This window comes from Actinopolyspora mortivallis DSM 44261, from assembly GCF_000384035.1.
Taxonomy (GTDB): domain Bacteria; phylum Actinomycetota; class Actinomycetes; order Mycobacteriales; family Pseudonocardiaceae; genus Actinopolyspora; species Actinopolyspora mortivallis.
In genome coordinates this window covers 1,113,869-1,171,539 of record NZ_KB913024.1, presented here as the reverse complement: position 1 = coordinate 1,171,539, position 57,671 = coordinate 1,113,869, and the positions used below count along the sequence as shown (strand labels likewise).

The 57,671-nt window shown below is 70.2% G+C and carries 55 protein-coding genes and 1 pseudogene (2 of these 56 running past the window's edge); 7 read left to right on the top strand and 49 right to left on the bottom strand.

Translation table 11 applies throughout. The annotated features are described in order from the left end of the window. The 22 genes from secG to ACTMO_RS0105640 all read right to left on the bottom strand — a co-directional run. A protein-coding gene (secG, locus tag ACTMO_RS0105745) for a preprotein translocase subunit SecG (protein WP_019853714.1) crosses the window boundary here: on the bottom strand, positions 1–204 show its 5' portion. 33 nt of this gene lie to the left of the window's left edge; the window shows 204 of its 237 coding nt (coding positions 1–204); it begins with the start codon at positions 202–204; the stop codon falls past the left edge of the window. A gap of 168 nt (positions 205–372) precedes the next feature. Further along, positions 373–1,158 carry a triose-phosphate isomerase gene (gene tpiA, locus ACTMO_RS0105740; protein WP_019853713.1) on the bottom strand — a complete coding sequence of 262 codons (786 nt, stop codon included), beginning with the start codon at positions 1,156–1,158 and terminating at the stop codon, positions 373–375. 2 nt (positions 1,159–1,160) lie between these two features. Then, positions 1,161–2,363 carry a phosphoglycerate kinase gene (locus ACTMO_RS0105735; protein WP_019853712.1) on the bottom strand — a complete coding sequence of 401 codons (1,203 nt, stop codon included), beginning with the start codon at positions 2,361–2,363 and terminating at the stop codon, positions 1,161–1,163. Between the two features lie 163 nt (positions 2,364–2,526). Then, positions 2,527–3,537: a type I glyceraldehyde-3-phosphate dehydrogenase gene (gene gap, locus ACTMO_RS0105730; protein ID WP_019853711.1), complete on the bottom strand. Its 1,011-nt coding sequence runs from the start codon at positions 3,535–3,537 to the stop codon at positions 2,527–2,529. A gap of 354 nt (positions 3,538–3,891) precedes the next feature. Further along, a complete protein-coding gene (gene whiA / locus ACTMO_RS0105725) occupies positions 3,892–4,908 on the bottom strand; it encodes a DNA-binding protein WhiA (RefSeq protein WP_019853710.1) in 1,017 nt (338 codons plus the stop codon). After that, complete coding sequence (locus ACTMO_RS0105720) at positions 4,899–5,906, bottom strand: gluconeogenesis factor YvcK family protein (RefSeq protein WP_019853709.1); 1,008 nt, start codon at positions 5,904–5,906, stop codon at positions 4,899–4,901. Before ACTMO_RS0105720 ends, whiA begins: the two co-directional genes overlap by 10 nt. Further along, positions 5,903–6,781 (bottom strand): RNase adapter RapZ, encoded by an 879-nt coding sequence (gene rapZ / locus ACTMO_RS0105715; RefSeq protein ID WP_019853708.1) that lies wholly within the window; start codon positions 6,779–6,781, stop codon positions 5,903–5,905. Before rapZ ends, ACTMO_RS0105720 begins: the two co-directional genes overlap by 4 nt. A gap of 3 nt (positions 6,782–6,784) precedes the next feature. After that, a complete protein-coding gene (gene uvrC / locus ACTMO_RS20420) occupies positions 6,785–8,935 on the bottom strand; it encodes an excinuclease ABC subunit UvrC (protein WP_019853707.1) in 2,151 nt (716 codons plus the stop codon). An 83-nt stretch (positions 8,936–9,018) separates the two neighbouring features. Then, positions 9,019–10,044, bottom strand: a complete 1,026-nt coding sequence (locus tag ACTMO_RS0105705; RefSeq protein ID WP_084792309.1) for a beta/alpha barrel domain-containing protein — start codon at positions 10,042–10,044, stop codon at positions 9,019–9,021. 129 nt (positions 10,045–10,173) lie between these two features. Beyond that, positions 10,174–10,632, bottom strand: a complete 459-nt coding sequence (locus ACTMO_RS0105700; RefSeq protein ID WP_019853705.1) for a PH domain-containing protein — start codon at positions 10,630–10,632, stop codon at positions 10,174–10,176. Beyond that, positions 10,629–11,129, bottom strand: a complete 501-nt coding sequence (gene ribH / locus ACTMO_RS0105695; RefSeq protein ID WP_019853704.1) for a 6,7-dimethyl-8-ribityllumazine synthase — start codon at positions 11,127–11,129, stop codon at positions 10,629–10,631. Before ribH ends, ACTMO_RS0105700 begins: the two co-directional genes overlap by 4 nt. Beyond that, entirely contained in the window at positions 11,126–12,394 is a 1,269-nt protein-coding gene (locus ACTMO_RS0105690) for a bifunctional 3,4-dihydroxy-2-butanone-4-phosphate synthase/GTP cyclohydrolase II (protein WP_051099202.1), read from the bottom strand. Before ACTMO_RS0105690 ends, ribH begins: the two co-directional genes overlap by 4 nt. 50 nt (positions 12,395–12,444) lie before the next feature. Beyond that, the gene (locus ACTMO_RS0105685; protein ID WP_019853702.1) at positions 12,445–13,086 is read right to left on the bottom strand and encodes a riboflavin synthase; all 642 of its coding nucleotides are present in this window, start codon (positions 13,084–13,086) and stop codon (positions 12,445–12,447) included. A gap of 76 nt (positions 13,087–13,162) precedes the next feature. Beyond that, on the bottom strand, positions 13,163–14,203 hold the full coding sequence (ribD, locus tag ACTMO_RS0105680) for a bifunctional diaminohydroxyphosphoribosylaminopyrimidine deaminase/5-amino-6-(5-phosphoribosylamino)uracil reductase RibD (protein ID WP_019853701.1): 1,041 nt from the start codon (positions 14,201–14,203) through the stop codon (positions 13,163–13,165). Further along, complete coding sequence (gene rpe / locus ACTMO_RS0105675) at positions 14,200–14,877, bottom strand: ribulose-phosphate 3-epimerase (RefSeq protein WP_019853700.1); 678 nt, start codon at positions 14,875–14,877, stop codon at positions 14,200–14,202. The genes ribD and rpe overlap by 4 nt, the downstream gene beginning before the upstream one ends. A 174-nt stretch (positions 14,878–15,051) precedes the next feature. Continuing rightward, positions 15,052–16,443, bottom strand: coding sequence for an amino acid permease (locus ACTMO_RS0105670; RefSeq protein ID WP_019853699.1), 1,392 nt, complete (start codon positions 16,441–16,443; stop codon positions 15,052–15,054). Positions 16,444–16,608: 165 nt separating this feature from the next. Continuing rightward, the gene (locus ACTMO_RS0105665; RefSeq protein ID WP_019853698.1) at positions 16,609–17,070 is read right to left on the bottom strand and encodes a nucleoside deaminase; all 462 of its coding nucleotides are present in this window, start codon (positions 17,068–17,070) and stop codon (positions 16,609–16,611) included. A gap of 74 nt (positions 17,071–17,144) precedes the next feature. Continuing rightward, positions 17,145–17,558: an OsmC family protein gene (locus ACTMO_RS0105660; RefSeq protein WP_033401741.1), complete on the bottom strand. Its 414-nt coding sequence runs from the start codon at positions 17,556–17,558 to the stop codon at positions 17,145–17,147. Positions 17,559–17,649: 91 nt separating this feature from the next. Further along, entirely contained in the window at positions 17,650–19,068 is a 1,419-nt protein-coding gene (locus tag ACTMO_RS0105655; RefSeq protein WP_019853696.1) for an RsmB/NOP family class I SAM-dependent RNA methyltransferase, read from the bottom strand. Further along, positions 19,065–20,003 carry a methionyl-tRNA formyltransferase gene (gene fmt, locus ACTMO_RS0105650; protein WP_019853695.1) on the bottom strand — a complete coding sequence of 313 codons (939 nt, stop codon included), beginning with the start codon at positions 20,001–20,003 and terminating at the stop codon, positions 19,065–19,067. Before fmt ends, ACTMO_RS0105655 begins: the two co-directional genes overlap by 4 nt. Positions 20,004–20,015: 12 nt before the next feature. Further along, positions 20,016–20,552 carry a peptide deformylase gene (gene def / locus ACTMO_RS0105645; RefSeq protein ID WP_019853694.1) on the bottom strand — a complete coding sequence of 179 codons (537 nt, stop codon included), beginning with the start codon at positions 20,550–20,552 and terminating at the stop codon, positions 20,016–20,018. A gap of 143 nt (positions 20,553–20,695) precedes the next feature. Continuing rightward, positions 20,696–22,336: a putative glycoside hydrolase gene (locus ACTMO_RS0105640; protein WP_026448911.1), complete on the bottom strand. Its 1,641-nt coding sequence runs from the start codon at positions 22,334–22,336 to the stop codon at positions 20,696–20,698. A 158-nt stretch (positions 22,337–22,494) separates the two neighbouring features. Here ACTMO_RS0105640 and ACTMO_RS20410 point away from each other — a divergent pair, with 158 nt between their 5' ends. After that, entirely contained in the window at positions 22,495–23,577 is a 1,083-nt protein-coding gene (locus tag ACTMO_RS20410) for a polysaccharide deacetylase family protein (protein ID WP_157062798.1), read from the top strand. A gap of 6 nt (positions 23,578–23,583) precedes the next feature. Here the strand turns inward: ACTMO_RS20410 and ACTMO_RS0105630 are convergent, their stop codons facing one another. Beyond that, a complete protein-coding gene (locus ACTMO_RS0105630; RefSeq protein ID WP_157062797.1) occupies positions 23,584–25,602 on the bottom strand; it encodes a primosomal protein N' in 2,019 nt (672 codons plus the stop codon). Between the two features lie 151 nt (positions 25,603–25,753). Here ACTMO_RS0105630 and ACTMO_RS0105625 point away from each other — a divergent pair, with 151 nt between their 5' ends. Next, entirely contained in the window at positions 25,754–26,215 is a 462-nt protein-coding gene (locus ACTMO_RS0105625; RefSeq protein ID WP_019853689.1) for a tRNA (cytidine(34)-2'-O)-methyltransferase, read from the top strand. A gap of 93 nt (positions 26,216–26,308) precedes the next feature. Next, on the top strand, positions 26,309–27,580 hold the full coding sequence (locus ACTMO_RS0105620) for a serine hydrolase domain-containing protein (protein ID WP_019853688.1): 1,272 nt from the start codon (positions 26,309–26,311) through the stop codon (positions 27,578–27,580). Positions 27,581–27,656: 76 nt separating this feature from the next. Here ACTMO_RS0105620 and metK read toward each other — a convergent pair whose 3' ends face one another. The 12 genes from metK to pyrR all read right to left on the bottom strand — a co-directional run bounded on the left by metK (position 27,657) and on the right by pyrR (position 40,995). Next, positions 27,657–28,859 (bottom strand): methionine adenosyltransferase, encoded by a 1,203-nt coding sequence (metK, locus tag ACTMO_RS0105615; RefSeq protein WP_019853687.1) that lies wholly within the window; start codon positions 28,857–28,859, stop codon positions 27,657–27,659. Positions 28,860–28,964: 105 nt separating this feature from the next. Further along, on the bottom strand, positions 28,965–30,215 hold the full coding sequence (gene coaBC / locus ACTMO_RS0105610) for a bifunctional phosphopantothenoylcysteine decarboxylase/phosphopantothenate--cysteine ligase CoaBC (RefSeq protein WP_019853686.1): 1,251 nt from the start codon (positions 30,213–30,215) through the stop codon (positions 28,965–28,967). Next, complete coding sequence (gene rpoZ / locus ACTMO_RS0105605) at positions 30,212–30,526, bottom strand: DNA-directed RNA polymerase subunit omega (protein ID WP_019853685.1); 315 nt, start codon at positions 30,524–30,526, stop codon at positions 30,212–30,214. Before rpoZ ends, coaBC begins: the two co-directional genes overlap by 4 nt. A 181-nt stretch (positions 30,527–30,707) precedes the next feature. After that, positions 30,708–31,313 carry a guanylate kinase gene (gmk, locus tag ACTMO_RS0105600; protein WP_019853683.1) on the bottom strand — a complete coding sequence of 202 codons (606 nt, stop codon included), beginning with the start codon at positions 31,311–31,313 and terminating at the stop codon, positions 30,708–30,710. Then, positions 31,310–31,627, bottom strand: a complete 318-nt coding sequence (mihF, locus tag ACTMO_RS0105595; RefSeq protein ID WP_026448910.1) for an integration host factor, actinobacterial type — start codon at positions 31,625–31,627, stop codon at positions 31,310–31,312. Before mihF ends, gmk begins: the two co-directional genes overlap by 4 nt. A 518-nt stretch (positions 31,628–32,145) precedes the next feature. After that, positions 32,146–32,991, bottom strand: a complete 846-nt coding sequence (gene pyrF, locus ACTMO_RS0105590; RefSeq protein ID WP_026448909.1) for an orotidine-5'-phosphate decarboxylase — start codon at positions 32,989–32,991, stop codon at positions 32,146–32,148. Continuing rightward, positions 32,988–36,359 carry a carbamoyl-phosphate synthase large subunit gene (gene carB, locus ACTMO_RS0105585; protein ID WP_019853680.1) on the bottom strand — a complete coding sequence of 1,124 codons (3,372 nt, stop codon included), beginning with the start codon at positions 36,357–36,359 and terminating at the stop codon, positions 32,988–32,990. Before carB ends, pyrF begins: the two co-directional genes overlap by 4 nt. Continuing rightward, positions 36,359–37,480 (bottom strand): glutamine-hydrolyzing carbamoyl-phosphate synthase small subunit, encoded by a 1,122-nt coding sequence (carA, locus tag ACTMO_RS0105580; RefSeq protein ID WP_019853679.1) that lies wholly within the window; start codon positions 37,478–37,480, stop codon positions 36,359–36,361. Before carA ends, carB begins: the two co-directional genes overlap by 1 nt. Continuing rightward, entirely contained in the window at positions 37,477–38,049 is a 573-nt protein-coding gene (locus ACTMO_RS20405) for a PH-like domain-containing protein (protein ID WP_033401498.1), read from the bottom strand. The genes carA and ACTMO_RS20405 overlap by 4 nt, the downstream gene beginning before the upstream one ends. After that, positions 38,046–39,389: a dihydroorotase gene (locus ACTMO_RS0105570; RefSeq protein ID WP_019853677.1), complete on the bottom strand. Its 1,344-nt coding sequence runs from the start codon at positions 39,387–39,389 to the stop codon at positions 38,046–38,048. The genes ACTMO_RS20405 and ACTMO_RS0105570 overlap by 4 nt, the downstream gene beginning before the upstream one ends. Next, complete coding sequence (locus ACTMO_RS0105565; RefSeq protein WP_026448908.1) at positions 39,386–40,318, bottom strand: aspartate carbamoyltransferase catalytic subunit; 933 nt, start codon at positions 40,316–40,318, stop codon at positions 39,386–39,388. Before ACTMO_RS0105565 ends, ACTMO_RS0105570 begins: the two co-directional genes overlap by 4 nt. Beyond that, entirely contained in the window at positions 40,318–40,995 is a 678-nt protein-coding gene (gene pyrR, locus ACTMO_RS0105560; protein ID WP_026448907.1) for a bifunctional pyr operon transcriptional regulator/uracil phosphoribosyltransferase PyrR, read from the bottom strand. Before pyrR ends, ACTMO_RS0105565 begins: the two co-directional genes overlap by 1 nt. A 262-nt stretch (positions 40,996–41,257) precedes the next feature. On the opposite strand from pyrR, the gene bldD reads away from it, so the two are divergent. Then, complete coding sequence (gene bldD, locus ACTMO_RS0105555) at positions 41,258–41,746, top strand: transcriptional regulator BldD (protein WP_017975994.1); 489 nt, start codon at positions 41,258–41,260, stop codon at positions 41,744–41,746. Positions 41,747–42,118: 372 nt separating this feature from the next. On the opposite strand, the pseudogene nusB reads toward bldD, so the two are convergent. The 3 genes and pseudogenes from nusB to ACTMO_RS0105540 form a co-directional block, all read right to left on the bottom strand. Continuing rightward, a pseudogene (gene nusB / locus ACTMO_RS20400) lies at positions 42,119–42,556 on the bottom strand (transcription antitermination factor NusB); the annotation flags it as partial. Between the two features lie 75 nt (positions 42,557–42,631). Beyond that, positions 42,632–43,192, bottom strand: coding sequence for an elongation factor P (gene efp, locus ACTMO_RS0105545; protein WP_019853673.1), 561 nt, complete (start codon positions 43,190–43,192; stop codon positions 42,632–42,634). 94 nt (positions 43,193–43,286) lie between these two features. Then, positions 43,287–44,396: an aminopeptidase P family protein gene (locus tag ACTMO_RS0105540; protein WP_019853672.1), complete on the bottom strand. Its 1,110-nt coding sequence runs from the start codon at positions 44,394–44,396 to the stop codon at positions 43,287–43,289. 223 nt (positions 44,397–44,619) lie between these two features. Between ACTMO_RS0105540 and ACTMO_RS0105535 the strand changes: the two genes are divergently transcribed. Further along, positions 44,620–46,080, top strand: a complete 1,461-nt coding sequence (locus ACTMO_RS0105535; protein ID WP_019853671.1) for a phytoene desaturase family protein — start codon at positions 44,620–44,622, stop codon at positions 46,078–46,080. Positions 46,081–46,105: 25 nt separating this feature from the next. Here ACTMO_RS0105535 and aroQ read toward each other — a convergent pair whose 3' ends face one another. The 7 genes from aroQ to ACTMO_RS0105500 form a co-directional block, all read right to left on the bottom strand. Next, entirely contained in the window at positions 46,106–46,549 is a 444-nt protein-coding gene (aroQ, locus tag ACTMO_RS0105530; RefSeq protein ID WP_019853670.1) for a type II 3-dehydroquinate dehydratase, read from the bottom strand. After that, entirely contained in the window at positions 46,546–47,655 is a 1,110-nt protein-coding gene (gene aroB / locus ACTMO_RS0105525; RefSeq protein WP_019853669.1) for a 3-dehydroquinate synthase, read from the bottom strand. The genes aroQ and aroB overlap by 4 nt, the downstream gene beginning before the upstream one ends. 75 nt (positions 47,656–47,730) lie before the next feature. Then, the gene (locus ACTMO_RS0105520; protein ID WP_019853668.1) at positions 47,731–48,261 is read right to left on the bottom strand and encodes a shikimate kinase; all 531 of its coding nucleotides are present in this window, start codon (positions 48,259–48,261) and stop codon (positions 47,731–47,733) included. Next, positions 48,258–49,466, bottom strand: coding sequence for a chorismate synthase (gene aroC / locus ACTMO_RS0105515; protein ID WP_019853667.1), 1,209 nt, complete (start codon positions 49,464–49,466; stop codon positions 48,258–48,260). The genes ACTMO_RS0105520 and aroC overlap by 4 nt, the downstream gene beginning before the upstream one ends. 52 nt (positions 49,467–49,518) lie before the next feature. Next, positions 49,519–50,166 carry a prepilin peptidase gene (locus tag ACTMO_RS21890; RefSeq protein ID WP_169509046.1) on the bottom strand — a complete coding sequence of 216 codons (648 nt, stop codon included), beginning with the start codon at positions 50,164–50,166 and terminating at the stop codon, positions 49,519–49,521. Between the two features lie 188 nt (positions 50,167–50,354). After that, on the bottom strand, positions 50,355–50,813 hold the full coding sequence (locus ACTMO_RS0105505; protein ID WP_019853665.1) for a PTS sugar transporter subunit IIA: 459 nt from the start codon (positions 50,811–50,813) through the stop codon (positions 50,355–50,357). Beyond that, the gene (locus tag ACTMO_RS0105500) at positions 50,810–51,046 is read right to left on the bottom strand and encodes a glucose PTS transporter subunit EIIB (protein WP_019853664.1); all 237 of its coding nucleotides are present in this window, start codon (positions 51,044–51,046) and stop codon (positions 50,810–50,812) included. Before ACTMO_RS0105500 ends, ACTMO_RS0105505 begins: the two co-directional genes overlap by 4 nt. 314 nt (positions 51,047–51,360) lie before the next feature. On the opposite strand from ACTMO_RS0105500, the gene ACTMO_RS0105495 reads away from it, so the two are divergent. Together ACTMO_RS0105495 and ACTMO_RS0105490 are read left to right on the top strand one after the other, a co-directional pair. Continuing rightward, positions 51,361–52,626, top strand: coding sequence for a PTS transporter subunit EIIC (locus ACTMO_RS0105495; RefSeq protein WP_019853663.1), 1,266 nt, complete (start codon positions 51,361–51,363; stop codon positions 52,624–52,626). 47 nt (positions 52,627–52,673) lie between these two features. Further along, positions 52,674–52,940, top strand: a complete 267-nt coding sequence (locus ACTMO_RS0105490) for an HPr family phosphocarrier protein (RefSeq protein ID WP_019853662.1) — start codon at positions 52,674–52,676, stop codon at positions 52,938–52,940. 96 nt (positions 52,941–53,036) lie between these two features. Here ACTMO_RS0105490 and ACTMO_RS0105485 read toward each other — a convergent pair whose 3' ends face one another. The 4 genes from ACTMO_RS0105485 to alaS all read right to left on the bottom strand — a co-directional run. Further along, the gene (locus tag ACTMO_RS0105485; RefSeq protein ID WP_019853661.1) at positions 53,037–53,903 is read right to left on the bottom strand and encodes a shikimate dehydrogenase; all 867 of its coding nucleotides are present in this window, start codon (positions 53,901–53,903) and stop codon (positions 53,037–53,039) included. A 208-nt stretch (positions 53,904–54,111) separates the two neighbouring features. Then, on the bottom strand, positions 54,112–55,338 hold the full coding sequence (locus tag ACTMO_RS0105480; RefSeq protein ID WP_019853660.1) for an endolytic transglycosylase MltG: 1,227 nt from the start codon (positions 55,336–55,338) through the stop codon (positions 54,112–54,114). 216 nt (positions 55,339–55,554) lie between these two features. Then, positions 55,555–56,046: a Holliday junction resolvase RuvX gene (gene ruvX / locus ACTMO_RS0105475; RefSeq protein WP_019853659.1), complete on the bottom strand. Its 492-nt coding sequence runs from the start codon at positions 56,044–56,046 to the stop codon at positions 55,555–55,557. Next, positions 56,043–57,671 carry the 3' portion of an alanine--tRNA ligase gene (gene alaS / locus ACTMO_RS0105470; protein WP_019853658.1) on the bottom strand. The gene runs 1,050 nt beyond the window's last position, so the window shows 1,629 of its 2,679 coding nt (coding positions 1,051–2,679); the start codon falls outside the window, past its right edge; the stop codon is at positions 56,043–56,045. Before alaS ends, ruvX begins: the two co-directional genes overlap by 4 nt.

Here is a 57,671-nt window from a genome sequence, read left to right as displayed (position 1 = left end):
CACGATCGAGATCACCCACAGGGCGATGACGAACAGCGTCATCCTGTCCAGGTTCTTCTCCGCGACGCTGGACCCGGCCAGGTTGGACTGCATCCCGCCGCCGAACAGCGAGGACAGCCCACCGCCCTTCGCCCGGTGCAGCAGTACGAGCAGCACCAGCATGACGCTGGTCACCAGGACCATGATCTGCAGCAAAAGTGTCATAACGTCCTCGTTCACACCACGGTTCGCGGCAAGCCTACCGAATGGGCGGGCGACTGTGGGCCACCGTTCGTATCAGCACCCTCACAACGGGCCCACGGCGGGGTGCCCCGCGCGAACCGCAAGAAGTCGTGTCCGTGGTGGGCGGGCTGCCACCCACCACGGAGCCCGTCACGGCAGCGGTCCGCCCGCCGCCAAGGCGCTCATCTTGGCGAACTCGTCGCCGTTGAGGCTGGCACCGCCGACCAGCGCACCGTCGATGTCGTGCTGGCCGAGCAGCTCGGAGACGTTGCTGGACTTGACCGAGCCCCCGTAGAGCACCCGCACCTGTTCGGCGACCTCGGAACCGTACTTGTCGGTCAGCGCCGTGCGCAGCGCCCCACAGACCTCCTGGGCGTCCTCGGCGGTGGCCACCTTGCCGGTACCGATGGCCCACACCGGCTCGTAGGCGATCACGCTGCGGGCCACCTGCTCCTGTCGAAGCCCCTTCAGCCCTTCGAGGAGCTGGTTGGTGCAGTGCCGCACGTGCGCGCCGGACTCCCGCACCTCCAAGGACTCGCCCACGCACAGGATCGGGGCCATCTCGTGCTTGAGCACGGCCCGCACCTTCCTGTTGACGAGTTCGTCGGTCTCGGCGTGGTACTCCCTGCGCTCGGAGTGGCCCACCACCACGTAGGCGCAGCCGAGCTTGGCCAGCATGGGCGCCGAGACGTCGCCGGTGTAGGCCCCCGAGTCGTGCGGGGAGACGTCCTGGGCACCGTGCCGGAGCAGCAGCTTGTCACCGTCGATCAGGGTCTGCACACTGCGCAGGTCGGTGAACGGGGGAAGCACCGCCACCTCGACCCGGTCGAAGTACTTCTCCGGCAGGGCGAAGGCGATCTTCTGCACCAGGGCGATCGCCTCGAGGTGGTTGAGGTTCATCTTCCAGTTGCCCGCGAGCAACGGTTGTCTGGCCATGATCAGCCCTCACCTTCCAGGACGGACACGCCGGGGAGCCGCTTGCCCTCCAGGAACTCGAGCGAAGCTCCTCCACCGGTGGAGATGTGCGAGAACCGCTGCTCGTCCAGCCCGAGCGTGCGCACCGCGGCGGCCGAGTCCCCACCGCCGACGACGCTGAACGCCTCGGACTCGGCGATCGCCCGGGCCACCCCGCGGGTGCCCTCCGCGAAGGTGGGGAACTCGAACACGCCCATAGGGCCGTTCCAGAACACGGTGCGGGCCGAGCCGAGGATCTCGGCGTAGCGCTCCACACTGCGCGGGCCGACGTCCAGGCCCTGCCAGCCCGCCGGCACGGCGTCGGCAGGAACCACCTGGGTGTTCGCGTCGTCGGCGAACCGGTCGGCCACCACCACGTCCACCGGCAGCACCAGCTTGTCGCCGTGCTCGTCCAGCAGCCGCTTGGTGGTGGAGATCTGGTCCTGCTGCAACAGCGAGTCCCCGACCTGGTTGCCCTGGGCTGCCAGGAAGGTGTAGGCCATTCCGCCGCCGATGACCAGGCTGTCCACCTTCGGCAGCAGCGCGTTGATGACCCCGAGCTTGTCCGAGACCTTGGATCCGCCGAGCACCACCACGTAGGGCCGGTGCGGGTCGCCGGTCAACGTGCGCAGCACCTCGACCTCGTCGAGCACCAGCCCGCCCGCGTAGGAGGACAGCCTGGTGGCGACGTCGTAGACCGAGGCCTGCTTGCGGTGCACCACACCGAACCCGTCCGAGACGAACGCGGCCGAGTCCCCGACGAGCTCGACGAGGCGGTCGGCCAGCTCGCCGCGCTCGGCGTCGTCCTTGCTCGTCTCCCTGGGGTCGAAACGCACGTTCTGCAGCAGTGCCACCCGGCCCTCGGCCAGACCGCCGACCACCTCGTGCGCCGAGGAACCGACCACGTCCTCGGCCAGGGCGACCTCGGAACCCAGCAGCTGCCCGAGCCTGCGGGCCACCGGGGTCAGCGAGTACCGGGAGTCCGGAGCGCCCTCGGGCCTGCCGAGATGGGCGGTGACGACCACGCGTGCCCCGGCCGAGGTCAACTTCTCGATCGTCGGGAGCGCGGCACGCACCCTGCCGTCGTCGGTGATGGTTTCGCCGTCCAGCGGGACGTTCAGATCGGTACGCACCAGCACGTACCTGCCCCGAACCCCCTCGCCCAGCAAGTCGTCGAGATTCTTCACGCTGTGGCTCCTCGCCAAGGGGATACACCGTCGATGGATTGCAGTGCTTGCACGGACGTCCCCGTGGCCGGAACGCCCGTGGTCGGACTCACGCGGCCCCGGGCCGCCGCCCGGGGCCGGAGTCCACCCGTCGGGGCCGTCTCCGCGACCCCGACGCGGGCGCTCAGGAGAGCCTGGAACCGACGAGGTTGACCACGTCCACCAGCCGGTTGGAGTAGCCCCACTCGTTGTCGTACCAGCCGACGATCTTCACCTGGTTGCCGATCACCTTGGTCAGCGGCGCGTCGAAGATGGTCGAGAACGGGTCACCCTCGATGTCGCTGGACACGATCGGGTCCTCGCTGTAGCGGAGCACGCCCTTGAGCGGGCCCTGCTCGGCGGCGGCCCGGAACGCCTCGTTGACCTGCTCCTCGGTGACGCTGGAGTTCAGCGTCGCGGTCAGGTCGGTGACCGAGCCGGTCGGAACCGGCACGCGCATGGCGTAGCCGTCCAGCTTGCCGTTGAGCTCGGGCAGCACCAGACCGATCGCCTTGGCCGCTCCGGTGCTGGTGGGGATCACGTTGACGGCGGCGGCACGCGCCCGGCGCAGGTCCTTGTGCGGACCGTCCTGCAGGTTCTGGTCGGCGGTGTAGGCGTGCACGGTGGTCATCTGGCCGTACTCGATGCCGAAGTTGTCGTGCAGCACCTTGGCCATCGGAGCCAGGCAGTTGGTGGTGCACGAGGCGTTGGACAGCACGGTCTGCGAGCCGTCGTAGGCCTCGTCGTTGACACCGAGCACCAGGGTCAGGTCCTCGCCCTTGGCCGGGGCGGAGACCAGGACCTTCTTCGCGCCTCCCTGGTCCACGTGCTTACGGGCGTCCTCGGCGTTGGTGAACAGGCCGGTGGACTCGACGACGACGTCGACCCCCAGGTCCGACCAGGGCAGCTTGCCGGGATCCTTCTCGGCGAGGATCCTGATGGTCCTGTCGCCGACCCTGATCCCGTCGTCGACCACGGTGACCTCTTCGGAAAGCTGACCGAGCACGCTGTCGTACTTGAGCAGGTGCGCCATGGTCGCGACGTCGCCCAGGTCATTCGCGGCCACGACCTCGATGTCGTGCTCGCTGGCGAGTGCCGCGCGCCAGAAGTTGCGTCCGATCCGGCCGAAGCCGTTGATACCTACGCGAACGGTCACGCCGATCTCTCCTCGCGACTTACCGTGCCGAATCATCGGCAGGTGGCGGTTGTATGGACTCGCCACAGACCCTATCGCCCACGGGCGGTCGTGCGCGCATAGGGAGAGCACCGCAGCATCGGGAACCTCCCCGTTCCACGGAGGAGAAACCGCCGGGCACGGACGTTGTCGGGCGCGGAGTCCCGCGCACTCCGCGCGGGTGGTGGTCGGTTCCCGGCCCGTGGAATCCCGCGGCGGGCGATTTCTCACCCGGAGAGGCGAGTCGCGAGCGTCTCCCGCCCACCGACCGCGCCGGGCGAACACGAAAAAGCCGCCGGAAAAGTGGGCTTTCCCGGCGGCCTCGGCAGCGTGGCTTCAGCCCGCCTGTTCCTCACCGAGCATTCCGTCGACCCCGGACTCCAGCAGTTCCGCGGTGACGGCGGACTCGGTGTCGGGCAGGTTCAGCTCGCGGGCCCGTTTGTCCGCCATGGCCAGCAGCCGTCGGATCCGCCCGGCCACGGCGTCCTTGGTCATCGGCGGGTCCGCCAGCTGGCCCAGCTCCTCCAGCGAGGCCTGCCGGTGGGCGAGCCGGAGTTTGCCCGCCACCAGCAGGTGTTCGGGCACCGAGCTGCCGAGCAGCTCCAGCCCGCGTTCCACCCGGGCCGCCGAGGCCACGGCCGCCCGGGCCGAACGGCGCAGGTTGGCGTCGTCGAAGTTGGCCAGCCTGTTGGCCGTGGCGCGCACCTCGCGCCGTACCCGGCGTTCCTCCCAGGTCATCACGCTGTTGTGGGCCCCGAGCCGCGTCAACAGGGCGCCGATGGCATCCCCGTCGCGCACCACCACCCGGTCGGTGCCCCGCACCTCCCGGGAGCGGGCCTGGACGTCGAGTCTGCGTGCGGCACCGACCAGGGCCAGCGCCGCCTCCGGGCCCGGGCAGGTGACCTCCAGCGCCGAGGAACGCCCCGGTTCGGTCAGCGAGCCGTGGGCGAGGAAGGCCCCGCGCCACGCCGCCTCGGCATCGCAGACACCCCCCGAGACCACCTGGGAGGGAAGTCCCCGCACCGGCCGCCCCCTGGGGTCGAGCAGCCCGGTCTGTCTGGCCAGACCGTCCCCCTCGCGTACCACACGCACCACGTAGCGGGTTCCCTTACGCAACCCGCCCGAGGTGATCACGTGCACGTCGGAGTGATATCCGTACAGCTCGTGCAGCTCCCGACGCAGTCTGCGCGCGGTGGAGCCCGAGTCGAGCTCGGCCTCCACCACGATCCGTCCTCCGACGAGATGCAGCCCGCCCGCGAAACGCAACAGCGAGGACACCTCGGCTCTGCGGCAGCAGGCCTTGGTGGTGGGCAGCCTGCTCAGTTCGTCCTTGACCGCCGCGGTCATCGCCACCGGTCCGTCCTCCTCTCCAGTGCGGCTGTCAGGCTCGCCGCGAGAGCATCCGGTTCGTGTCGTCCCGAAGCCGTCGTGGCGGCGACCCGATCAAGCAAAGTCTGCGCACCAAGTTCGGCCGCCGCAGCACGAAGTCGATCGGGAGTGGGAACGGCGTCGGTGTCGGCCAGTACCGCGTCCACCCGCAGTTTCGGGGCGTGTTCGGCGATCACGTCGAGATGCTGCTCGGGGGAGAAATCCGCAGTTTCACCCGGTTGCGGGACAAGATTGAGTACCACGATCCGCTGAGCGGTGGTGTTCACCAAGGCCTCGCGCAGCTCCGGGACGAGCAGGTGCGGCAGCACACTGGTGAACCACGAACCGGGACCCAACAGCACCACGTCGGCGTCGAGCACCGCCCGTACCGCCTCCGGCGCCGCGCGTGGGGGGTGTGCCTGCCCGTTGGCGGCGGTCAGCCGCACCCGCTTGACCCGTCCGGGAGTGCTGGCGATGGCCACCTGCCCCCGGATGGTGCGTACCGCGTCCCGGTCCTCGTCCAACCCGACGACCTCGGCCTCCATGTCCAGCGGTTCGAGCGACATGGGCAGCACCCGCCCCTGGACGCCGAGCAGTTCGCAGGCCCGGTCCAACACGGCTATCGGATCGCCGAGCACCTCCAGCAGACCGGCGAACACCAGGTTTCCCACGGCGTGTCCCGCCAGCGCCCCGTTGCCACCGAAACGGTGTTCGAACAACCGGCCCCAGACCCGCTCGGAGTCCCGTTCGGAAGCCAGCGCCGACAGGGCCTTGCGCAGGTCACCGGGCGGCAGCATCCCCAGTTCCCGCCGCAGCCGACCGGAGGACCCCCCGTCGTCGGCCACGGTCACCACGGCGGTGATGTCGGTGGTGACGCGTCGCAGCGCCGCGAGACTCATCTGGAGACCGTGCCCCCCGCCGAGGGCCACCGCACGCAACGGGCGGGAAGTCCCCCCGGACTCCCCCGAGACCGGGGCACTCATTCGCGCCCCAGATCACGGTGAACGGTCTTGACCGTCAACCCCTCCTCCTCGGAAAGTCGTCTCGCCAGTTCCTCGGCCAGCACCACGCTGCGGTGCTTGCCGCCGGTGCACCCCATGGCCAGGGTCAGGTAGCGCTTGCCCTCGCGCTGGTAGCCGGTGCCGACCAGGCGCAGCAGACGCTGGTAGTTGCCGAGGAACTCCTCGGCCCCCTCCTGGCCGAGCACGTAGTTACGCACCTCCTCGGCCGTGCCGTTGAAGTCCCGCAGCTCAGGGATCCAGAACGGGTTCGGCAGGAAGCGGCAGTCCATCACCAGATCCGCGTCCATCGGCAGGCCGTACTTGTAGCCGAAGGAGAGCACGGTGACCCTCGTCCGGGTGGAGGCCTCGGTGCCGAAGGCGTCCTCGATCTTGGCGCGCAACTGGTGCACCGACAGTCCGGTGGTGTCCAGCACCAGGTCCGCCTCCGCGCGGAGCTTGGCGAGCAGGGAGCGCTCGGCCGCGATGCCGTCGGAGAGCCTGCCCTCCCCCTGCAACGGGTGGCCGCGCCGTACCTGCTCGAAGCGCCGCACCAGCACCTCGTCGGTGGCTTCGAGGAACAGCACCCTCGGCTTGTAGCCACGTGCGTCCAGGTCCTTGATCACCGCGCCGAGATCCTCGGTGAAGGCCCGGCTGCGCACGTCCATCACCACCGCGACCCTGGTGATCGCGTCGCTGGAACGCGCCCCCAGCTCCACCATCGTCGAGATCAGTTCCGGAGGAAGGTTGTCCACCACGAACCACCCGAGATCCTCCAGGCACTTCGCGGCGGTGCTCCGTCCGGCCCCGGACAGCCCGCTGACGACCGCGACCTCCATACCCGTCTTCTCCTCGGTCACTGCTCAACCCCCTGAATACCGTTCTCCCCCGTCGTGTTCCGGTCCCGTTGCCGGAACCGTCCCGTCGGGATCCTCCGACGGAACCGTGCTCTGTCGAAACCCGCTCCCGTCCCCGGAACCGGCATCGTCGCGGTCACCGCCCAACGCCCGGTGCACCGTCTCCGCCGTGCGTCGGCCGAAACCGGGCACGGCCGCTATCTCCTCCACCGTGGCACGCCGGATCGCGCGCACCGACCCGAAGTGGGTGAGCAGAGCCTTCTTGCGGGTCTGACCCAACCCCGGGATCCCGTCGAGCTCGGAGGCGCTCACCCGTTCGGAGCGTTTCCTGCGGTGGTAGCTGACGGCGAAGCGGTGCGCCTCGTCGCGTACCCGTTGCAGCAGGTACAGCCCCTCGCTGGTGCGGGGCAGGATCACCGGATCCGGCTCGGCCGGCAACCACACCTCCTCCAGTCGTTTGGCCAGCCCCACCACGGCGACGTCGGTGATGCCGAGCTCGGCCAGTTCGTCGGCCGCCGCGTTGGCCTGCGGAGCCCCGCCGTCGACCACGAGCAGGTTCGGCGGATAGGCGAACCTGCGCGGCTTGCCGGTCTCCGGGTCGACCCCGGCGTCGCCCGGATCCCGCGCGGCACCGGCGGAGTCGTCCTCGGACGTCCCGCTCGTGGGGACCGCGCTCGTGGTCGCGTCCGGCCGCACCCGCCGAGGTGTCGGCCCCTCCACGGACTCGGCGGTCTCCCGGAGGTAGCGCTCGAACCTGCGACGCACCACCTCGGCCACGGCGGCGGTGTCCCCGCCCTCGGACCCCCCGCGCACAGCGAAACGGCGGTACTCGGACTTGCGGGCCATCCCGTCCTCGAAGACGACCAGGGAGCCCACCACGTCGCTGCCCTGAACATGGCTGATGTCGACGCACTCGATGCGCAGCGGGGCGCTGTCCAGCCCGAGCGCCTCCTGCAACTCCTGCAGGGCGGCCGAACGCGCGCTGATGTCCCCGGCGCGCCGCAGCTTGTACTGGCGGAAGGCCTCCTCGGCGTTGCGGCGCACGGTCTCCAACAGGCTGCGCTTGTCCCCCCGCTGCGGGACCCGCAGCCGCACCCTGCTCCCCCGGAGCTCGCCGAGCCACTGCCCCACGGCCTCCGGGTCCTCGGGCAGTTCCGGAACCAACACCTCACGCGGCACCGGCGACCCGCCACCCGCGTCGGCCTGGTCGGCCAGGGCCGCCTGCTCGCCGTAGAACTGGGTGAGGAACTGTTCGACCAGCTCGGCGGTGTCGGTGCGCTCGACCTTGTCGATGACCCAGCCGCGCTGGCCGCGCACCCGTCCGCCCCGCACGTGGAAGACCTGCACGGCCGCTGCCAGCTCGTCCTCGGCGAAGGCCGCCACGTCCGCGTCGGTGCCGTCGCCGAGTACCACGGCCTGCTTCTCCATCGCGTGCCGGAGCGCCTCCAGGTCGTCCCGCAGCCGGGCGGCACGCTCGAACTCGAGCTCGGCGGAGGCCTCCTCCATCCGCTGTCGCAGCCTGCGCATCATCGCGTCGGTGCGTCCGGACAGGAAGTCGCAGAACTCGTCGACGATGCGGCGGTGCTCCTCGGCGTCGACCCGCCCGACACAGGGCGCGGAGCACTTGTCGATGTAGCCCAGCAGGCACGGGCGCCCGATCTGGGCGTGACGCTTGAACACCCCGTTGGAGCAGGTCCGCGCGGGAAAGACCCGCAACAGCATGTCCAGGGTCTCCCGGATCGCCCAGGCGTGGGCGTAGGGGCCGAAGTAACGCACTCCCTTGCGACGCGGACCGCGGTAGACGTGCAGCCGGGGGAACCGCTCGTGCAGGGTCACGGCCAGCACCGGATAGGACTTGTCGTCGCGGTAGCGGACGTTGAAGCGGGGGTCGTACTCCTTGATCCAGGAGTACTCCAGCTGCAACGCCTCCACCTCGGTGTTGACCACGGTCCACCGCACCCCGGTGGCCGTGGTCACCATCTGTCGGGTGCGCGGATGCAGCGCGGACAGGTCGGCGAAGTAGGAGGCGAGCCTGCTGCGCAGGTTCTTCGCCTTCCCGACGTAGATGACCCGCCCGTCGCCGTCGTGGAAGCGGTACACGCCGGGCGAGGTCGGGATGGTTCCCGGAGCTGGTCGGTAGGTGGACGGATCGGCCACGCCCCCAGCCTACGTGCGTCCCCGGCGGGGTTGACCAAGACGGTGCTCCGCGCGGTCGGGCCCGGGCCCCGCCGTCGAACGGCTCACCGCCGTGGCGGCCGGTAGTTCTCGATCCGCCGCAGCAGGGACCGGATACGCAGGGCGTACAACGGCGACAGCGCGTAGCCGGGGTAGCTGGCGAACCAGCTGGCGCTGCCCAGACTGACCGCGTCGGCCCCCGCCCAGAAGTACTCGCGGCAGTCGTCGAAGTCACGGATGCCGCCGGTGGCGATGACGGGCAGGGTCACTCCCGCGTTGCGCAGCTCGGAGACCACCCGCAGCCCCACGGGCTTGATCGCCTTGCCGGACAGACCGCCGAACCCGTTGGCCAGCAGGGGGTCACCGGTCTCCGGATCCAGCCGCAGCCCCTTGACGGTGTTGATCGCGGTCAGCGCGGACACGCCGTGCCGCGCGGCCAGCCGCGCGTGCTGGAGGTAGTCGTAGTCCGGTGAGAGTTTGAGGATGACCGGGTGGTCACTGCGGGGCACGGCCTCGGCCAGCACCGAGTCGATGATCGCGTTGAAGTCGAAGTTGACGTTGTGGCAGGAGACGTTGAACTCCACCGCCGCGATCTCCCCGGGGGGGACGGCGGCGTTGATCCGGTCCACCAGCGTGACGAACTCCTCGGCGGAGAAACCGCCGACCGAGATGATCGTGTTCTGCCCCCGGGTTCGGGGATAGTAGTCCCGCAGGTAGGTGTCGATCCCGACGTTGCACCAGCCGAAGGCGTTCAACCATCCCCCGTCGACCCGCCGCAGCGCGCGGCCGTAGCGACGCAGCAGACCGGGAAGCTCCCGCAGCGACCACACGTCCTTGTTCGTGAAGTGGCCCTCCCGGGGTTCGACCGTCAGGGTCCGCGTGGTCACGGCCCCGAAACGCTCCAGGGGGACGAACCGCGAGATGGGACTCATGCCGTAGGGAATGAGCCGGGAGTTGGCCACGCCGTAGCCCAGCAGGCTGGAGGAAGTCACCAGACGGTTCCGCAGCCGTATGTCCCCCAACCGCACGTGCGGTCCCGCCGTCTCGTCGGCACGAACCAACCGCAGGTTGCGCTCCCGGGCCAAACTCACGATCTCTCCCCTCACCGCCTGCACGGCGACCGACTCGGTGTCGCGCTCATTCTCCCGCACCGCCGGACCGCGCTCGGCACCACGGGTTACCGTCCGGCGGGAGCCGCCGCGCACCGCCGGGTCCGGGAGTCATTCGAGCTGACCGATCTCCCGCCGCAGTTTCCGCAGTTCGCGCATGGCCAGTACGGCGCGCTCCCCGTCGAAGGCCTGGATCGCCGTGATCGGCTCGTACTCGTCGTCCGGCAGTTCCAGCCGGGCGCAGCTGGCCCCTTCGGGGAAACTGATCCCCCGCACCTCGGACCAGGGGTAGTACCGGGTGAGGACCGCGTTGCGCACCTCCACTCCGTGCTCGTCGGCACGCAGTCTCGGGCGCAGGGTCAACAGGATGAGCCCGGCCAGCACCGCTCCGATGCCCGCCATCGCGACCTGGTCCGAGACGGTGAGCAGCACACCGTTGGCGGTGCGGCGCAGCATCAACGCGGCGATGCCGCAGACCACGAACACCACGGTCGCGGCCGGGATGGCCACCTTCCGCACCCGCACGGGGCGCGCCAGCACCACGTTGTCCGTCCCCGTGGAAGCCGTCACAGGAAACCCCGTTCACTGCTGTAGTCGCCGCGAAGCTCCCGCAGCACCAACGCCGTCTCCAACGCCGCCGTCATGGCCTCGAATCCCTTGTCCTCGGCTGAGTCCTCGAACCCGGCACGCTGCACGGCCTGTTCCCTGGTCTCCACCGTCAGCACCCCGTTGCCCACGGCCGTGGCCTCGTCCAGGGCGACCCGACCCAGCCCCGAGGTGACCGACTCGCAGACGTACTCGAAGTGCGGAGTCCCCCCGCGGACCACCACTCCCAACGCCACGACCGCGTCGTGGTCGTGCGCCAGCTGCTGGCAGACCACGGGCAGTTCCATGGAACCGGGAACCCGCACCACCCGGGGCTCCGCCGTCCCGGCCTGCTCGGCCGCGTCCAGGGCCCGCCGCAGCATCCGGTCGGCGAGCTCGGCGTGCCAACGGATCGCCGCGACCGCGGGACGAACGCCCGGGGCGTGCGGAACCCGCACACGCGGACTGCCCTCGCCGCTCATGCCGTCACCTCCGAGCCGTCCCCGAGCGAGGAGTCTTCACCGTCGTCCAGGTACTGGAGTTCGTGCCCCATCCGGTCACGTTTGGTCCGCAGGTAGCGCAGGTTCTCCGCGTTCGGCCGGATCGGAAGGGGTTCCCTGCCCACGATACGCAGCCCGTGGCTTTCCAGCCCCACCCGCTTGTCCGGGTTGTTGGTCAACAGCCTCATGGAGCGAACCCCGAGGTCGGAGAGGATCTGCGCGCCCTGCCCGTAGTCCCGGCCGTCCACAGCCAGCCCCAGCTTGAGATTGGCGTCCACGGTGTCGGCGCCGGCGTCCTGCAGCTGGTAGGCCTGGAGTTTGTGCATCAGCCCGATGCCGCGGCCCTCGTGGCCGCGCATGTACAGCACAACGCCCCGGCCCGCCTCGGCCACCCTGGCCAGGGCGGCGTCCAGCTGGGGGCCACAGTCGCAGCGCAACGAGCCGAGCACGTCGCCGGTCAGACACTCCGAATGCACCCGCACCAGGATGTCCTCACCGTCGCCGATCTCGCCGTAGACCAGCGCGAGGTGTTCGATGCCGTCCAGCAGGCTGTCGTAGCCGAAGGTGCGGAAGGTTCCGTGTTCGGTGGGGATGCGGGCCTCGGCGACCAGCTGGACCTGCTTCTCGAAGCGCCTGCGGTAGGCGATCAGGTCGGCGATGGTGATCAACGCGAGATCGTGCTCGGAGGCGAACACCTCGAGTTCGTCGCGCTTGGCCATCTCGCCTTCGCTCTTCTCACTGACGATCTCACAGAGCACTCCCGCCGGGCGCAGCCCGGCGAGACGGGCCAGGTCCACCGCTGCCTCGGTGTGGCCGGAGCGCCGCAGCACTCCGCCCTCCCTGGCGCGCAGCGGGACCACGTGCCCCGGGCGGTTGAGGTCCTCGGCCGTGGAGTTCTCCGCGGCGAGCACGGTGATGGTGCGCGCCCGGTCGGCGGCGGATATCCCGGTACCCACGCCTTCGGCGGCGTCGACGGTGACCGTGTAGGCGGTGCCGTGCAGGTCCTGGTTGGCGTGGTACATGGGAGGCAGGTTGAGCCGGTCGCAGTCCTGCCCGGTCAGCGCGGTGCACACGTATCCCGAGGTGTAGCGCACCATGAACGCGAGCAGCTCGGGAGTGGCCTTCTCCGCGGCGAAGATCAGGTCGCCCTCGTTCTCGCGGTCCTCGTCGTCGACGACGACCACCGGCCTGCCCGCCGCGATGTCGGCCAGCGCACGGTCGATCTCGGCGAAACCCGCGTTGTTCACCTGCTGTGCACCCCCATCGCCGGGGTTCGACTCGTTCGAGCTCACCGCGATTACTCCCTGCCTTCCCCATTGTCCACCGCACCTGCCGTTCCGGTGCGGGCGAGCCGGTCGAGTTGGGGTCTCAGTAGTCGTTCCACGTGCTTGGCCAACGCGTCGACCTCGATGTTGACCCGATCCCCTCGGGCGCGCAGGCCCAGCGTGGTCAGCTCGCGGGTGGTGGGGATCAGCGCCACGCTGAACTCGTCGTCACCGGCCTCGACCACGGTCAGCGACACGCCGTCGACGGTGACCGATCCCTTCTCCACCAGGTAGACGCTCAGCCGTTCGGGCAGCGAGATCCTGGTGAGCCCCTCGTCGTCGGAGTCGACGAGCGTGCCGGTGGCGTCCACGTGTCCCTGCACCACGTGTCCGCCCAGCCGGTCCCCGAGCGCCATCGCGCGTTCCAGGTTCACCCGGTCGCCGACGTCCAGCCCTCCGAGGGTGGAACGACGCAGGGTCTCGTCGACCACGTCCACCGTGAACCGTTCCCGCGTGGTCCCGACGGCGGTCAGGCACACTCCGTTGACCGAGACCGAGTCCCCGTGGGCGAGGTCGGAGGTGACCGTCGAGGCGCGCACGGCGATCCGCGCGCCCCCGGGGACCGGATCGACAGCGGCGATCTCCCCGAGTTCCTCCACGATTCCGGTGAACACGTGACACCCTCCTTCGGGCGTTCCGTCGGCCTGGAGCGCTCACCTGAACGAGTGAACCGAGGCCGCTGTTTCCACTCTATCCTTCCATGGGAACAGCACTGATCCACACGTCCGGTCCACACATGGTGACCCGTTCGAAGTAAAAGCGCCATGCCTGGGAGAGGCTCACCACGCCCGCCTCACCGAGCGCGGACCTGCCCGAGCCGAGCAGCGCGGGAGCCACGAAGGCCTGCACCCGGTCGATCACCCCGGCTCGCAGGAACGCCCCGGCCAGCGTGGGACCGCCCTCCAGGAAGACCTCCACCACGCCCCGTTCGGCCAGCACGCGCAGCGCCTCCCCGGGATCCCGTCCGCGCAGCCGAAGGGTCTCCGCGGAGTCGTCGAACACCCTGGCCCCAGCCGGAAGCTCCCGGTCACCGAGCACCACCCGCAGCGGCTGGCGCCGGAGTGGGACACCGGACTCGTCACGCACCGTCAACCGCGGATCATCAGCCTGCACCGTCCCCGTCCCCGCCAACACCGCGTCACAGCCCGCCCGAAGCCGGTGCACCTCGGCGCGGGACTCGGGGGAACTGATCCACTGGCTGGTGCCGTCGACAGCGGCCGAACGTCCGTCGAGGCTGGCGGCGTACTTCCAGGTGACGTGCGGACGCCCGTTCCGGACGAAACGCAGCCAGCCACGCAACGCACCGGCCGAGACCTCCTCGGCGAGCACCCCGCCGGCCACGGCCACACCGGAGTTCGCCAGCTCCTCGGCTCCCCCCGCCGCGGACGGGTTGGGGTCGTCGACCGCATGGACCACCCGGGCCACCCCGGCCTCCCGCAGGGCCACCGCGCAGGAGCCGGTTCTGCCCACGTGCGCGCAGGGTTCGAGAGTGACCACGGCGGTACCGCCCCGGGCCGCCGAGCCCGCCTCGCGCAGTGCGACGACCTCGGCGTGCGGGCCGCCCGGCGGACGGGTGGCACCGGTTCCCACCACGGACCCCGCCTCGTCGAGGATCACGCATCCCACGGGAGGGTTCGGACTCGTGCTTCCGCGCACCCGCTCAGCGAGCTCGGCGGCCCGACGCATGGCCTCGACGATCCGGGGGGAGCGCGCCCACCGCGAGTCCGTCATCGGTGACCGTGGGCGAAGGCGTCCGCCGCCCGGGAACGCAGCTGTTCCACCGCGCGTTCGGGCTCGTCGGCGCCGTAGACGGCGGACCCGGCCACGAAGCAGTCCACACCGGCCTCGGCGGCCTGCTCGATCGTGTCGGCGTTGATCCCGCCGTCGATCTCGACGAGCAGGTTCAGGTGTCCGGTATCCACCATGCGGCGCGCCGCGCGCACCTTGTCCAGCACCTCGGGCATGAACCTCTGCCCGCCGAAACCGGGCTCCACGGACATGACCAGCAAGGTGTCGTAGTGCCGGAGCAGGTCGGTGTACGGATCCAGCGGCGTGTTCGGTTTGATCGACAGTCCCGCGTTGGCTCCGGCCGCGTGCAGGTTCTTGGCCAGCGCGACCGGCTCGGCGGCGGCCTCGACGTGCACCGTGACGTTGTGCGCGCCCGCCTCGGCGTATCCCGGTGCCCACCGGTCGGGGTCCTCGATCATCAGATGGCAGTCGAGCGGCGTGCCGGTGTTGCGCAGCAGCGACTCCACCACCGGCAACCCCAGGGTGAGGTTGGGAACGAAATGCGCGTCCATGACGTCGACGTGCAGCCAGTCGGCACCCCGTCCCGGTCCTCCGACGGCGGCCATCTCCTCGGCCAGCCGCGCGAAGTCCGCGGACAGGATGGACGGCGCGATCATGGGCTGATTCGACACAATGGGATGATAGCTCCCCCGATGCGGTCACCCCGCACTGTCCCGCAGCGTTGCGGCGGGAAGGCCGTCCCCACCGGCGGCCCCGGCGGACGAAACACCCCGCCGGGGCCGGAAACCCCGCGAACCGGCGCCTCGGGACCCCTCTCCCCGGACGAGTCGCTACCCCTCACCACGGGCTCGACGCCGGATCAGCAGGTACGCCAGCAGCAGCACCCCCACGAACGGCAGTCCCGCCTTCCAGGCCATCGCGAACTGCGGGGTGAACGGGGTGGTCAACAGCACCGCCAGCACGAAGACCATGGCCAGCACGGTGGTCACCGGCGCCCCCGGCAACCGGACCGGAGAGGCGGGCAGCCCCGCCGCCGCCCTGCGACGTCGGAAGGCGAGCTGGCTGGCGAAGATGATCAGCCAGGTCAGCAGCGCCCCGAACAGCGCCATCCCCAGCAGCACCGGGAACGCGGTGGCGGGGGACAGCGCGGACACGGCGGCGGCCAGCGCGAGACCGGCCGCGGAGAGCACCAGCGACCGGCGCGGCGTGCCCTGGCGACTCAACCCGGCGAACCAACGCGGGGCGTAGCCGTCCCTGGCCAGCGAGTACGTCATCCGGGAGGTGACGTAGAGGTTCGTGTTCATCGCGGACAGGGCGGCCGTGAGCACGACGAAGTTCATCACCCCCGCGGCGGCGGGCACCCCGGCGGCGTCGAACAACCGCACGAACGGACTCTGTGTCAGCTCCTCACCGGTGGAGACGCTGTTCCACGGCAGGATGGACACGATCACGAACATGCCCAGCAGGTAGAACAGCGCCAGCCGCAGCACCATGCCACGGGCCGCCCGGGGCACGTCCCTGGTGGGGTTGCGCGACTCGGAGGCGGTCACCGACACCGCCTCAGTGCCCAGGTAGGAGAAGGTGACCACGGTCAGCGCCAGCCATACCGCCCCGATGCCGTTCGGCAGGAAACCTCCGTGCTCGGTCAGGGCTCCGGTTCCCGTGGCGGGTTCACCGGGAAGGCCGAAGAAGATGGCGACCAGCCCCAAGCCCACGAACACCACGATGGTCACGACCTTGATCATGGCGAACCAGTACTCGAACTCGCCGAAGTAGCGCACGGCCGAGGCGTTGACCGCGAGCATGATCGCCGAGAAGGCGACCACCGGCGCCCACAACGGGATCTCGGGATACCAGAAGCGGAAGTAGATTCCCGCCGCGACGACCTCACTGCCGATGTTGACCACCTGGGCGGCCCAGTAGATCCACCGCTGCACGAAACCGGCCATGCCGCCGAGGTAGCGGTGCGCGATGGCCCCGAACCCGCCGGCCTCGGGATGGACCACCATCATCTCGGCCAGCGCGTACGCCAGCGCCAGAGCCACCAGCGCCGCGACGGCGTAGGCGAGGAGTACGGCGGGTCCCGCGATCGATATCGCCAACCCGGACCCGAGGAAGAGCCCGGTGCCGATCGCCCCGCCCACGGCGATCATGCCGACCTGTCTGCTGTTGAGATCCCTGCGTAAACCGCTTTCGCGTTCCCGCACCCGTTCGTGTTCCACCCCGGGGCCCTCTCTCGGTCACTCGACTGTCCGAAAAACGCCAGTCAACCCTAGGCAGGCCCTCCGAAAGGGTGACGACGTGGTGGAACCGGGATTGCCGGTGGTCAGGCGGACCGCACATCCCCGCGGGGCGGGAAGGCCGGGCCGCTCGGCCGGGCGAGGGAACTACGCCCCGATGTCCTCGTTCCACAGTCCGGGAGAGGCGGCGATGAACTCGCCCATCATGCGCATGCACTCGGCGTCGTCGAGCAGGACCACCTCCACGCCGTTCTCGGCCAGCCAGTCGTGGCCGCCGCAGAAGTTCCTGGCCTCGCCGATCACGATCCGTCCGATGCCGAACTGACGCACCAGTCCGCTGCAGAACCAGCACGGGGACAGGGTGGTGACCATCGTCGTGTCGCCGTAGTCCCGCAGTCTGCCCGCGGCGCGGAAAGCGCTCGTCTCCGCGTGCGCGGTGGGATCACCGTCCTGCACCCGTCGATTGCGTCCCCGCCCGAGGATCTCCCCCCGGGAGTCGACGAGGGCCGCCCCGACGGGAACACCGCCCTCGCGCGCCCCGAGGGCGGCCTGCTCCGCCGCCACCGCCAACCAGCGCCGGTACTCGCGCAGCCTGCTCCGGTGATCCATCGGCTCCACCCTCCACGTTCGACATGCCACGCCCGGCCACGCCGTCACGGCGGCCCGCCGAACGCGACGACGGGTCAGCCCGGCAGGGAGATCTCCACCGGCGTGCCGTGCTCCACGCTGCGGCTGACGGTGCACTTCCGGGCGATGGCGCGTTCGACGGCCTCAACCAGTTTCGCACGCTCCGTCCGGTCACCCATCCCGGAAAGGTCCACGTCGAAGGACAGCCGCACGGAGGCGAACCGGTCGGGGTCCCGCTCGTCGAGCTCCCGGTCGGCGTGCACCGTGACCGGGGTCCGCTGCCCCAGTCTCCTGGTCAGCAGGTTCTCGCTCGTCAGCTGGGCACAGCCGGCGATCGCGGCCAGCAGCAGTTCGCCCGGGGTGAAACCGTCCTCCGCGTCCTCGTGGGCGATCGTCACCCGGCCACCACGGCCGTTGGACGCGGTGAACGTGGAGCTTCCGGTCCTGGTCACCGTCACGGGAGTGGACACCGTGCACACCTCTCGAATCCGCCAGCGGGTACTTCTCGACAACGTCTCCCGGATGCCGTGGGCACCGGGTCGACAACGACCTGGGTCGGGCTCAGACCCGCAGCAGGGCGCAGAACATCGCGTCCGTTCCGTGCCGGTGCGGCCACAACTGCACGAAGGGCCCCTCCCCGAGGTCGGGAACACCGGGGAAGCAGGCACGGGCGTCCAACTCCCGCGCGTCCGTCTGCCGGAGGACGTCGTTCACCACACCGGTGGTCTCCTCCGGATGCGGGGAGCAGACCACATAGGCCACCACCCCTCCCGGACGGGTCACCGTGAGCGCGGCACGCAACAGCTCCCGCTGCAACCGTACGAGCTCATCGACGTCCTCGGGTCCCCTGCGCCACCGGGACTCCGGTCTGCGCCGCAGCGCACCCAGGCCGGTACAGGGAGCGTCCACCAGCACGCGGTCGTAGGAGTCGGCCTCGCCGAAGTCGCGCCCGTCGGCGACCCGCACGGTGACCGAGAGCCCCTGGGTGGCCGAGGTGACCAGTTCGGCACGGTGCTCGGCCTGCTCCACCGCGTCCAGTGTGCCGCCGTCCAGGGTCACCAGCGCACCGAGCAGATTGGCCTTGCCTCCCGGCCCGGCGCACAGGTCCAACCAACGGGTGTCCGAACCCTCGATCTCCGGTTGGGTCAGTGCCAAGGCGGCCAGCTGGCTTCCCTCGTCCTGGACGGCGGCGAAGCCCTCCCGCACCGCCTCCAACTGTCCGGGGTCCCCGGAACCGGCTTCGAGGTGCACACCGTAGGGAGAGTAGGGAGCGGGGTCGCCGCCGGTGACGGCGGCCAGCTCGTCCGCGCTGATCTCACCGGGACGGGCGGCCAGGTGCACGGCGGGGCGTTCGTCGTCGGCGGCCAGTGCCGCGTCCAGCTCCGCTGTTCCACCGAGCGCGTCGGCGAAGGCGCGGGCGATCCACCGGGGGTGGGCGTGCCGGAAAGCCACGTGTCCCACCGGATCCTCGTCCGGGTCCGGGGCGAGCCTGCTGACCCACTCCTCCTCGGTGCGTTCCCCGACTCGCCGCAGCACCGCGTTGGCGAAACCGGCCAGTCTGGAGCCGCTGTTGGTTCGTACCAGCTCCACCGTCGCCCCCACCGCCGCGTGTCCCGGTATCCGGGTGCGCAGCAACTGGTAGGTCCCCAGCCGCAGCGCGTCGAGCAGCAGGGGATCGATGCGTTCCAGCGGCCGGTCGCTACAGTCGGCGATCACCGCGTCCAGCAGTCCCCGGGCCCGACAGGCCCCGTAGGCCAGTTCGGTGGCCAGGGCGGCGTCCCTGCCGGAGACGCGGTGTCGACGCAGCATCCCGGGCAGCACCAGGTTGGCGTAGGCGTCCCGTTCCCGCACCGCGCGCAGCGTCTCCAGCGCGGCGGTGCGGGCGGGGTCCTCGACCGGGGGTTTGGCCCGTTCGGCACGCCTGCGGGGTGGACGGGAGTTCTTCGGCCGGGAGTTGTCCCGGCCACGTTCGCGACTCACTTCAGCACGGTTCCTTGTTCGATGTTCACGCCACGTGCCCAGTCCGTGGCCGGCATACGTTTCTTGCCGTGCGCCTGCACCTCGCCGAGTCGCACGGGGCGCGTGGCGGTCCCGACCAGGACCCGACGACGCTGCACGACGATCTCACCCGGTCGCGGATCCCCCACCGTCGAGGCGTCCTCGGTGAGGACCTCCACCGGGCCCAGTTTGAGGCGAGTGTCCCCCAACCATGCCCAGGCCCCCGGGTCCGGGGTGACGGAACGAATGATCCGGTCGACGACGTGCGCCGGCAGGCCGAAGTCGACCTTGGCGTCGTCCACCGTCACTTTCGGGGCATAACTCACTCCCTCGGCGGGCTGTGGTTCGGCACGGACGGTACCCTCCTCGAGGGCATCCATCGTGGACACCAACAGCCGGGCTCCCGACACCGACAGTTTCTCCAGCAGCGAGCCGCTGGTGTCGGTTGGCTCGACCCGTTCGGTGACCATACCGAAGGTCGGCCCCGCGTCCAGTTCGGGAACGATGCGGAACGTCGTCGCCCCCGTGATGTCGTCACCGTGACGGATCGCGGCCTGCACCGGAGCCGCTCCTCGCCAGGCGGGCAACAACGAAAAGTGCAGATTCACCCATCCGTGTCGGGGGATCGACAGCGCCCGTTCCCGCAGCAAGGCTCCGTAGGCCACCACGGGGCAGCAGTCCGGGGCCAGGGCGGCGAGCCGGTCCAGAAACTCCGGATCCGAGGCCCGTTCCGGAGTCAGCACCTCGACCCCGTGCTCCTCGGCGCACTCGCGAACAGGAGAGGGCACCGTCCTGCGCCCCCGGCCCGAGGGAGCGTCCGGGCGGGTGACCACACCGACCACCTCGTGCCGGGATGCCAGCAGCTCGCGCAGGGCGGGAACGGCCGGAGCCGGTGTCCCCGCGAATACCAGACGCATGATCCAGTCCCTTCAGAACGACGAGTGCGGATCCTGTCCGACCACCACTCCGGAACCGTCGAACCAGGAAGCCGCGCGAATCGCACGAAGCGCGCTGCCACGCTCCCGTTCGTCCAGGCGGTCCAGGAACAGTACTCCGTCGAGGTGGTCGACCTCGTGCTGCAGACACCGCGCCAACAGCTCGGAGCCACTCACCTCCACCGGTTCCCCGTACATGTTCCAGCCACGGGCGAGTGCGACCCGACGACGACGGCATCTGCGGAACAGCCCGGGCACGGACAGGCATCCCTCCGGCCCGTCCCGCGTTTCCTCCCCGGACCACCGCAACGAGGGATTGACCAGATGACCCGCGTAACCGTCGCAATGGTACGTGAACACCCGCAGCGCCACGCCCAGCTGGGGAGCGGCGAGTCCGGCGCCGCCCCGTTCCTCCATGGTCTCCCACAGATCACGCACCAGCGCCCGCAACCGCCGGTCGAAATCGACGACCTCGACACTCGTCCGTCGCAGGGCCGGATCCCCGAACCTGCCGATCCGCCGGACAGTCACACGCTCCCCCGCCGTCAGGACGTTGTCGGCCAGTGTAGTACCTCCTCACGGAGGGAACGGGTCACCACACTCCCGACGCGGGGAGCGTGGTGACCCGTTCCCGACGGCCCCACCGCACGAGCGGAGCCTCCCACGAGGACTCCTCAGGGAGTGGCCGTCAGCGCCTCGGCCGTGTACCGGCAGGAGGGTGACCACAACAGGAACGAGTCGATCCCGTTCGTCCTGGTCGCCTCGATCTGCGCCCGAACCTTGTCCGGTCCGTAGTGCACCCCGAGACTGAAATCCTGCAACCAGGGAATCACCTCGGCCCCCGTGCCCTCGACGGCGCTTTGCCAGTCCCGCAGGGAACGATTCACGATCTTGTACGGTTCGTTGTTCGGATCAGCCACGTCGTACTCACCGGCACCCCAGTGGGAGGGATAGATCATCGGGGCCACATAGTCCACGTAGGAGGCGATTCTGGGAATGTTCTGCCCCACCGACTCGGGTCGGTTGACCGTGATCCCGAACACCGAAGCACCGAGGAAAGTGTCGTGACCGCGAAGTCGATCACGGGTCTGCTGCAGGAAACCCGCGATGCTCTCCGAGGGCGTCGAGTCCAGCCCGGTGAAACGCATACTGCCGATGTCACCGTCCGGCCTGCGGACGTAGTCATAGAGGATGTCGTCGAAGCCGAGCCGGGCCGCCTCCTCGGCTATGTCGACGTTGTAGTCCCGAACCACCGGGTTGGCGAAGTTGGTGAACGAGTAGTCCCCGTAGCCACCGTTGTAGGGACCTCCGCCCGGGGTCTGCACCACGCGCTCCCGGTGACCGGACTTCCAGGACGCCTCGGCCAGCACCGGGTCCTTGAAGGCGACCAGCCTGCCCACCACACGGACGCCGAGATCGTGCAGCTGCTCGACCGTCTTCTTCGCGTCGAAGTAGCCCTTGTCCGCGCCGATCCGCTCGGCCAGGGCCACCCCGGAGTCGTACTGGACCTCACCGCTCTCGTCCTTGAGGTCCAGTTCCACGGTGTCGATGCGCCCCTCGCGGGCCATCCGCAGCACCGGTTCGCGCAGCTGGTCGCTGGCCCAGGCCATGCCGCTCATGTGCACCGCGCGCATGCCGGGATGGTCCATCTCGACCCGCACCTCGGCGGAGGAGCTGTTGCCCGCCCGGTCCCCGGCCGTCACGGTGACCGTGGCCGGCGGGTCGTCGAGCTCCCTGCTGAACCGCCCGGATTCGTCGGGGCTGACCCGCTGGCCGGCGACCTCGATCCAGTCCGCACCCCGGGCGCGCCCCTGGACGGTCACCGGCTCGGAGAAGGACTCGCCGGTGACGCTGTCGGGGGTTTCCAGCTCCGGCGCGGTTGCGTCCACCGTGAAATCCCGTTGCAGGGTCCGGTTCCAGGGCAGCGAACCGGATCTCACCTCGACCCGGAGCCGGTGCTCACCCTCGGAGAGCTTGCCGGGACGTAACACGGCCCCCTCGTCGTTCACGCTGACGGGGACGGGGTTTCCGTCGACCGTGGCGGTGACCTCCGTCGGGGACTCCGCCCGGACCTCGATGCCCTGCTCCGCCACGTCCGCCGGACGCACCGGGTGGTCGGGAAGACCGGACACTGTGGGCCGTTGCTCGTTCGTCAGATAAGCCACCCAGATTCCCCCGACCACGACGAGCAAGCCCGCCGCGCTCAGCAGAATCCTGAACCAGGAAGAACGGGCACGCCTGCGAGGGGGCCTCTCCGACTTCGTTTCGTCGGAAACGTTGATGTTGTCTTTTTCTTCTGGCGTCGGTTCAACCATCGTGTCACCTCACCTGAATCACCACGGTAAGCCGACGCCGTGCCGCTCGCAGATCGCGACAAAACGTCGTATTCCACGGTGACAGGGACCAATAATTCGGGCAATGCCCGGCATGGAGTAACCAAAACCGGGCCGATGTTGTCTACAGTTCGGAATTCATGAGGAGTTCCCACCGAGCAAGACAGTCCACTCGTCACAGCACCCCGCGCCCGCGTGCGCTGCTCGCGCTGTCCGTCTCCGTCGGACTCCTGTTCGCCGGGGGCTGCGCCTCGCCCGGGAGTTCGGAGGCCGACCGCGCGGAGAGCTCCCAGTCGTCGACACCGGACTCCACACCCGCGCCGTCCCCCACCACTCCGGCACCGTCCGAGGTGGGGGCCAACGAACTCGGGGAGATCCCCGTCCTGATGTACCACCGGATCACCCCCGAGCCCACGAGCGTCTACGACCGCACCCCGCGACAGTTCCGCGCCGAACTGCGCAGACTGGCCGAGGAGGACTACGTCCCGGTGACCACCTCCGAGTACGCCACCGGGAGGATGGACGTTCCCGCGGGCAAACACCCGGTCGTACTGACCTTCGACGACGCCGCGGAGAGCCAGTTCCGGCTGAACGAGGAGGGGAAACCGGCGGCGGACACGGCCGTGGCCATCCTTCGCGACGTGGCCGCCTCCCACGAGGACTTCCGCCCCGTGGCCTCCTTCTACGTCACCAACCCGCCGTTCGGCGGCGAACAGGCCGAGCGGAAGCTGCGGTGGCTGCACGAACACGGGTTCGAACTCGGCAACCACACCCTGGACCACCCTACCCTGTCCACCGTCTCCGCCTCCGAAGTGACACACCAGATCGCGGGGATGCGCCGCGAGATCCTCGACGCCGTCCCCGACGCCGAGGTGAGCACGTTCGCCCTGCCGCGTGGAGTCCACCCGGACAGCGAACAACTGGCCCGCAGCGGGGAGTCGCGGGGAACGCGCTATCACCACGACGCGGTGCTGCTGGTCGGAGCGCGTCCGGCACCCTCTCCCCACGCGGCCGGTTTCGACCCGCTGAACGTGCCCCGGATCCGTTCCCAGGGCGACTCCGGTTCCGGAGCGGAACTCGGCTCGACCGCCTGGCTGGACAAACTCGCCGCGGAGCCCTCCCGCAGGTACACATCGGACGGGGATCCCTCGGTGGTCTCCTACCCCGCCGACAGCTCGGTCACCCCGGCCGCGGAGTCCGAGCGGGAGTTCAACCCCTACTGACCCGGCTCAGATCAGCTCCAGCGGATCCAGCCGGACCCGAACCGGGTCACCGCCGCTCCGGGCGTGCGCGGCCTGCGCCGTCCACAACGCGTCCGCCAGGGCACGCCCCTGCTGCCGGGGGGCGCGGACCAGGGCACGTTCGCGCGGCCCGGAGTCGGTGTCCTCCTCCAACGGGACCGGCCCCAGCACCTCCGCCCCCTCGGGAAGTCGGATGCGCTCCAGCAGGGCGGTCACGGCCGAGGCGGAACCGTCCACCGAGGCGACCCGTTTCACCGGGGGGAAGCCCAGCTCGTTCCGGGCGGCCAGCTCCACCGAGGCGTACCAGCGCGGATCCCACCGCACCAGGGCCTGCACCTGGGTGAACGAGGAGTCCGCCAGTACCACCACACGCCCGCCCCGGTCAGCGGGGCGCACCAGGCTCGCCGCCGCCAGCCACAGCCGCAGAGCCTGCTCACCCGCCCGCAGGTCGGGACGGGACAACAGGGCACGGGCGTCCAGCAACAGTGCCGCCCCGTATCCCCCCGCGACGGGAGGCTCGGCGCCGGGAGTGGACACCACCAGTGACGGACCGGACGGCACCCGGTCCAGGATCCTCCCCCCTCCCGAGGTACGTACGACGACCCCGCTGAAGGCCCTTCCCAGTTCCTCGGCCGTGCGGCTGGCTCCCACCACGATCGCGCGCAGCCTGTCGGAGCCGCAGTTGTCGCAGCGGAAACCGGCCTCACCGTGTCCGCACCAGCGGCAGGAGACCGGGGTGATCTCCGTTCCGAGGCGTTCCCGCACAGCCAACGGCCCACCGCAGTGCCGACACCGGGCGCGTTCCCGGCACCCCGCGCAGGCCAGGGCGGGCACATACCCCTTTCGGGGGACCTGCACGAGTACCGGCCGGTTCTCCCGCAGGGCGTTCCTGGCGGCCTCGAAGGCCACGGCCGGCAGCCGCGCCGCCCGGGTGTCCGGATCCCGTTCCAGCTGGCGGTCGTCCTCGCCGACGGCGGTGACCCGGGGGGCCCGCGCGCGCACCGTGGGGCGCGGGGCCACGATCTCGCGGGCCCAGCCCGACTCCACCAGCAGACCGGCCTCGGCGGTCCGGGCGAACCCTCCGACGAGCAGCGCCGCACCCACCGCGTGGGAACGGTGGGTCAGCACGTCGCGGACGTGGGGATAGGGAGCCCGGGGGTAGGCGTGCAGCTCGTCCCCGTCGTCCCAGACGACCAGCAGACCGGGCTCGGCCACCGGGGCGAACACGGCCGCCCGGGTTCCCACCACCGTGCGCACCTTCCCCCGGTGCACCGCCAGCCAGCGGCGGTACCGCTCGGCCGGATCCAACTCTCCGGACAGCGCCACGAAACGTTCCGCCCCCAGCAGCTCGGTGCAGACTTCGCTCAGCCTGTCCAGATCGCGCTGGTCGGGCACCACCACCACCGTGCCCCGTCCCGCCGCGGCGGCCGTGGCGACCAGCTCGGCCAGTCTCCTCGCCCAGTCCTCACCGGGCAGCGCCTGCCACACCGCACGGGCGGGCCGGCCCGCGTGGACGGCCTCCAGGAAGGTCCGTCCGTTCTCGTACTCGCCCCATCCCGTACGGGAGGGCGCGGCGGGGGCGGAGGCGGCTTGGCCCGCGGGCTCGTTCTCGGCCCCGGCGTGCCTGGGAGGAACGGCCAGGCTCACCACGTCACTCATCGTCCCCGCGTAACGGCGGGCCACCGCCCGAACCAACTCCAGGGTCCGTCCGGACAGCACGGGCTCGGTGGAGACGACCCGCTGCAACCAGGACAACCGGCCGGCGTACTCCGATTCGGCCACCCGTTCGAGCAGGAAACCGTCCAGCAGTCTGCCGTTGAACCGCACTCGGACGCGGCACCCCGGCACGGCCTCCGCGTCCCACCGCGCGGGGATCAGGTAGTCGAAGGGCCGGTCCAGGTGGTGTGGTGACACGTCGACGAGCACCCTCGCCACCGGCAGCTCGGCGGCGGGCACCCGGCTGCCGCCCCGGGATCCCCCTCCCCCCGCGGCTTTCGACCTCGACACGCGACCTCCCCCTCACCGGTACGGACCGGCGGGAACCCTACCGACTTCCCGCCCATCCGCCGTCACGGCACACCACCCCGGCGGAGCGATCCACGGGAACTCCTTAGGATGACCCGACGGTGGCGGTTGTCGGCCCCTGGAAAGGATCCGCGTGTTCCACGTCGTGTTCTACCATCCCGAGATCCCCGGAAACACCGGTAACGCCATCAGGATGGTGGCCGGGGCGGGCAGCACGCTGCATCTGGTCGCCCCGTTGGGCTTCCGGGTCGACGACGCGGACCTGAGACGCGCCGGACTGGACTACCACGACAAGGCCGCCCTGCGGGTGCACGACAGTCTGGAGGACGCCTGGAACGTGCTGGCTCCACGGCGGGTGCTGGCCTTCACCACCCAGGCGAGGTGTTCCTACGAGACCGTCGGATACCAGCCGGGGGACGTGCTGCTCTTCGGACCCGAGTCGGTGGGTCTGCCGGAGGAGGCGCTGGACTCCGGGCCGGAGACCGTCCGGGTGCGCATCCCGATGCTTCCGGGGATCCGTTCGATGAACCTGGCCAACTCGGCCGCCGTCGCCGTCTACGAGGCCTGGCGGCAGCAGGGGTTCGCCATGCCCTGACTACTCCCTTCGAGTGAGATCGGAAACAACCACCTCCCGCGCCGCCGGGATCGGGTTGAATCGGCAGCGATCACGACGGGTGAGGAGGACATCGTGCGTGGATTCCACCGAGCGGGGCGCGGGTTGGTCGCGTTGGCCGTGGTCACGTTGCTCGGTCTGACGGGACCTTTCGGAGCGGCCGGAGCCGCCCCGCCAGCAGACCGGGTGACGGACTCGCCGAACCTCGACGAGCGGTTGCAGTGGCGGCTCGACGCCGTCCACGAGGCGGGGATGCCGGGCGTGCAGGCAGCGGTGCGCCACGGCGACCGGAGCGCGGCCGAAGCCGCCGGGGTCGCCGACACCCGCACCGGACGGCCGCTGCGGCCCGGCTTCCACCACAGGGTCGCCAGTGTCACCAAGACGTTCGTCGCCACCGCCGTGCTCCGCCAGGTCGAGCGGGGAAACGTGGAGCTGGACGCGCCGGTGGGGCGGTATCTGCCCGAGCTGGTGCCCGGTGAGCGCGGACAGCGCGTCACCGTCCGCATGTTGCTGAACCACACCAGCGGCATCGCCGACTACGTCCGAGTGATCTTCGGTTCCTTCTACGAGAACTCCCGGCGGGACCTGGACCGCAACAGGTTCCACTACCGCACCCCCGGGGAGCTGATCAGGACAGGGCTGGACCAACCCGCGACGAACGAACCGGGAGCGCGCTGGTCCTACTCCAACACCAACTACATTCTCGCCGGCGAACTGCTCCGGAAAGTCACCGGACAGTCGCCGCAGCGCTACATCACCCGGGAGATCATCCGCCCGCTGGGGCTGCACGACACCTACTTCCCCGGTGCCAGCCCCTTCGTCGCCGGGCCGCACAGCAAGGCCTACGAGGCCCTGCACCACGTACCCGAGCGGCGCGGCGAGTACAGCGTGTACAACATGACCTGGGCGGGCACCGCCGGAGCGCTGATCTCCACCCCGGAGGAGCTGAACCGGTTCTACCGGGCCCTGCTCGGGGGAAGACTGCTGGAGGAGGACACCCTCGCCGAGATGCGGCGCACCGTGGCGGTGCCGGGCATTCCCACGCTGCGCTACGGGCTGGGACTGATGCGCGTCGAGGCGGGCGACTGCGGCACGCTGTGGGGCCACGACGGCCAGACCTGGGGCATGGTCACCCTGTCAATGCACAGCGTGGACGGAACCGACCAACTGAGCTACGGGGTGAACCTGACCGACTACCAGCGGCTCGACGAGGACGGACAGCCACTGCCGCACCCGATCGACCGACAGCTGGGCGCACTGCAGAACGAGGCGCTGTGCGGTGGTGGTGACTCCACCAACGCCACTGCTCCAAAACCACTCGCCCCGACCCCGACAAGAATCCGTTGATCCGGCACGTCGGGGCGTGACACCGCACTCCGGCCCGCCCCGGCGTCCCACCGGGACCGTCAGAACGGCAGGTCCCTCACAGCTCCGCCAGGGAGCGCAACGCCTCGGCCCGGTCGGTGCGTTCCCAGGGCAGGTCCACATCCGTCCGCCCGAAGTGCCCGTAAGCCGCCGTCGGCGCGTACATCGGCCGCAACAGGTCCAGATCCCGAATGATCGCCGCCGGACGCAGATCGAAGACCTCGTTGATCGCCGCCTGGATCTTGACCGGATCCACGTTCTCCGTGCCGAAGGTCTCCACGAACAGACCCACCGGCGCGGCCTTACCGATCGCATAGGCCGTCTGCACCTCGATCCGACTGGCCAACCCCGCGGCCACCGCGTTCTTGGCCACCCACCGAGTCGCGTACGCCGCCGACCGGTCCACCTTCGACGGATCCTTACCCGAGAACGCGCCACCACCGTGCCGCGCCATACCCCCGTAGGTATCCACGATGATCTTACGCCCCGTCAGACCACAGTCCCCCATCGGACCACCCGTGACGAACCGACCCGTCGGATTCACCAGCAGACGGGTGTCGGAGGCCTCCAGGGAGAGATCGGACAGTTCCGGAGCGACCACGTGCCGATGCACGTCGGAGGCGACCCGCTCGTCCGGATCCACCTCCTCGGAGTGCTGGGTGGAGACCACCACGGTGTCCAGCCTGACCGGCTGGTCCCCGGCGTACTCCACCGTGACCTGGGTCTTGCCGTCCGGTCGGAGATAGGGCAACGTGCCGGACTGCCGCGCGCGGGTCAGCCCCCGGGAGAGCCGGTGGGCCAGGGCGATCGGCAGCGGCATCAGCTCGGGAGTGTCGTCACACGCGTAGCCGAACATCAATCCCTGGTCACCGGCGCCCTGCCGGGCGATCTCGTCGATGACCCCCTCGACGCGGGACTCGTATCCCACCTCGACTCCCTGGGCGATGTCCGGGGACTGCGCGTCGATGGAGATGTTGACGCCGCAGGAGTTGCCGTCGAAGCCCTTGGCCGAACTGTCGTAGCCGATTCCCAGCACCCTCTCCCGCACGATTCCGGGGATGTCGACGTAGGACTCGGTGGTGACCTCACCGGCGAGGTGCACCTGGCCGGTGGTGACCATGGTCTCCATCGCCACGCGGGAGCGGGGGTCCTGGGCCAGCATCGCGTCCAGGACGGCGTCGCTGATCGAGTCGGCCATCTTGTCCGGGTGGCCCTCGGTCACGGACTCACTGGTGAACAACCTGCGCTGGTCAGGTCCCATCGGACACCTCGCCACACGAAGAACGGTCTGGTGGGCCAGCTGCCCGCGTGGCACGCGGCGAGTCACGGCCCGGTGTGATTACGCTGTTCAGCCTACGGGCAGTGCTCAGTTCCCGGCGAACCGCTCGCCCACCGCGTCCCACACTCTGGACGCGAGCAGGGACTTCGCGCCGTGCGGGAGCGGACGTCGTTCTCCCGAGGTGGCCAACAGCCACCCCGCGTTGTCCTCGACCTCGAAGGCCCTGCCGTCACCGACCGCGTTGACCACGAGCAGGTCGCAGCCCTTGCGGGCCAGCTTGTCCGCACCGTGTTCCAGCACGCTCGTGTCGGGATCCCCGGTCTCGGCGGCGAAGCCGATTACCAGGCCGGTGTTCAGGGCACCCGTACGACGGGCCTCGACGAGCTCGCTCAGCACGTCCGGGTTCCGGGCCAGTTCCACCGGGGCGGGATCCGAACCGGTCTTCTTGATCTTGTGGGCCGCGTGCTCGGCCGGTCGGAAGTCGGCCACCGCCGCCGACATCACCACGGCGTCGGCCCCGGAGGCGGCGGCGAACACCGCACCGCGCAGCTGTTCGGCCGTTTCCACCCGGCGCAGCCGCACCCCGGCGGGCACCGGGAGATCGGCGGTGTTCGCGGCGACCAGGGTCACCTCGGCACCGCGTTGGGCCGCGACCCGGGCGAGCGCGAACCCCTGTCTGCCGGAGGAACGGTTACCGAGGTAGCGCACAGGGTCCAACGGCTCCCGGGTACCCCCCGCGGAGACCACCACGCCGCGCCCTTCGAGGTCCCGGGGCAGCGCCGCGGAGTCGGCGAGCAGCAACCGCGCCAGATCCACGATCTCCTCCGGCTCGGGCAGTCGCCCCTTGCCGGAGTCCACTCCGGTCAACCGTCCACTGGCCGGCTCGGCGACCACCACCCCCCGGGCACGCAGGGTCGCCACGTTGTGGCGGGTGGCGGGGTGCTCCCACATCTCGGTGTGCATCGCCGGCACGAGCAGCACCGGGCACCGCGCGGTGAGCAGCGTGGAGGTGAGCAGGTCGTCGGCGAGACCGTTGGCCGCCCGGGCGATCAGGTCCGCGGTGGCCGGAGCCACCACCACCAGGTCGGCCCGCTGCCCCAGCCGCACATGGGCCACCTCGGGAACGTCCTCGAACACGTCGGTCCGCACCGGGTTCCCGGACAACGCCTCGAAGGTGGCCGAGCCGACGAACCTCAGGGCCGCTCGGGTGGGGGCCACCCGGACCTCGTGACCACTCTCGGTCAGTCCGCGCAGCACCTCACACGCCTTGTAGGCGGCGATGCCGCCACTCACGCCGAGGACCACCCGTGCGCCGTCGGAGGCACCGTCCTCGCTCACGCGCCCTCGGAGTGCTGCAGCACGCCCGCGTGGATCTCCCGCAGGGCGATGGACAACGGCTTCTCCCTCGGCCCGGGCTCGACCAGCGGACCGACGTACTCCAGCAGTCCCTCACCGAGCTGGGCGTAGTAGTCCTGGATCTGCCTGGCCCGCTTGGCCGCGTAGATGGCCAGCGCGTACTTGGAGCTGACGTTGTCCAGCAGATCGTCGATCGGCGGATCGGTGATGCCCTCGGCCACCGTGTTCGTGCGGGACTCGGGCTTGGGGTACTGGCCGCCGGAAAAGGCGGCCAGCGAGTTGGGAATGCTCACGTGCGTGGCTCCTGTGCTCTCCGACGGCGATCGGGTTCGTCGATCAGGGACGTCGACTCGGCGAACCCACCGGACGACTCCGGTCCATCGGCCGACCGGTCCGCGGCGGAGGAGTCCGCGCACGGCGTCTCCACGACCCACTCGGTCGGCCGCCCCGGGGCGGCCGACCGGGAGTCCGCCGCTAACCGGAAGCTGGACCGGTTATCAATCGTACCAACTCGTCCACCGCTTTCCGCACGTCGGCGTTGACCACGGTGGCGTCGAACTCGGAACTCGCCGCGAGCTCGGCCCGGGCCGTGTCCAGCCGCTGTCGAAGAACCTCGGGATCCTCCGTACGACGTCCGGTCAGCCGGCTCACGAGATCGTCCCAGGAAGGCGGCAGGAGCATCACCAGCCGCGCCTCGGGCATACTGCGCCGCACCTGACGTGCCCCCTGGAGCTCGATCTCCAGCACCGCGGGCCGCCCGGATGCCAGTGCCCGCTCCACGGGCGCACGCGGCGTGCCGTAGTAGTTGCCCGCGTACTGGGCGTACTCCAGCATCTCACCGGCCGCGACCATGCGCTCGAACTCGGCTCGGTCGACGAAGTGGTAGTCCACCCCGTCCACCTCTCCCGCGCGGGGAGGGCGCGTGGTCACGGACACGCTGAAGTAGACCTCCGGCGCCCGTTCGCGCAACTCGGCGAGCACGCTCGACTTGCCGACACCGGAGGGACCGGACACGACGGTGAGCCGGGGGGTGCCGACAGCGGCACGCCCCGGTCGCACACCGTCATCCGCGTGGATCACGCCGCGTCGAACTCGGCGAGCAGCGCCTTGCGCTGACGCTCGCCGAGACCACGCAGCCTGCGGCTGTTGGCGATCTCCAGCCGCTCCATGATCTGTTGAGCGCGGACCTTGCCCACGCCGGGAAGGGCCTCCAGCAGCGCGGAAACCTTCATCTTGCCGAGGGTCTCGTCGTTGTCAGCACTGTCCAAGACCTCGGCCAGGCTGGTCCCACCGCGCTTGAGGCGCTCTTTGAGCTCAGCGCGGGCGCGACGGGCGGCAGCCGCCTTTTCGAGTGCCGCAGCCCGCTGCTCCTCGGTCAGCTGGGGAAGGGCCACCATGTCCTCCGTGATGTGGGTTTTCTTGATCGGTGCGGCGACGGTACCGACCCAGGTCAGATCGCTACGAGGCGGGGTCCACCTTTGTCGGGTCGGCCGCGTGGCGCTCTCCCGTCGCCCGGCCTTGTCAGGTGACTCGCCCAAGGCACTGACGAGCACCGGCCGTTGCAAGTACTACCAACAACCGCGCTGAAGTGCACTAACCCGGGGCAAAACTGTTCCGAACTGTCCGATTTCCGGGCACCCGGAGGTCGCTCAGCGGGTCATCGGGGTGGCCACACCCGATCACGGGCACGACCCGCGCGGCGAAATCGCACGACAACACAGCGACCGCCCCTCACGCGGGAAGCGGGGAAACCGCCCGCGGCGGAGCCCTCTCCGGCCGCGTGAGGGGCCCGGAGTCCCCCGGAAACCGGGCAACCGGGAGTGCGCGAGAACACTCGGGCGACCACGCACGTGTTCGATATCACCGCGAAACGTGCCCCTGGGGTCGGAATCGGAGCGCACACCGGGACTGCTCAGACCCCGGTGGCCGCGGCGAGGTCCTCGCTCATCCTCCTGGTGGCGGTACGCAGTTCCCGCACGTCCGGACCGTGCCGCAGCAGGTCCCTGGCGACGGCGGGCACCACGTGGGGCAGGGCCGAACCGAACATGGACCGCAGTCCGTGCACGGTGCCCCCCTGGGCTCCCAGACCGGGAGCGAGGATCGGCCCGTTCAGACCCGAGAAGTCGAGCTCGCCGGGGCGGATGGTGGCCCCGGCCACCACCCCCACGTGCCCCATCGGCTCGGCCCCCGCGTTGCTCTCCGCCGCCGCGTCCACGACGGACTGCGCGACCGTTCTTCCCTCCGAGGTGGCCGAGCGTTGCAGCCCGACGGCCTCGGGGTTGGAGGTGCGGGCGAGCACGAACACCCCGCGCCCGGTCTGGGAGGCGATGCCCACCGCCGGAGCCAGCGAGCCGTAGCCGAGGTAGGGCGAGACCGTCATCGCGTCCCCCGCCAACGGGGAACCGTCCCCGAGGTAGGCGTTGGCGTAGGCGGTCATGGTCGAGCCGATGTCACCGCGCTTGACGTCGTGGACCACCAGCGCCCCGGCCTGCCTGGCCTCGGCGACCACACGCTCCAGCACGGCGACACCGCGCGAACCGTAGGTCTCGAAGAAGGCCGACTGCGGTTTGAGCACCGCGACCTCGGCGGCGACAGCCTCCAGCACCGTCATGGCGAAGCGTTCCAGGGCGGCCGGAGTCTCCTCCAGCCCCCACGCGTGCAACAGCGCCGGATGCGGGTCTATCCCCACACAGAGTGGCCCTCGCGCCGCGATGGCCTCACCGAGTCGCTGTCCGAAAGCAGCCTGTACCGCCGTCATCGCCCCTCACCAGTCCGCTGACTCCGCAGCGCCGCCTGCAACCGTTGCAACGGCCGCACACCGATGTTGCCGCGGATCGCGGCCTCGACGCCCTGCACGGCCGCGGCAGCACCCTGCACCGTGGTGATGCACGGGATGTCGCGCGACACGGCCGCGGTGCGGATCTCGTAGCCGTCCACCCGGGGTCCCGGGTTCCCGTAGGGGGTGTTGACCACCATGTCGATCTCACCCGCCCTGATGAGGTCGATCACGTCACGGTCGGCGGAACCGTCCCACTGCCCCGCACCGACCGCGTGCGGATCCTGCGGATCCTCGTTGTGCTTGCGGACCACGGCACAGGTGATGTCGTTGCGCCGCAGCACCTCGGCCGTTCCCGTGGTGGCACAGATCTCGAACCCGAGGTCGGCCAGGCGCTTGACCGGGAACACCATGGACCGTTTGTCCTTGTTGGCCACCGAGACGAACACCCTGCCCGAGGTCGGCAACGAGCCGTAGGCACCGCTCTGCGACTTGGCGAAGGCGTGGCCGAAGGCGGTGTCGATGCCCATGACCTCGCCGGTGGACTTCATCTCCGGTCCCAACAGCGAGTCGACACCGTGCCCCTCCGGGGTGCGGAAGCGGTGGAAGGGCAGCACCGCCTCCTTGACCGCCACCGGCGCGTCCGGCGGCAGGTCCGCGCCGTCCCCGTGGGCGGGAAGCATCCCCTCGGCCCGCAGTTCGGCGATCTCGGCGCCGAACATGATCCTGGCCGCGGCCTTGGCCAACGGCGCTCCCGCAGCCTTGGACACGAACGGCACCGTCCGGGAGGCGCGCGGATTGGCCTCGAGCACGTAGAGCACGTCGTCCTTGAGGGCGTACTGCACGTTGAGCAGGCCGCGCACCCCGATGCCCTCGGCCAGTGCCTCGGTGCACCGGCGGACCTTCTCGACGTCCTGGCGGCCGAGGGTGATCGGGGGCAGCGCACAGGCCGAGTCACCGGAGTGGACACCGGCCTCCTCGATGTGCTCCATCACACCGCCGATGTAGACCTCGGTGCCGTCGGCCAGGGCGTCCACGTCGATCTCGATGGCGTCGTCGAGGAAGTTGTCCACCAGCACCGGATGCTCGGGGCTGACCTCGGTGGCCCTGGCGATGTAGTTCTCCAGCGAGCTCTCGTCGTAGACGATCTCCATGCCACGACCGCCGAGCACGTAGGAGGGACGCACCAGCACCGGGTAACCGATGTCGTCGGCGATCCGCTTGGCTCCCTCGAAGGAGGTGGCCGTACCGTAGCTCGGCGCGGGCAGTCCCGCCCTGGACAGCACCTCGCCGAAGGAACCGCGGTCCTCGGCCCGGTGAATGGCCTCCGGAGGGGTGCCGACGATGGGCACGCCCGCGTCGGAGAGCTTCTGGGCCAGTCCCAGCGGGGTCTGGCCACCCAGCTGCACCACCACCCCGGCCACGGTTCCCGAGGCCTGTTCGGAGTGCACCACCTCCAGGACGTCCTCGAAGGTCAGTGGTTCGAAGTACAGCCGGTCCGAGGTGTCGTAGTCGGTGGAGACGGTCTCGGGGTTGCAGTTGACCATCACCGTCTCGTAGCCGGCCCCGGCGCTACCCAGCCCCATGGCCGCGTGCACGCAGGAGTAGTCGAACTCGATGCCCTGACCGATCCGGTTGGGCCCGGAGCCCAGGATGATCACCTTGGGGCGTTCCCACTGGCGTTCCACCTCGGACTCGGCCGCCGGGTCCGACTCGTAGGCGGAGTAGTGGTACGGCGTGGACGCGGCGAACTCGGCAGCGCAGGTGTCGACGGTCTTGTAGACCGGGCGCACCCCGAGTCGGTGGCGCAGCGCACGCACCCCGTACTCCCCGGCCAGCTCGGGCCGCAGCGCGGCGATCTGGCGGTCGGACAGGCCCGCGCGCTTGGCGCGGCGCAGCAGGTCCGCGTCCAGCACCGAGGCGGCCAGGATCTCCTCCCTGAGCTCGACCAGCCCGGCTATCTGGTCGACGAACCAGGGGTCGATGCCCGAGGCCTCGTGCACCTGGGCCACGGTGGCCCCCATCCGCAGCGCCCGCTCCACGGTGTAGAGCCTGCCCTCGTGGCCGGTGGCGAGCTCGTCCAGCGTGGAGTCCAGCGTGGCTCCGGCCGGGTCCGGCACCGTCCAGAACCCCGCGCGGGAGGACTCCAGCGAACGCATCGCCTTGCCCAGCGCCTCGGTGAAGTTCCTGCCCAGGGCCATGGCCTCGCCGACGCTCTTCATCGTCGTGGTCAGTCCGGTGTCGGCCCCGGGGAACTTCTCGAAGGCGAAACGTGGGGCCTTGACCACCACGTAGTCCAGCGTGGGCTCGAAACTGGCCGGGGTCTTCTCCGTGATGTCGTTGGGGATCTCGTCGAGGCTGTAGCCGATGGCCAGCTTCGCCGCGATCTTGGCGATCGGGAAGCCCGTGGCCTTCGAGGCCAGCGCCGAGGAACGCGACACCCGCGGGTTCATCTCGATGACCACCATGCGACCCGTGCCCGGGTGCACGGCGAACTGGATGTTGCACCCTCCGGTGTCCACGCCGACCTCGCGCAGCACGTCGATGCCGACGTCGCGCATGTGCTGGTACTCGCGGTCGGTCAGGGTCATCGACGGGGCGACGGTGACCGAGTCACCGGTGTGCACCCCCATGGGATCCACGTTCTCGATGGAGCAGACGACCACCACGTTGTCCGCGTGGTCCCGCATCAGCTCCAGCTCGTACTCCTTCCAGCCGAGTACGCTCTCCTCGATGAGCACCTCGTGCACCGGGGACTCGGTCAGCCCCAGCGAGGCCATCCGCTCCAGTTGCTCGTGGGTGTGGGCCATGCCGGAACCGAGTCCGCCCATGGTGAAGCTGGGACGGATCACCACGGGCAGGCCGCGTTCGGCGACGAAGTCCCGGACCTGCTCCATCGTGGTGCACACCCGGCTCTCGGGGACGTTGCCACCCACCGAGCGCACGATGTCCTTGAACCGCTGCCGGTCCTCGCCGCGCTGGATGGCCTCGACGTCGGCCCCGATCAGCTCCACCCCGTACTTGGCGAGCACCCCCCGCTCGTAGAGCGCCACGGCGGTGTTCAGGGCGGTCTGCCCACCGAGGGTCGCCAGCAGCGCGTCGGGGCGCTCGGCGTCGATGACCTTCTCGACGAACTCCGGGGTGATCGGTTCGATGTAGGTGGAGTCGGCGAACTCCGGATCGGTCATGATCGTCGCCGGGTTGGAGTTGACCAGGCTCACCCGGATGCCCTCGGAGCGCAGCACCCGACAGGCCTGGGTACCGGAATAGTCGAACTCACACGCCTGGCCGATCACGATCGGGCCGGAACCGATGACCAGAACGTGGTTGATGTCGGTCCTCTTGGGCATCAGCGTGCCTCGCTCATCATTCGTACGAAGGAATCGAACAGGGGTGCCGCGTCGTGGGGGCCCGCGGCGGCCTCGGGGTGGTACTGCACGCTGAACGCCGGTGTGTCCAGCAGCCGCAGTCCTTCGACGGCTCCGTCGTTGGCGCAGTGGTGGCTGACCACGGCCCGGCCGAACTCGGTGTCGAAACGCTCGCCGGGCTCACCGCGCACGGCGAAACCGTGGTTCTGCGCGGTGATCGCCACCCGTCCGGTCTCGGCGTCGATGACCGGTATGTTGACGCCACGGTGGCCGTAGGGGAGCTTGTAGGTCTCGCGGCCGAGGGCCCGGCCCAGGATCTGGTTGCCGAAGCAGATCCCGAACAGCGGCATCCGGTGCCGCAGCACCTGCCTGGTCAGTTCGGTCGCGTGCTCGGCCGTGGCCGGATCCCCCGGACCGTTGGACAGGAAGACACCGTCGGGGGCCAGCTCCCGGATCCGCTCGAACGGGGTGGACAGCGGCAGCACGTGGGTCTCGATCCCCCGCTCGGCCATCAGTCGCGGGGTGTTGGACTTGATCCCCAGGTCCAGCGCGGCGACCGTGAGACGACGTTCCCCGACGGCGGGCACCACATAGGGCTCGTCCGTGCTCACGTCACCGGCCAGATCGGCGCCGAGCATTCCCTGTTCGGCGTTGACGCGGTCGATCATCTCCCGGTCGGTGCCCAGGGCGGGCCCGGAGAAGATCCCGGCCCGCATGGCACCCCGCTCGCGGATGTGGCGGGTGAGCGCGCGGGTGTCCACACCGGAGACTCCCACCACACCCTGCCTGCGCAGTTCCTCGGGCAGGGACCTGTTCGCCCTCCAGGAGGAGGGGTTGCGCGCGGGGTCGCGCACCACGTAGCCGGCGACCCAGATGCGTTGCGACTCGTCGTCCTCGTCGTTCCAGCCGGTGTTGCCGATCTGCGGGGCCGTGGAGACCACGATCTGGCGGTGGTAGGACGGGTCGGTCAGGGTTTCCTGGTAACCCGTCATGCCGGTGCTGAATACGACCTCACCGAGGCAAGAGCCCTCGCTGCCGAAAGCCTCGCCGCGAAAGATCCGCCCGTCCTCAAGCACCAGGGCGGCGGGGGGCTGCGCGGTCATGTCTCCTCCTGCCGCGACATCGCGGCCTCGTCGTCGTGGTCGTCGTGCTCGGATGGGGAATCGGGGGTCTCGGCGGGCACCAGCGCGTGCAGGGCGCGCACCCACTGGTGCGGGTCCTGCGCCCCCTCGGGGCGGAACCCGCTGTCCAGCAGGTGGTCCCCGAGCTTCCAGGTGACCACCAACATTCCGACGCCGGGGACCACCTTGTTCGCCAACTTGTGGTCCACCCGCGCGTCGCGCAGGGCCGAGGTCGGTATCCAGAGCGGTTCGGATCCGGCCCGTTCCACGAGCAGCCCCGTGCGGTGGAGCCGTAGTCGCGCTCCGGCGCGGTGGCCGAGCGTGCCCGCGCTGACCCGGTCCTGCCAGTCACCCGCCACCGTGGTGCCCACGTAGAGTCCGGCCACGGAGGGGAGCAGCTCGTCCTCCTCGGACAACCCCGCGGGCACCCCGGACAGCAGTGCGGGCAGTTCCGCGTGGCGGGCGGCACGGTTGGTCCAGCCGCGTCGCATCGCGTACAGCACCACCAGCGCGGCCAGGGCCAGTGCCAGCACCCACAGCATCCGTGTCATCGGAGCACCCCCCCGTACGGTTGCGCCCTGCCGTCCCGCGCGGTCACACGGCCGCGCGAGATCGTCGCCGTCACCCTCGCGGGCAGGGTCATCCCCTCGAAGGGGGTGTTGAGCGCGGTTCCGGCCAGTTCCTCGCCGCGCACGGTCCATTCCGCGTGCGGGTCCACCAGGGTGATGTTCGCCGGCTCGCCGACCTCCAGCGGGCGTCCCTGGTCGTCCAGCCCCGCGATGCGGGCGGGGGCCTCGCTGAGTACCCGGGCGAGGTCACGCCAGTCCAACAGCCCCGGGCGGAGCATGGTGTGCACCAGCACCGACAGGGCCGTCTGGAGTCCGAGCATCCCCGGGCGCGCCGCGGACCACTCGCAGTCCTTGTCCTGCTCGGCGTGCGGGGCGTGGTCGGTGGCCACGCAGTCGACGACTCCCTCGGCGAGCGCCTCGCGGAGGGCACGCACGTCCTCGTCGGTGCGCAACGGTGGGTTGACCTTGTAGCGCGGGTCGTAACCCTCCAGCAGCTCGTCGGTGAGCAACAGGTGGTGCGGGGTGACCTCGGCGGACACGGAGCCGCCACCGGGGCGGGAACGCCACCATCGCAGGAACTCCGCCGTCCCGGCGCTGGAGACGTGGCAGACGTGCAGCGAGCCTCCCGTGTGCCCGGCCAGCATGCAGTCCCTGGCCACCACGGACTCCTCGGCGGGAGCGGGCCAGCCCGCCAGTCCGAGGCGGGCCGCGTTGGCCCCCTCGTGGGCCTGGGCTCCCGGGGTGAGTCCGGGGTCCTGGGCGTGCTGGGCCACCACGCCGCCGAAGGCGCTGGTGTACTCCAGAGCCCGCCGCATCAGCAGCGGGTCGTGCACGCAGTTGCCGTCGTCGGAGAACAGTCGCACCCGAGCGGCGGAGCGGGCCATCGAGCCGATCTCGGCCAGTCGCTGCCCGCCCAGCCCCGCGGTCACCGCTCCGACGGGGTGGACCTCGACCAGCCCGACCTCCTCGCCGCGTCGACGCACGTGCTCGACGACCACCGCGTTGTCGGCGACCGGGTCGGTGTTGGCCATGGCGAACACCGCGGTGTAGCCGCCGAGGGCCGCCGCGACCGAGCCGCTCTCGATCGTCTCGGCGTCCTCCCGCCCCGGCTCGCGCAGGTGGGTGTGCAGATCCACGAAACCGGGCAGCGCCACCGCCCCGTCCGCGTGGAGGAGCTCGGTGGCGTCCGTCTCCTCCAGCTCGCCGATGTCGGCGATCCTTCCGTCCTCGTCGACCAGCAGGTCCACCGGTTCCTTCGCCCCGTAGGGACGCACCGAACGCAGCAGCAACCGTGCCCGGCCGGTCCGTTCGACACCGTTCACGCCGTGTTCTCCTCTCCGGCCAGCAGGTGGTACAGCACCGCCATCCGCACGTGCACACCGTTGCGCACCTGCTGTTCGACGGCGGCCCGCGCGGAGTCGGCCACCCTCGGCGCGATCTCCGTTCCGCGCATCATCGGCCCCGGATGCAGCACCACGGCGTGCTCGGGCAGTTTCGCCGTGCGGGCCGCGTTGAGTCCGTAGCCGACCGAGTACTCCCGTTCGGTGGGGAAGAACCCTCCGTGCATCCGCTCGGCCTGCACCCGCAGCGCCATCACGGCGTCCAGACCGGGCAGCTGGGAGTCGAGATCGTGGGTGACCTCCACTCCCCAGTTCCGCACCCCCTCCGGGACCAGGGTCGGCGGCGCGATCAGCACCACCTCCGCCCCGAGCGTGCGCAGCAGGTGCGTGTTGGAGCGGGCCACTCTGCTGTGCAGCAGGTCCCCCACGATGCCGATCCTGCGCCCCGCGACGTCGCCGAGCCGCTCACGCAGGGTCGCCGCGTCCAGCAGTGCCTGGGTGGGGTGTTCGTGCATCCCGTCACCGGCGTTGACGACCCTGGTGCCGGTGGGATCCAGCCACTCGGCGATCCGTTGGGGAGCCCCGGAGGCCTGGTGGCGCAGGATCACGCAGTCGGCACCGGCTGCGGAGAGCGTCCGTGCGGTGTCCCGCAACGACTCTCCCTTGCCGGTGGAGGAGCCGGAGGCGGAGACGTTGACCACGTCGGCGCTCATCCACTTGCCGGCCACCTCGAAGGACACCCGGGTACGCGTGGAGTTCTCGTAGAACATCGTGATCACGGTGCGCCCGCGCAGTGTCGGCAGCTTGCGGACCTCCCTGCCGAGCAGGGTGCTTTTGAGCATGTCGGCGGTGTCGAGTACGGCGCTCGCGGTGTCCGGGTCCAACTCCTCGGCCGTGAGCAGGTGCCGCATCACTGTTCCTTTCCGGCCGGACCGACCTCACCGGGGTCCGGTTCGTTCGTGGCCTCGCCCGTTCCGTCCTCCGCACCGGAGTCCTCACGCCGTCCGGAGGCCGGGCGACGCAGCAGCACGGAGTCGGTGCCGTCCACCTCGGTGAGCCGCACCGCCACGTCCTCGCTGCGCGCGGTGGGTACGTTCTTGCCGACGTAGTCGGCCCGGATGGGCAGTTCGCGGTGTCCGCGGTCCACCAGCACGGCCAGCTGGACGGAACGGGGGCGTCCCTGGTCGCGCAACGCGTCCAGCGCGGAGCGAACCGTGCGTCCGGAGAACAGCACGTCGTCGACCAGCACCACCAATGCGTCGTCCACTCCCTCCACGGGGACGCTGCTGGCCTCGATGGGGCGATTGGGCTGCTTGCGCAGGTCGTCCCGGTACAGCGTGATGTCCAGCGCACCCACGGACGGGCGCACTCCGGTGAAGGCGGAAACGCGTTCGGCGATGCGTCGGGCGAGCGGGGCGCCTCTGGTGGGGATACCGAGCAGGACGACGTGGCTGCCGCCACTGTCCAACGCGGTCTTCTCGATGATCTGATGGGCTATTCGGGCGACAGTGCGCGCGACGTCTTCAGCCGAAAGCAACTCACGTTCTTCGGCCGGAACCGCCGCGCCCGCCGATGGGCGTGACGCCACGGAGGACCTCCTTCCCCGCCTCACTGGACGGGCCGTTAAAGGACGCCAGGACCCCGGCAACCGCCGGGCTTGCCCTGTACGCTATCAGCGTCGGGGGGTCAATCGCCGGGGTGGTGTAGCGGGATTCGTGCCACACTCACACCGAGAGCAACTTGACCTGATGACGCTCGCGAGCGATTATTACTCTCCGTATCAACACAGAGCGTTCCTCCCCGGCAACTGGAACTAGGCTGACGGGGCGAATGAAACGGAGAAACGCCACATGGGCGACTACGCCAAGGCGCTGGGCAGCAAGCTCCGCGCTATCCGCCAGCAGCAGGGTCTTTCGCTGCACGGTGTCGAGCAGAAGTCAGGCGGGCGGTGGAAGGCCGTGGTCGTCGGGTCCTATGAACGAGGTGACCGCGCCGTCACCGTGCAGAAACTCGCCGAACTGGCCGATTTCTACGGCGTTCCGGTAGCCGAACTACTCCCGGAGGGCCGTGTTCCTTCCACCGCGGAACCCGCGACCAAGGTCGTCATCAATCTGGAGCGGCTACAACAGCTCCCCGCCGAGAAGGTCGGACCGCTGGCCCGCTACGCGGCCACGATCCAGAGCCAGCGGGGGGACTACAACGGCAAGGTCCTGTCCATCCGGACCGAGGACCTGCGTTCCCTGGCCATCATCTACGACATGTCGCCCGGGGAACTCACCGAGCAGCTCATCGACTGGGGAGTGCTTCCTCCCGAGGCACGCCCGTCGCACGAGGAGTGACGGCCCCACACCCGCATCCGGGACCGGATGCGGGTCCGGGCGGGCGGCGACCGCCACGAGCGGACCTCCGTGTGTCCGCCGTCGGTTCCGCCCCGACGCGGGCGCCTCGGTTCCGCTGAACTCGACGCCCGCACGAACGAGTCGAGCCCGCCTCCGTCGGTCACGGAGGCGGGCTCGGTGTTTCGCGTCCACGCTCGTGCCGGAAGGCCGGTACACGGCCCCGCCGTGGGGAGAACGCGCGAAGGATCCGGACGGCCGCGCGCCGGCGGCTCAGTCACCCTCCCGAAGACCACCGGTGACCCCGCCGTCTGTCGAGGACTCCGCCGGGGAGCTCTCCCCGGGCGTGGCGGCCTCCCCCTCCTCGGCGACCGGGGCGTCGGTGTCCCGTCCCCGCAGGGCGACACGCTCCCGCTCGTCGATACCGGCCAGCCTGCCGAGCACACCGTTGATGAACCGGGGTGAGTCGTCGGTGGACAACGCCTTGCCGAGTTGAACGGCCTCGTCGATGACCACCGCGGGTGGGACCCCGTCCCCCCAGAGCATCTCGAAGAAGCCGAGTCGCAGCACGGACCGGTCGACCACCGGCATCCGGGACAGCGCCCAGCCCTCGGAGTACTCGACGATCAGTTCGTCGACGCGGTCACGGTGCTCGGAAACCCCGGAGACCAGGGTCACGGCGTAGTCCCCGACAGCGGGGGCCTCGGTCGACCCGACGCGTTCCCGGAGCAGTTCCCGCGGATCCATCTCCCGCAAGTCGGCTTCGTACAGTACCTCCACCGCGCGTTTGCGGGCCTTGCTACGTTCGCCCAACTCATACCCTCTTTCCGGCGCGCGGCTCGCTGCTGCACGACCGAACCGGTCGGCCGTTCGAACTGCGAAGGGCGGTCACTTGATCCGCCCCAGGTAGCGACCGTCCCTCGGATCCACCTTGACCTTCTCCCCGGTCTCGATGAACAGGGGGACCTGGACGGTCGCACCCGTTTCCAGCTCGGCGGGCTTGCTGCCGCCCGTGGAACGGTCTCCCTGCACACCGGGGTCGGTGTGGGCGACCGTCAGCTCGACCGAGGCGGGCAGCTCCACGTAGAGCGGCTCCCCCTCGTGCCGGGCCAGGGTCACGGTGCTGTTCTCCAGCATGTAACCGGCCGCGTCGCCCACCGTCTCCGGCGAGACACTGATCTGGTCGTAGGTATCGGGGTCCATGAACACGTAGTCGGTACCGTCGTTGTAGAGATACGTCATCTCGCTGCGGTCGACGTTGGCGGTCTCCACCTTGACCCCGGCGTTGAAGGTCTTGTCCACGACCTTGCCGGAGAGCACGTTCTTCAGGGTGGTGCGCACGAAGGCGCCGCCCTTGCCCGGCTTGACGTGCTGGAAGCTGGTGACGGTCCAGAGCTGGCCGTCGATGTTGAGCACGAGTCCGTTCTTCAGGTCGTTCGTGGTGGCCACGGTCGGAGTCTCTCCTGTGGTGCAGGGTGCAGATACTTCGCCGATTCGAGCTGTCGCGCGATCCCTGAGCGGCTTCGAACGCGCGTTGCCGCACCTAGATGACGAGCAGCTCCTTCGTCGTCAAGGTGAGCAACTCCGGCGTGTCCGCACGCGCGACCAGCGTGTCCTCGATGCGGACGCCGCCCCTCCCCGGCAGGTACACACCGGGCTCGGCGGTGACCGCCATCCCGGCTTCGATGGTACCTTCCCCACGTTGGGACAACGCCGGTGCCTCGTGGATCTCCAGTCCGACCCCGTGTCCCAGACCGTGCAGGAACTGCTCCCCGTATCCCGCACCGGTGATCACCTCACGCGCGGCCGAATCGACCTCACGCACGTCGGCCCCGGGCCGAACGGCCGCACGCCCGGCCGCCTGGGCCTCGGCCACGAGATCGTAGATCTCGCGCTGCCAGTCCGCGGGCTCGCCGAGTACCAGCGTACGCGTCATGTCCGAATGGTATCCCTCCACCAGGGCCCCGAAGTCCATCTTCACGAAATCCCCGGCGGCCAGGCGGGTGTCGGTCGGCCGATGGTGCGGGATCGCGGAGTTGGCCCCGGTGGCCACGATCGTCTCGAAGGAGGGCCCCTGCGCGCCGTTGTCCAGCATGCGACTTTCGAGCTCGCGGGCCACCTCCAGCTCGGTGCGTCCCGGACGCAGTCCCCCGTGTTCGAGCAGCTCGGCCAAGGCCCGGTCAGCGGCGGCGCAGGCCCGGCGCAGCGCGTCGATCTCCTCCTCGTCCTTGACCAGACGCTGCTGTTCGACCAGTCCCGGGGTACGGACCAGCTCCACCGAGGGTGCGCTCGCGGCCAGAACGTCCCGACCGTCCACCGTGACGTGGTGGCTCTCGAATCCGAGCCTGCGGTAGGAGTCGCTCTGCGACTCGGCGCGCTCGACGAGGCCGCGCGCACTGGCCCGGTCGATGAGGTGGGGCAGTTCCGGCACCTGCTCGGCGGCCTGGGTGCGGTAACGGCCGTCGGTGCAGAACACCGTCCCGCGCTCGGCTCCCGGAGCGTCGGAGGCGTGCACCAGCAGAGCGGCGTTGGATCCGGTGAATCCGGTCAGGTACCTGATGTTGAGCAGGTTGGTCACCAGGATCGCGTCCACCTCGCTGCCACGCAGGTGGGTGCGCAGCGAGTCCCGGCGGCGTACGTGCGTTTCGGACATGCCAGGCAGCTTAGGACCCCACGCGGAAGGGGGTGTCGAGCAGGTCCGTCAGTCGGAACCCGAACCGGCCCCCGGTGGGCGCACGAGATCCGTCGAGCCGCCGCGAGCCGCCCCGGCTCCGGCGCCGAACGCGCCACGGCGACCTCAGGGACCAGAACACCACGGTGTGCTCCGCCCTCGCGCGGGGAACACCGGGAGGAGAGCAGCGTGTGGAGGGTGAACGGTGCGCCGAGTTCGGGGAGACCTCGACGGGGCCGAGGCCGCGGTCGTCGGCACCGGCCCGAACGGACTCGCCGCCGGAGTGATGCTCGCCCGCAGTGGACTGCGGGTACACCTCTACGAGGCGGCGGAAACACCGGGAGGAGGGTTGCGCTCGGCGGCGCTGTTCGACGAGTCGGTGCTGCACGACGTCTGTTCGGCGGTGCACCCACTGACCGCCTCACCGTTCTTCCGACGGTTCGGCCTCCTCCGACGAGGGCTGCGCCTGCACACCCCGGAGATCAGCTACGCCCATCCCCTGAACGGGACGGACTCGGCCCTGGCCTGGCGTGACCTCGACCGGACCCGCGCGCACCTGGGCCAGGACGGTCCCGCCTGGTACCGCATGATGGAACCCCTGGTGCGCCACAGCGAACGGGTCACCGACCTCCTGCTCTCCGACCAGCGCAGACCACCGCCGTGGCCCGAAGCCGCGCTGGTCGCCGGGCGCGTCCTCCGGCACGGAACCCCGTTCTTCCGCGGCTTCCGGGGTACCAGGGCCGCCGCCCTGTTCGCGGGTGTGGCCGCCCACGCGGGCGGGGTACCACCCGATCCGGCCGCGACCGCCGTCGGGCTGCTGCTGGGACACCTGGCCCACGCGGGCGGGTGGCCCATCCCGCGAGGAGGAAGCCGGCGCATCGCCGACCTTCTGCTCGACGACCTACTCGCCCACGGAGCCCGACTGCACACCCGGCATCCGGTCGACGACCTCAGGCAGCTGCGCTCGGCGCGGGTGGTCCTGCTCGACGTGGTACCGCGCGGGCTGCTGGCCATGGCCGGATCGCTGCTGCCCGACGACTACCGGAGACGGTTGGAGCGGTACCGCCACGGAACCGCCGCCGCCAAGGCCGACTTCCTGGTCTCCGAACCGATACCGTGGACCGATCCCGCGCTCGGCGAAGCGGGCACCGTGCACCTCGGAGACGGGCCCGCCGCGCTGCGCGCGGCCGAGCGGGCCACCAGGCGCGGCGAACGGGTCCGGAACCCCTTCGTGCTGGTCTCCGAACCGGGCCGGATCGACCCGACTCGCGCGCACGGGGGCAAGTACCCGGTCTGGGCCTACTGCCACGTGCCCAACGGGGACACCCGCGACCCGGTGGAGCTCGTCCGCTCCCGGATCGAGTACCACGCTCCCGGATTCTCCGACACCGTGCTCGACAGCACCGGCACCTCGGCGGCCCGGCTCGCCGAGTACGACCCGAACTACCCGGGAGGCGACATCAGCTCCGGCACGGTCGATCCGGTACAGGCGTTGCTGCGACCGACCGCGCGGCTGAACCCGTACGCCACCCCGTTGCGGGGGGTCTACCTGTGCTCGGCGGCGACACCGCCCGGACCGGGGGTGCACGGCATGTGTGGGTACTGGGCGGCCAGGGCCGCGCTGCGCGGGGAGTTCGGTGTCAGGACGCCGCCACCGCTGGACTGAGCACGCCCTGGAGCGGGCCGGAGGGTCAGCCCGGGCCGGGCCGCCGGTTCTCGGCCACCCAGCGCAGCGCCATCGCGTATCCGAACACCCCGAAACCGGTGAGCACTCCGGTGGCGATATCGGAGAGGTAACTGCACTGGCGGAACCGTTCGCGCCGGTGGACGTTGGTCAGGTGCACCTCGACCAGCTCCGCCCGCAGCTGGGCACAGGCGTCCCGCACCGCCACCGAGTAGTGCGTCCAGGCGGCGGCGTTGAGCACCACCGGAACCCCCTCGTCGGCGGCCTCGTGCAGCCAACCGAGCATCTCGCCCTCGTGGTCGGTCTGGCGCACCTCCACCTCCATGCCGAGTTCCTCGGCGGTGCGCTCGCACAGGCTCACCAGATCCGCGTGAGTGTGGTGCCCGTACTTGTCCGGCTCACGCCTGCCCAGCCTGCCGAGGTTCGGCCCGTTGAGCACGAACACCCTCACAGCAGGACCTCCCGTGCCGAACTCGACCCGCCCTCGGCCAGCGCGGAGTAGGCCGCGGCGAGCAGGGAGGGGTCCGGGCCCTCCAGCCGGCCCGGTTTGGCCAGCCCGTCGAGCACGACGAACCTCAGGGTGCCGGACCGGGTCTTCTTGTCCACCTTCATGAGTTCGAGCAGCTCGTTGAGGGCGTCCGGATCGTAGGAGGTCGGCAGGCCCAGCGCGTCGAGCACCCCGCGGTGCCTGTCCGCGGTCTCGTCGTCCAGCCTTCCCGCCAGCCTCGCGAGTTCGGCGGCGAACACCAGCCCGATACTGACCGCGGCCCCGTGCCTCCAGCGGTAGCGTTCCCGGCGTTCGATCGCGTGCGCGAGAGTGTGCCCGTAGTTGAGCACCTCCCGGTGGTGGGACTCGCGCAGGTCGGCGCCGACCACCTCGGCCTTGACCCGCACGGAGCGGGCGACGAGCTCGGGCAGCACCGATCCCGTCGGGTCCACGGCCGCCGTGGGGTCGGCCTCGACGAGACGCAGGATCTCCGGATCACCCACGAAACCGCACTTGACCACCTCGGCCATGCCGGCCAGCAGCTCGTTGTGGTTGAGCTCCTCCAGGGTGGCCAGGTCGACCAGCACCCTGCTCGGCTCGTGGAACAGACCCACCAGGTTCTTGCCCGCCTCGGTGTTGATCCCCGTCTTCCCACCGATCGCGGCGTCGACCATGCCGAGCAGCGTGGTCGGCACGTGGACCACGCGCACGCCGCGCATCCAGGTGGCCGCGACGAAACCGGCCAGGTCGGTGACGGCCCCGCCTCCGAAGGAGACCACGACGCCGTCGCGGTCCATGCCGATCTTGCCGAGCACCTCCCAGCAGAACCCGGCGACGGCGAGGCTCTTGCCTTCCTCGGCGTCGGGCAGTTCCACGCGGTGGGCGTCCACCCCCGCGCCGGTCAGCTCCTCGCGCACCGCCTCGACGGTCTGGGTGATCGTGGGCTGGTGCAGCAGAGCCACCACGGAGGCGTCCCGGAGGGTCTCGACGAGTTCACCGAGCAGCCCGTGCCCGACCAACACCTCGTAGGGCTTCTCCGCCCGCACGGAAATCCGCTCCGGTTCGCTCATCGTGTCCTCTCCAGTCAGGGGTTGTCTGTGGTGTTCGACCCGTTCGGACGGCCGCGAGGGGCGTGGACGACGGCCTCACCCGGGCCCCGCGCCCGGCGAACCGGTGTGCGTCATCCGGATCACCCGCTCGACCACGGCCGTGGGCTCGAGCCGGTCGGTGTCGACCTCCCAGTCCGCGACCTCGCGGTACAGCGGAAGCCGCTCACGCAGCAGCGCCTGGAAGTTCGCCCGCGGGTTCACCCCGGCCAGCACCGGGCGGGGGGTGGACAGTCCCGTCCGGCGCACTCCTTCGCTCAGCCCGACGGACAGGAAGAGCACGGGGTGTTCCGCCAGTCGCTGCCTGGTGGCGGCCGAGACCACCGCACCACCTCCGAGAGCGAGCACCCCGGTGTGCTCGGCGAGTGCCTCGGCCACCGCCTCCTCCTCCAACGCGCGGAAGGCCGCCTCGCCCTGTTCGGTGAAGATCTCCGGGATCGGTCGGCCCGCCCGGTGCTCGACGTCGGCGTCGGTGTCGCGGAACCGCCCGCCGAGGCGCTCCGCCAACAGCCTCCCGGTCACGGTCTTGCCCGCCCCCGGAGGTCCGACGATCACGAGACGGGGACTCATGCGTCCTCCCCCCAGGTGTCGACACGGCGGTTCAGCGCGGCGAGATACGCCTCGACGTTGCGTCGGGTCTCGCCCAGGGAGTCGCCGCCGAACTTCTCCAGCGCCGCCTGGGCCAGCACCAACGCCACCATGGTCTCGGCGACCACGGCGGCGCGGGGCACGGCGGTGACGTCCGAGCGCTGGTGCATGGCCTGGGCCTGCTCCCCGGTGCGTACGTCGACGGTGGACAGCGCCCGGGGCAGGCTGGAGATCGGTTTCTTCGCCGCACGCACGATCAGCGGTTCGCCGTTGGTGATGCCTCCTTCCAGCCCCCCGGCACGGTTGCTGGAGCGGGTGACCCACTTCGGCCCGTGGGCGGCGAAGAGTTCGTCGTGGGCGGCGCTGCCCCGTCGCCGGGCGTTGGCGAAGGCCTCGCCGATCTCCACTCCCTTGACCGCCTGGATGCTCATCAACGCCTGGGCCAGCCGGGCGTCCAGCTTGCGGTCCCAGTGCACGTGCGAACCCAGTCCCGGGGGGAGACCGTGGGCGATCACCTCGACCACGCCCCCGAGCGTGTCCCCGGAGGACTTGGCCTCCTCCACCTCGGCCATCATCCGTTCGGTGGCCTCACCGCCGAAGGCGCGCACCGGGTTCTCGTCGATGGCGGCGAGATCCTCGGCGGTGGGCAGCCGGTCCCCCTCGACGTTCACGTCGCCGAGTGAGACCACATGGCTGACCAGTTCCACCCCGAGCAGCTGCCGCAGGAAACACCGGGCCACCGTTCCCACGGCCACCCTGGCCGCCGTCTCCCGGGCGCTGGCGCGTTCCAGCACCGGCCGTGCCTCGTCGAAGTCGTACTTCTGCATCCCCGCCAGGTCGGCGTGGCCGGGGCGGGGGCGGGTCAGCGGCTCGTTGCGCGCCAGGGAGGCCAACACCTCCGGGTCCACCGGGTCGGCGGCCATCACCTGTTCCCACTTGGGCCACTCCGTGTTGCCGATCCGCACGGCCACCGGACCTCCCTGGGTGAGGCCGTGGCGGATCCCTCCGATGACCTCCAGCTCGTCGGACTCGAAGTTCATCCGGGGACTACGGCCGAACCCCAGTTTCCGACGCTCCAACTGAGCGTGGATCTCGGAGGTGGTGACCTCGACTCCGGCCACCATCCCCTCCAGTACTCCCACGAGAGCCGGACCGTGCGATTCCCCGGCGGTCATCCAGCGCAACACGTCCGTGATCCTGCCATGAGATCCCTTCTCGCGAGTACCTCGGGGGCGGAACTCAGGCCGAGAAACCACCGGAGTCCGTCAACACGGGCGCGCTGACCGACAGCCAGGCGGGCAGCGCCAGCGCGGGCCCGTGGGGAACCACCCGACTGCGGGTGAGCGCGGCGAGGAGCAGACTCACCGCCGCCGCCGTGGTCGCGACCCACGGCACCACGAGGGGTCCGACCGCTCCCACGGCGGCCCCGACCGGCACAGCGGCCTTGACGTCTCCCCCTCCGAGAGCGTGGGGAGTCACCAGGCGGACGGCGCCGTATCCGACGCCGAGGAGAACCGCTCCCAGCAGCGCACCGGACTGAAGCCTCCAGCCGCCCCCCAGGTGGGCGGCCAGTGCCACGGCCCCGAACACGAGCCCGCCACCGCCCAGGGTCACCACGTCGGGCAGGCGGCGGACCCCGACGTCGGAGACGGACAGCACCACCAGCACCCAACCGGTGACCAGCGGGACGGCCGTCCACCAGAGTGGGAAGGCACCGAAGCGCACCAACGGAACCAACGAGGCCCAGACCGCGGCCACCCCCGGACGGCACCACCAGAGACGGGTCCGCACCCCACAGCGGGCGAGCACCGCCCCACCCACCCGGCCACAGCACCATCCGAGGACGAACACCACCACGGCCACGCACACGAGAAACACGGTCGACATGCCCGCAGTGTCGAGCCCGAGCACGCTCACCACGGCCTCCATGCGGGCTCGGAGCACGGCGTGTCGGACCCGGCGGTCCCCGCACCGGCCGTTCTCCCCGTGCTCGGGGCCCGGGAGGTGACCGCTGGAGCGCCCGGCTCAGGTGGTCGGGACCCGAGCGCCCCGGCGGGCCGCCCCGGAAGGGGCTCCTAGGAGTCCACCGTGAACAACGGATCCCCGGCGGAGACCCCGGCGTCGTCGGTCACGTCCGACAGCGCCTGCCGGCCCACCTCGAGCGCCACGACCGGGCACACCGAGGAGTAGCCCTGCTGTTCGACCTCACTCGGGTTCCAGGTGACGATCTTCTGACCGGCCCGTACCCGCTCCCCCTTGACCACGTGCGGCGCGAAGCCTGCGCCCTCCATCTTGACGGTGTCGATCCCGAGGTGGACCAGCACCGCCCTGCTGCCGTCGTCGGTGGTGACCACGAAGGCGTGTGGGTGCAGGGTGGACATCGTGCCGTCCACCGGGGCCACCGCGCACGCACTGCCCCCGTTGGGCTTGACCGCCACCCCGGGTCCCACCATCTCCTGGGAGAACACCGGGTCGGGGACCTCACTGAGCGGAGCGGCCAGACCGCTCACCGGACTGAGTACTCGGATGCTCACAACAAATCCTCGATATCACTCGCGATGGTGTCCGCCTCCGGCCCGACCACGACCTGCACGACAGTGCCCTGCTGCATGACCCCGTGGGCGCCGGCTGTTTTCAACGCGGCCTCGTCGACCTTCGACCCGTCCTCGATTTCGCAGCGCAACCGGGTGATGCACGGTTCGATCTCGACGATGTTGCCCTTGCCTCCCAGGGCCGCCAGAATCGCCGCAGCCTTGTCCTCAGCCACCGTAGTCCTCCGTTTCGAGTCGGTTCGCGCGTCGAGTGCGCTCGGCGTACAGCCAACCATGCCGCCCCGCTCCCGTCCGATGTCGAACCGGCAACGAATCAGCCACCCGCTTGACACTCGTTCCCCTGGAGGCGCAAGGTTCCCTCCAACTGGTTTAGACCTTACCGTACCAATGTCGAGGCAGCGGTACGAGTGTTTCCACGGACAGCTCAGGGCAGGAGCACCCGCCCCGACGGGGTGCGACCGTGTGTCGGACTGTCCGTATCGCCTCGGAACCGTCCCCAACCACCGGTGGTATTCCCAGGAGGTACCCCATGAGCACCAGCGCCGGCCCGTCCTCGGGCGGCAACAAGGCCTTCGCCCAGCTACAACGGCTGGGCAAAAGCCTCATGCTGCCGATCGCCGTGTTGCCCGCGGCGGCACTGCTGCTACGACTCGGGCAGGACGACCTGATCGGCGCCATTCCCGGGATGACGGACGTGGGGGCCGTCATCAGCTCCGCGGGCGGGGCGCTGTTCGACAACCTGCCGCTGTTGTTCGCCATCGGCGTGGCCATCGGTTTCGCCCGCAAGGCCGACGGATCCACGGCCCTGTCCGCCGCGGTCGGCTACCTGGTCCTGGCGGGCGTGCTGTACGGCATGACCGACACGGAAGCCGCCACTGTGTACAACAAGGGCCCCTACGGGGTGCTCGGCGGCATCATCGCCGGACTGGTGGCCGCCGGACTGTGGCAGCGCTACCACCGGATCAAACTGCCCTCCTACCTCGGATTCTTCGGGGGACGCCGCTTCGTCCCGATCATCACCTCGGTGGCCATGCTGGTCATCGGTGTGGTGCTCGGTCTGCTCTTCCCCTACTTCGACACGGCGCTCACCGGCTTCGGCGAGGCGGTCACCGGCAGCGCCGTGCTCGGCGGGGGCGTCTACGGAGTGGTCAACCGGCTGCTGCTGCCCTTCGGGCTGCACCACATCCCCAACTCGGTGGTCTGGTTCCTCACCGGCGACTACCAGGGGGAACACGGCGACATCAACCGCTTCTTCGCCGGCGACCCCACGGCGGGCACCTTCATGACCGGGTTCTTCCCCATCTTCATGTTCGCGCTGCCAGCCGCGGCGTTGGCCATCTACCACTGCGCCCGCCCCTCGCAGCGCAAGGTGGTCGGGGGCATCATGTTCTCGACGGCGTTGACCGCCTTCCTCACCGGAGTGACCGAACCGCTGGAGTTCTCCTTCATCTTCGTGGCCTGGCCACTGCTGCTGGTCCACGCCCTGCTGACCGGCACCTCGATGGCGCTGGTCAACTGGCTGGACATCCACCACGGATTCGGATTCTCCGCGGGAGCGATCGACTACCTGCTCAACTTCGGAATCGCCCAGAAGGCCCTGTGGTTGATACCGATAGGTCTCGCCTACGGGGTCGTCTACTACGTCGTCTTCCGGTTCGTCATCACGAAGATGAACCTGCCCACCCCGGGTCGTGAGGAGGACGAGGAGAGCGAGCAGGCGGAGCCGGCGGCCGGCGCCACAACCTCCTCCGAGGGCGGATCCTCCGCGGGCGGAACAGGAACGAGCGGAAGCTGAGTCCTTTCGTCCCGGAAGAACACGGTAACGAGAAAGAGAAAGCGCAGATGCCAGAACGACACGTCACCGTCGCGAGCAAGGTCGGTCTGCACGCCCGGCCCGCCGCCATGCTGGCCAAGGCGGCCGCCGAGCAATCCGTGAAGATCACCATCCGCAAGCAGGAAACCGAACCCGTGGAGGCGGCCAGCATCCTCGGCCTGATGACGCTCGGGGCCGAACACGGTGACCAGGTCGTGCTGGCGGCCGAAGGGGAGGGCGCCGAGGAGGCGCTGGACCACATCGCGGAGCTGGTGGGCAGCGAACTCGACGGCTGACCCCGCCGGGAGCCCGTGGACCGGACACGCACTCGACGTCCACGGGCTCCCGCCGCCACGGACGAACCGGCAACTCCTTTCGGAGCCCCGCCGCAGTCACTCCCCCAGAGGCAGGGACAGTTCCCCGTCCGTGGCCTCGTACAGGGCGTCGCGCATCGCCTCCCGGGGGGCGGGAAGCCCGGTGAACTGCTCCACCTGTCCGAAGGACTGGTGCAGCAACATGTCCAGCCCCGTGGCCAACCGTCCTCCCGCCGAGGTGACCGCCCGCGCCAGCGCAGTGGGCCACGGGTGGTAGACGACGTCGAGCACACAGCCCGCACCGGCCAGCTCCCCGACACGTTCGTCCAGCGCACCGGCGGGCAGGGTGGAGACCACCACATCGGCGGCACCGGCCACGGCGGTCAGCTCCGTTTCGTGCAGGCGCAACGTCCTGATCCGCAGTCCGAGACGTTCGGCGGTGGCCACCGCGATCCCGGCACGGGTGGGCTCACGGACGGCCAGCGTCACCTCGGAGATCCCCAGTTCGGCGAAAGCGGCCAGGGCGGCCAGGGCGGTTCCCCCCGCCCCCAGCAGCAGGGCGCTGTCGCCGTCGGTGAATCCCCCGGCCGCGTGGAGCGCCCCCACGACACCGTCCACATCGGTACAGTCGGCAGCCCAACCCCGCCCGGAGCGGACCAGCGTGTTGGCCGCGCCGACGGTGCGCGCACGCTCCGTGGCCGTGGCGGCCAGTTCCAGGGCGGCCTGTTTGCCCGGCATCGTCACCGAGAGGCCGACCCAGTCGGAGTCCAGTTCCCCGACCAGCCGGTGCAGGCCCTCGGCGTCCCGTTCGAGGCGCTCGTAGGACCACTCGTGCAACCCGAGAGCACGGTAAGCGGCCTGATGCAGTACGGGGGAGAGGGAATGCTGGATCGGTGATCCCACCACTCCCGCGGCGCGGGCTCGTGGTCCCTGCTGGGCTGCCATCGGACACCTCGACTTTCCTGCTCGCCCCGTGGGAATGCTCCGAAGATCCACGGTAGTCGCCCCGGTGTGGTCCTCCGGGGCTGCCCAAGCGGCACAGCCGCCCTTCCTCGAAGCGACGACACCGGAAACACCCACCGTGCCAAGCCGAGCACACGCGGCTTCTCCGGTGTCGCGCTCTCGGCCGTTCAGAGCGCACGGGCGCCTTCGGTCAGTAGGCGCCGTTGCGTTCGGCCTTGTCCTTGGCCCTCTCGTGCCCCTCGATCGTCTCCGAGAAGCACGAGGTCCCGTCCTTCTGGCACTTGACGAAGTACTTCCAGTCGCCCTCGGGAGGATCGGCCGCCGCCTCGATGGCCTCGGTGCTCGGAGCGGAGATCGGTGTCGGCGGCAGCCCCGTGACCCGGTAGGTGTTGTACGGCCCCTCCTTGGCCCGGTGTTCGTCCTCGGTCAGCAGCGAGGGCTCCTCGAGCAGGTAGTTGATCGTCGAGTCGAGCTGCAACCGCATGTCGATGTCCAGGCGGTTCTCGATGACCCGGGCGACCCGCCCGAAGTCCTTCCGGATCGCCTCGCTCTGCACCAGCGAGGCGATCTTGACCAGCTCGTAGGGACTGTGTCCCGTGCCCTCGGCGATGTCGGGCAGACCGGCGGCACGCATCTTCTCGAAGGAACTGTTCAGCACCGAACGTAGGATCTCGGGGGCACTGGCGGTCGGTTTGACGTGGTAGATGCCGGGCAGGACCAGCCCCTCCAGCCGCCGCTGCGGATCGGGGGCCCGTTTCGCCTCCGTGAGTGCCCAGTCCGGCACTCCCAGCTCGCCCAGCGGGGTCTCGGCGGCGGCCCCGGCCAACTCCTCCTTGTCGACGCAGTCGCCGCTTCCCTCGTTCTCCCCCGCCCCGCAGGAGGCCCGTGCGAGCAGCGAGAGAACACCCGGCACCACCTCACCGTCCGGGCCGACGTGATCCGCGAACCGCATACCGCCACGGATCTCGACGCGTCCCGCCCGGGCCTCGTCGGAGACGATGCGCCGCACGGCCGCCGCACCGGACATCCTCTCGCGCATCGAGTAGAAACCCGGCTGGATGGCGGTGATCTTCTCGTTGTCCTCGGCCGCCTTCACGAAGGCCGCCGGCGAGGCCACCACGTCCTCCTCCGCCAGGGTGCGCGCGATCGCGCTGGTGGTGTCACCCTGCTGGACCTCGACGACCACCCGACCCGTACCGCTTCCCTCGTAGTCCGGATAGCTGCCGAGAGTCACCAACTGCAACACGCCGTAGACGGCGCCACCCGCCACGACCAGCAGCACCGACACCCCGGCGAGGGCGGTGACGAGTCTCCGTCGTCGCCGCCTGCGGAACCGCTCCCGCTCGACGTCCTCCCGCTCCCGCGGGTCCGGTTCCTGCCCGGCGTCGTCGGCGAACAGGCCGAGATCGTCGTTCACGCCCGCGTCCTCCCAGACAGCCCTACGAAGCTCTGATCATGCAGCACGGAACAGTCTCACGGGGTCTCCCGGCCCGGTGACGGGCTGGTCGGCCGCGCCCCGGGACCGGAAACCCGGGTCCCGAGCGAGCCGGCCCACCGCTCGCGACGTCACCGCCCCGGGGAACGCACCGCGCGCCGCCCGGACGACTCCGAGGCCAACCATGCCGAACACCTCTCAACCGTCCCCGCCCCGCGCGTCCAACCAGGACTGCAGGATCTCCACCGCGGCGGCCTGGTCCACCACGTCACGTTGACGCTTACCACGAACACCGCGATCGGACAGCGTCTTCGTGGCCGTCACCGTCGTGAGACGCTCGTCACTCAGTCGCACGGGCACGCCGGGAACCCGCGAACGCACCGCGTCGGCGTAGGAACTCGCCACGTCGGCCGCCCGGCCCCGTCTGCCCGCCAGGGTCACCGGCAGCCCCACCACGATCTCGACGATCTCGTACTCGGCGACGAGTTCGGCGATCCGGGCCAGGTCCGTCTTGTTGGCCCTGTCCCGTCTGAGGGTGACCAGTGGGGTGGCCAGCACGGGAGCGGGGTCGCTGACCGCGATCCCGACTCTGGCCTCCCCCACGTCGACACCCAGCCGTCGTCCCCTCCCGAGTTCGGTGTTCCCACCGTCGGGCTGTCCCGGTGCGGACTCGGACCGTTCGGCGTTCACGCCCCGGACACCACCCGTTCGAGCTCCTTGCGCAGGGCGAGCACGGCCTGATCGATCCCGGAGGGATCGGAGCCACCGCCCTGGGCCATCTCGGCCTTGCCGCCGCCGCGGCCACCGATGTGCGCGGCGAAGGAGGGCACCAGATCACCGGCGGCGACGCCCTTGTCCTGGGCACCCGGGTTGGCGGCCACCACGAAGCCCACCTTGGAGGTCTCCGGGTCACCGGAGAACAGCGCCACCACGGCGGGACGCGAACCGAGCTTGCCGCGCACCTCACCGGCCAGCGCGCGCAGCGAGTTGCCGTCCACCCCGTCGGCGACCCGTTCGGCGACGAGATCGACTCCGTCGACCTCGGTGGCCCTGCCCGCGATGTCGCCCGCGGACTGCAACACCTTCGCCACCCGCAGCTGTTTGAGTTCCTTCTCGGCATCGCGCAGCCGGGTGAGCACGCTGTCGATACGTTCGGGAAGGTCCTCGGTGCGGACCTTGAACTTGTCCGCCAACTCGTTGACCAGCATGTGCTCCTTGTTGATGTAGCGCATCGCGTCCATGCCCACCAGGGCCTCGACGCGGTGCACCCCGGAGCCCACCGAGGAGTCGTCGACGAGTTTGACGACACCGAGCTGTCCCACGGAGTCCACGTGGGTGCCCCCACACAGTTCCCGCGAGTAGTCGCCCATGTCGATCACGCGGACCCGGTCGCCGTACTTCTCCCCGAACAGCGCGATGGCGCCCAGCTCCATGGCCCGGTCCATCGAGGTGGTGTAGGACTGGACCTCGGCGTCGCTCTGCAGGTACTCGTTGACCTCCTCCTCGACGCCACCGAGCACGGAGGAGGACACCGCCGAGGGGGCGGTGAAGTCGAAACGCATCCGACCCGGGGAGTTCAGCGAACCGGCCTGGGCGGCACGTTTCCCGTAGGCGTTGCGCACGGCCGCGTGCACCAGGTGGGTGGCCGAGTGCGACCGGGCGATCGCGTGCCTGCGTTCGGCGTCGACCTTGGCCTCCAGGCGGGTGTCCAGTCCGACCTCACCGCCGAGGACCTTGGCCCGGTGCACGAACAGGCCGGGTACGGCCTGCTGCACGTCGGTGATCTCCAGCTCCACACCGGGCCCCACCAGGCGTCCGGTGTCGGCTATCTGCCCACCCCCCTCGGCGTAGAAGGGGGTGCGGTCGAGCACGAGCTCGACCTGGCTGCCCTCGGAGGCGGCCGAAACGGGCACCCCGCTCTGCAACAGGCCGAGCACCCGGCTGGTTCCCTGCAGGTCCGTGTACCCGATGAACTCGGTGGAGCCGTGCTGGTCCAGCAGGTTGCGGTAGGTGGACAGGTCCCCGTGCGCGGTCTTGCGCGAACGCGCGTCCTCCTTGGCCCGCTGGCGCTGCTGCTCCATCAGCTCCCGGAAGCCCTGTTCGTCGACGGACAGGCCCTTCTCCGCCGCCATCTCCAGGGTGAGGTCGATCGGGAAGCCGTAGGTGTCGTGCAGTTGGAAGGCCTTGGAGCCGGGAAGCTGGAGGGAACCGGCCTTGCGGGTCTCGGCGACCGCCGTGTCGAAGATCTTCGACCCGGCGGACAACGTGGACAGGAAGGCCTCCTCCTCGTTGCGGATCACCGAGTCGATCCGGTC

Coding starts and splice junctions, on each gene's coding strand:
- fmt (WP_019853695.1), bottom strand. CDS start 20,003: ATGCGTCTGGTATTCGCGGGGACACCGGCTCCGGCCGTTCCCGCCCTG.
- carA (WP_019853679.1), bottom strand. CDS start 37,480: ATGACCGCGCAGCCCCCCGCCGCCCTGGTGCTTGAGGACGGGCGGATC.
- carB (WP_019853680.1), bottom strand. CDS start 36,359: ATGCCCAAGAGGACCGACATCAACCACGTTCTGGTCATCGGTTCCGGC.
- ACTMO_RS0105565 (WP_026448908.1), bottom strand. CDS start 40,318: ATGCGGCACCTGCTCACGGCCGAGGAGTTGGACCCGGACACCGCGAGC.
- bldD (WP_017975994.1), top strand. CDS start 41,258: ATGGGCGACTACGCCAAGGCGCTGGGCAGCAAGCTCCGCGCTATCCGC.
- rpe (WP_019853700.1), bottom strand. CDS start 14,877: ATGATCGCGCCGTCCATCCTGTCCGCGGACTTCGCGCGGCTGGCCGAG.
- ACTMO_RS20405 (WP_033401498.1), bottom strand. CDS start 38,049: ATGACACGGATGCTGTGGGTGCTGGCACTGGCCCTGGCCGCGCTGGTG.
- ACTMO_RS21890 (WP_169509046.1), bottom strand. CDS start 50,166: ATGTCGACCGTGTTTCTCGTGTGCGTGGCCGTGGTGGTGTTCGTCCTC.
- ACTMO_RS20410 (WP_157062798.1), top strand. CDS start 22,495: ATGAGGAGTTCCCACCGAGCAAGACAGTCCACTCGTCACAGCACCCCG.
- ACTMO_RS0105520 (WP_019853668.1), bottom strand. CDS start 48,261: ATGAGTCCCCGTCTCGTGATCGTCGGACCTCCGGGGGCGGGCAAGACC.
- ACTMO_RS0105485 (WP_019853661.1), bottom strand. CDS start 53,903: ATGGCAGCCCAGCAGGGACCACGAGCCCGCGCCGCGGGAGTGGTGGGA.
- ACTMO_RS0105490 (WP_019853662.1), top strand. CDS start 52,674: ATGCCAGAACGACACGTCACCGTCGCGAGCAAGGTCGGTCTGCACGCC.
- ACTMO_RS0105640 (WP_026448911.1), bottom strand. CDS start 22,336: ATGGTTGAACCGACGCCAGAAGAAAAAGACAACATCAACGTTTCCGAC.
- ACTMO_RS0105720 (WP_019853709.1), bottom strand. CDS start 5,906: ATGAGTGCCCCGGTCTCGGGGGAGTCCGGGGGGACTTCCCGCCCGTTG.
- tpiA (WP_019853713.1), bottom strand. CDS start 1,158: ATGGCCAGACAACCGTTGCTCGCGGGCAACTGGAAGATGAACCTCAAC.
- ribH (WP_019853704.1), bottom strand. CDS start 11,129: ATGAGCGGCGAGGGCAGTCCGCGTGTGCGGGTTCCGCACGCCCCGGGC.
- pyrF (WP_026448909.1), bottom strand. CDS start 32,991: ATGACGGCGGTACAGGCTGCTTTCGGACAGCGACTCGGTGAGGCCATC.
- metK (WP_019853687.1), bottom strand. CDS start 28,859: ATGGGACCTGACCAGCGCAGGTTGTTCACCAGTGAGTCCGTGACCGAG.
- ACTMO_RS0105540 (WP_019853672.1), bottom strand. CDS start 44,396: ATGTCCGAAACGCACGTACGCCGCCGGGACTCGCTGCGCACCCACCTG.
- aroB (WP_019853669.1), bottom strand. CDS start 47,655: ATGAGCGAACCGGAGCGGATTTCCGTGCGGGCGGAGAAGCCCTACGAG.
- ACTMO_RS0105495 (WP_019853663.1), top strand. CDS start 51,361: ATGAGCACCAGCGCCGGCCCGTCCTCGGGCGGCAACAAGGCCTTCGCC.
- ribD (WP_019853701.1), bottom strand. CDS start 14,203: ATGACGGACTCGCGGTGGGCGCGCTCCCCCCGGATCGTCGAGGCCATG.
- ACTMO_RS0105665 (WP_019853698.1), bottom strand. CDS start 17,070: ATGGATCACCGGAGCAGGCTGCGCGAGTACCGGCGCTGGTTGGCGGTG.